At 76.1% G+C, this 47,381-nt stretch carries 52 protein-coding genes; 18 read left to right on the top strand and 34 right to left on the bottom strand.

Annotated elements, in window-relative coordinates; all coding sequences use genetic code 11:
* The 5 genes from E9529_RS09320 to E9529_RS09300 form a co-directional block, all read right to left on the bottom strand.
* The coding region (locus tag E9529_RS09320; RefSeq protein WP_236830879.1) for a hypothetical protein at positions 1 to 213 on the bottom strand (213 nt) is incomplete at its 3' end.
* 149 nt (positions 214 to 362) lie between these two features.
* Entirely contained in the window at positions 363 to 1,451 is a 1,089-nt protein-coding gene (locus tag E9529_RS09315; protein ID WP_236830878.1) for an SRPBCC family protein, read from the bottom strand.
* An 81-nt stretch (positions 1,452 to 1,532) separates the two neighbouring features.
* Positions 1,533 to 2,390, bottom strand: a complete 858-nt coding sequence (locus tag E9529_RS09310; RefSeq protein WP_236830877.1) for a xanthine dehydrogenase family protein subunit M — start codon at positions 2,388 to 2,390, stop codon at positions 1,533 to 1,535.
* Entirely contained in the window at positions 2,387 to 4,876 is a 2,490-nt protein-coding gene (locus tag E9529_RS09305) for a xanthine dehydrogenase family protein molybdopterin-binding subunit (RefSeq protein WP_236830876.1), read from the bottom strand. The genes E9529_RS09310 and E9529_RS09305 overlap by 4 nt, the downstream gene beginning before the upstream one ends.
* Positions 4,873 to 5,415 (bottom strand): (2Fe-2S)-binding protein, encoded by a 543-nt coding sequence (locus tag E9529_RS09300; RefSeq protein ID WP_236830875.1) that lies wholly within the window; start codon positions 5,413 to 5,415, stop codon positions 4,873 to 4,875. Before E9529_RS09300 ends, E9529_RS09305 begins: the two co-directional genes overlap by 4 nt.
* 240 nt (positions 5,416 to 5,655) lie before the next feature.
* On the opposite strand from E9529_RS09300, the gene E9529_RS09295 reads away from it, so the two are divergent.
* Positions 5,656 to 6,180: a DinB family protein gene (locus tag E9529_RS09295; RefSeq protein WP_236830874.1), complete on the top strand. Its 525-nt coding sequence runs from the start codon at positions 5,656 to 5,658 to the stop codon at positions 6,178 to 6,180.
* A 6-nt stretch (positions 6,181 to 6,186) separates the two neighbouring features.
* On the opposite strand, the gene E9529_RS09290 is transcribed toward E9529_RS09295, so the two are convergent.
* From E9529_RS09290 to E9529_RS09270, 5 genes are all read right to left on the bottom strand, one after another.
* Positions 6,187 to 7,440: an MFS transporter gene (locus tag E9529_RS09290; protein WP_236830873.1), complete on the bottom strand. Its 1,254-nt coding sequence runs from the start codon at positions 7,438 to 7,440 to the stop codon at positions 6,187 to 6,189.
* A 49-nt stretch (positions 7,441 to 7,489) separates the two neighbouring features.
* Entirely contained in the window at positions 7,490 to 8,818 is a 1,329-nt protein-coding gene (locus E9529_RS22415) for a GAF domain-containing protein (protein WP_308195269.1), read from the bottom strand.
* 68 nt (positions 8,819 to 8,886) lie between these two features.
* Complete coding sequence (locus tag E9529_RS09280) at positions 8,887 to 10,158, bottom strand: multidrug effflux MFS transporter (RefSeq protein WP_236830872.1); 1,272 nt, start codon at positions 10,156 to 10,158, stop codon at positions 8,887 to 8,889.
* Positions 10,159 to 10,265: 107 nt separating this feature from the next.
* A complete protein-coding gene (gene mftF, locus E9529_RS09275; protein ID WP_236830871.1) occupies positions 10,266 to 11,675 on the bottom strand; it encodes a mycofactocin biosynthesis glycosyltransferase MftF in 1,410 nt (469 codons plus the stop codon).
* Positions 11,672 to 12,226 (bottom strand): cysteine hydrolase family protein, encoded by a 555-nt coding sequence (locus E9529_RS09270; protein ID WP_236830870.1) that lies wholly within the window; start codon positions 12,224 to 12,226, stop codon positions 11,672 to 11,674. Before E9529_RS09270 ends, mftF begins: the two co-directional genes overlap by 4 nt.
* 128 nt (positions 12,227 to 12,354) lie before the next feature.
* On the opposite strand from E9529_RS09270, the gene E9529_RS09265 reads away from it, so the two are divergent.
* A complete protein-coding gene (locus E9529_RS09265) occupies positions 12,355 to 13,356 on the top strand; it encodes an iron-siderophore ABC transporter substrate-binding protein (RefSeq protein ID WP_236830869.1) in 1,002 nt (333 codons plus the stop codon).
* A 12-nt stretch (positions 13,357 to 13,368) separates the two neighbouring features.
* Here E9529_RS09265 and mftE read toward each other — a convergent pair whose 3' ends face one another.
* Both mftE and E9529_RS09255 read right to left on the bottom strand, forming a co-directional pair.
* A complete protein-coding gene (mftE, locus tag E9529_RS09260; protein WP_236830868.1) occupies positions 13,369 to 14,061 on the bottom strand; it encodes a mycofactocin biosynthesis peptidyl-dipeptidase MftE in 693 nt (230 codons plus the stop codon).
* A gap of 20 nt (positions 14,062 to 14,081) precedes the next feature.
* Positions 14,082 to 14,879: a response regulator gene (locus E9529_RS09255; RefSeq protein ID WP_236830867.1), complete on the bottom strand. Its 798-nt coding sequence runs from the start codon at positions 14,877 to 14,879 to the stop codon at positions 14,082 to 14,084.
* Between the two features lie 103 nt (positions 14,880 to 14,982).
* On the opposite strand from E9529_RS09255, the gene E9529_RS09250 reads away from it, so the two are divergent.
* Both E9529_RS09250 and E9529_RS09245 read left to right on the top strand, forming a co-directional pair.
* Entirely contained in the window at positions 14,983 to 15,360 is a 378-nt protein-coding gene (locus E9529_RS09250; RefSeq protein ID WP_236830866.1) for a YchJ family protein, read from the top strand.
* A gap of 39 nt (positions 15,361 to 15,399) precedes the next feature.
* Entirely contained in the window at positions 15,400 to 15,879 is a 480-nt protein-coding gene (locus tag E9529_RS09245; protein WP_236830865.1) for a pyridoxamine 5'-phosphate oxidase family protein, read from the top strand.
* On the opposite strand, the gene E9529_RS09240 is transcribed toward E9529_RS09245, so the two are convergent.
* The 4 genes from E9529_RS09240 to mftA form a co-directional block, all read right to left on the bottom strand.
* A complete protein-coding gene (locus E9529_RS09240; protein WP_236830864.1) occupies positions 15,876 to 17,711 on the bottom strand; it encodes a bifunctional diguanylate cyclase/phosphodiesterase in 1,836 nt (611 codons plus the stop codon). The two genes, E9529_RS09245 and E9529_RS09240, sit on opposite strands and share 4 nt — an antisense overlap.
* Positions 17,712 to 17,782: 71 nt before the next feature.
* On the bottom strand, positions 17,783 to 19,009 hold the full coding sequence (mftC, locus tag E9529_RS09235; RefSeq protein ID WP_236830863.1) for a mycofactocin radical SAM maturase: 1,227 nt from the start codon (positions 19,007 to 19,009) through the stop codon (positions 17,783 to 17,785).
* A complete protein-coding gene (mftB, locus tag E9529_RS09230) occupies positions 19,006 to 19,311 on the bottom strand; it encodes a mycofactocin biosynthesis chaperone MftB (protein ID WP_236830862.1) in 306 nt (101 codons plus the stop codon). Before mftB ends, mftC begins: the two co-directional genes overlap by 4 nt.
* A 13-nt stretch (positions 19,312 to 19,324) precedes the next feature.
* Positions 19,325 to 19,459 (bottom strand): mycofactocin precursor MftA, encoded by a 135-nt coding sequence (gene mftA, locus E9529_RS09225; RefSeq protein WP_236830861.1) that lies wholly within the window; start codon positions 19,457 to 19,459, stop codon positions 19,325 to 19,327.
* A gap of 117 nt (positions 19,460 to 19,576) precedes the next feature.
* Between mftA and E9529_RS09220 the strand changes: the two genes are divergently transcribed.
* From E9529_RS09220 to E9529_RS09210, 3 genes are all read left to right on the top strand, one after another.
* Positions 19,577 to 20,173 carry a TetR family transcriptional regulator gene (locus E9529_RS09220; protein ID WP_236830860.1) on the top strand — a complete coding sequence of 199 codons (597 nt, stop codon included), beginning with the start codon at positions 19,577 to 19,579 and terminating at the stop codon, positions 20,171 to 20,173.
* 120 nt (positions 20,174 to 20,293) lie between these two features.
* A complete protein-coding gene (mftD, locus tag E9529_RS09215) occupies positions 20,294 to 21,526 on the top strand; it encodes a pre-mycofactocin synthase MftD (protein ID WP_236830859.1) in 1,233 nt (410 codons plus the stop codon).
* 35 nt (positions 21,527 to 21,561) lie between these two features.
* A complete protein-coding gene (locus E9529_RS09210; RefSeq protein ID WP_236830858.1) occupies positions 21,562 to 21,984 on the top strand; it encodes a DUF1707 domain-containing protein in 423 nt (140 codons plus the stop codon).
* A 20-nt stretch (positions 21,985 to 22,004) separates the two neighbouring features.
* Here E9529_RS09210 and E9529_RS09205 read toward each other — a convergent pair whose 3' ends face one another.
* Positions 22,005 to 22,208: a hypothetical protein gene (locus tag E9529_RS09205; RefSeq protein ID WP_236830857.1), complete on the bottom strand. Its 204-nt coding sequence runs from the start codon at positions 22,206 to 22,208 to the stop codon at positions 22,005 to 22,007.
* A gap of 28 nt (positions 22,209 to 22,236) precedes the next feature.
* Positions 22,237 to 23,679 carry a bifunctional 3-(3-hydroxy-phenyl)propionate/3-hydroxycinnamic acid hydroxylase gene (locus tag E9529_RS09200; protein WP_236830856.1) on the bottom strand — a complete coding sequence of 481 codons (1,443 nt, stop codon included), beginning with the start codon at positions 23,677 to 23,679 and terminating at the stop codon, positions 22,237 to 22,239.
* 170 nt (positions 23,680 to 23,849) lie between these two features.
* Here E9529_RS09200 and E9529_RS09195 point away from each other — a divergent pair, with 170 nt between their 5' ends.
* Positions 23,850 to 24,977: an NDMA-dependent alcohol dehydrogenase gene (locus E9529_RS09195; protein ID WP_236830855.1), complete on the top strand. Its 1,128-nt coding sequence runs from the start codon at positions 23,850 to 23,852 to the stop codon at positions 24,975 to 24,977.
* 94 nt (positions 24,978 to 25,071) lie between these two features.
* On the opposite strand, the gene E9529_RS09190 is transcribed toward E9529_RS09195, so the two are convergent.
* From E9529_RS09190 to E9529_RS09165, 6 genes are all read right to left on the bottom strand, one after another.
* Positions 25,072 to 26,949: a MoxR family ATPase gene (locus tag E9529_RS09190; RefSeq protein ID WP_236830854.1), complete on the bottom strand. Its 1,878-nt coding sequence runs from the start codon at positions 26,947 to 26,949 to the stop codon at positions 25,072 to 25,074.
* Between the two features lie 20 nt (positions 26,950 to 26,969).
* Positions 26,970 to 27,692, bottom strand: coding sequence for a hypothetical protein (locus tag E9529_RS09185; RefSeq protein ID WP_236830853.1), 723 nt, complete (start codon positions 27,690 to 27,692; stop codon positions 26,970 to 26,972).
* A 99-nt stretch (positions 27,693 to 27,791) separates the two neighbouring features.
* The gene (locus E9529_RS09180) at positions 27,792 to 28,337 is read right to left on the bottom strand and encodes an MOSC domain-containing protein (RefSeq protein WP_236830852.1); all 546 of its coding nucleotides are present in this window, start codon (positions 28,335 to 28,337) and stop codon (positions 27,792 to 27,794) included.
* Positions 28,338 to 28,360: 23 nt separating this feature from the next.
* Entirely contained in the window at positions 28,361 to 29,482 is a 1,122-nt protein-coding gene (locus tag E9529_RS09175; RefSeq protein WP_236830851.1) for an XdhC/CoxI family protein, read from the bottom strand.
* A gap of 41 nt (positions 29,483 to 29,523) precedes the next feature.
* Positions 29,524 to 30,633, bottom strand: a complete 1,110-nt coding sequence (locus E9529_RS09170; protein ID WP_236830850.1) for a VWA domain-containing protein — start codon at positions 30,631 to 30,633, stop codon at positions 29,524 to 29,526.
* Positions 30,626 to 31,513 (bottom strand): MoxR family ATPase, encoded by an 888-nt coding sequence (locus tag E9529_RS09165; protein WP_236830849.1) that lies wholly within the window; start codon positions 31,511 to 31,513, stop codon positions 30,626 to 30,628. The genes E9529_RS09170 and E9529_RS09165 overlap by 8 nt, the downstream gene beginning before the upstream one ends.
* A gap of 72 nt (positions 31,514 to 31,585) precedes the next feature.
* Here E9529_RS09165 and E9529_RS09160 point away from each other — a divergent pair, with 72 nt between their 5' ends.
* Complete coding sequence (locus tag E9529_RS09160; protein WP_236830848.1) at positions 31,586 to 32,872, top strand: M18 family aminopeptidase; 1,287 nt, start codon at positions 31,586 to 31,588, stop codon at positions 32,870 to 32,872.
* 114 nt (positions 32,873 to 32,986) lie between these two features.
* Here the strand turns inward: E9529_RS09160 and E9529_RS09155 are convergent, their stop codons facing one another.
* Positions 32,987 to 33,841, bottom strand: a complete 855-nt coding sequence (locus tag E9529_RS09155) for a DUF2382 domain-containing protein (RefSeq protein ID WP_236830847.1) — start codon at positions 33,839 to 33,841, stop codon at positions 32,987 to 32,989.
* A 349-nt stretch (positions 33,842 to 34,190) separates the two neighbouring features.
* Here E9529_RS09155 and E9529_RS09150 point away from each other — a divergent pair, with 349 nt between their 5' ends.
* Positions 34,191 to 35,000: a DUF3097 domain-containing protein gene (locus tag E9529_RS09150; RefSeq protein WP_236830846.1), complete on the top strand. Its 810-nt coding sequence runs from the start codon at positions 34,191 to 34,193 to the stop codon at positions 34,998 to 35,000.
* Positions 35,001 to 35,097: 97 nt separating this feature from the next.
* Here the strand turns inward: E9529_RS09150 and E9529_RS09145 are convergent, their stop codons facing one another.
* On the bottom strand, positions 35,098 to 35,448 hold the full coding sequence (locus E9529_RS09145; RefSeq protein ID WP_236830845.1) for an FtsX-like permease family protein: 351 nt from the start codon (positions 35,446 to 35,448) through the stop codon (positions 35,098 to 35,100).
* A 74-nt stretch (positions 35,449 to 35,522) separates the two neighbouring features.
* Here E9529_RS09145 and E9529_RS09140 point away from each other — a divergent pair, with 74 nt between their 5' ends.
* Entirely contained in the window at positions 35,523 to 36,401 is an 879-nt protein-coding gene (locus tag E9529_RS09140) for a hypothetical protein (RefSeq protein ID WP_236830844.1), read from the top strand.
* Positions 36,398 to 36,799 carry a GntR family transcriptional regulator gene (locus tag E9529_RS22680; protein ID WP_308195268.1) on the top strand — a complete coding sequence of 134 codons (402 nt, stop codon included), beginning with the start codon at positions 36,398 to 36,400 and terminating at the stop codon, positions 36,797 to 36,799. Before E9529_RS09140 ends, E9529_RS22680 begins: the two co-directional genes overlap by 4 nt.
* On the opposite strand, the gene E9529_RS09130 is transcribed toward E9529_RS22680, so the two are convergent.
* Both E9529_RS09130 and E9529_RS09125 read right to left on the bottom strand, forming a co-directional pair.
* The gene (locus E9529_RS09130) at positions 36,784 to 37,623 is read right to left on the bottom strand and encodes an aldo/keto reductase (protein WP_236830843.1); all 840 of its coding nucleotides are present in this window, start codon (positions 37,621 to 37,623) and stop codon (positions 36,784 to 36,786) included. The two genes, E9529_RS22680 and E9529_RS09130, sit on opposite strands and share 16 nt — an antisense overlap.
* 73 nt (positions 37,624 to 37,696) lie before the next feature.
* Positions 37,697 to 38,935: an MFS transporter gene (locus E9529_RS09125; RefSeq protein WP_236830842.1), complete on the bottom strand. Its 1,239-nt coding sequence runs from the start codon at positions 38,933 to 38,935 to the stop codon at positions 37,697 to 37,699.
* Between the two features lie 148 nt (positions 38,936 to 39,083).
* Between E9529_RS09125 and moaA the strand changes: the two genes are divergently transcribed.
* The 5 genes from moaA (at position 39,084) to E9529_RS09100 (ending at position 42,067) form a co-directional block, all read left to right on the top strand.
* On the top strand, positions 39,084 to 40,139 hold the full coding sequence (gene moaA / locus E9529_RS09120) for a GTP 3',8-cyclase MoaA (RefSeq protein ID WP_236830841.1): 1,056 nt from the start codon (positions 39,084 to 39,086) through the stop codon (positions 40,137 to 40,139).
* Position 40,140: 1 nt separating this feature from the next.
* Positions 40,141 to 40,386, top strand: a complete 246-nt coding sequence (locus E9529_RS09115) for a MoaD/ThiS family protein (RefSeq protein ID WP_236830840.1) — start codon at positions 40,141 to 40,143, stop codon at positions 40,384 to 40,386.
* A gap of 84 nt (positions 40,387 to 40,470) precedes the next feature.
* Positions 40,471 to 40,665, top strand: a complete 195-nt coding sequence (locus tag E9529_RS09110) for a hypothetical protein (RefSeq protein ID WP_236825446.1) — start codon at positions 40,471 to 40,473, stop codon at positions 40,663 to 40,665.
* Between the two features lie 48 nt (positions 40,666 to 40,713).
* On the top strand, positions 40,714 to 41,223 hold the full coding sequence (locus E9529_RS09105) for a histidine kinase (protein WP_236830839.1): 510 nt from the start codon (positions 40,714 to 40,716) through the stop codon (positions 41,221 to 41,223).
* Positions 41,224 to 41,227: 4 nt separating this feature from the next.
* Positions 41,228 to 42,067, top strand: a complete 840-nt coding sequence (locus E9529_RS09100; RefSeq protein ID WP_236830838.1) for an SMP-30/gluconolactonase/LRE family protein — start codon at positions 41,228 to 41,230, stop codon at positions 42,065 to 42,067.
* Positions 42,068 to 42,075: 8 nt separating this feature from the next.
* Here the strand turns inward: E9529_RS09100 and E9529_RS09095 are convergent, their stop codons facing one another.
* From E9529_RS09095 to E9529_RS22675, 6 genes are all read right to left on the bottom strand, one after another.
* Positions 42,076 to 42,486: a molybdenum cofactor biosynthesis protein MoaE gene (locus E9529_RS09095; RefSeq protein WP_236830837.1), complete on the bottom strand. Its 411-nt coding sequence runs from the start codon at positions 42,484 to 42,486 to the stop codon at positions 42,076 to 42,078.
* Entirely contained in the window at positions 42,483 to 43,061 is a 579-nt protein-coding gene (locus tag E9529_RS09090) for an NTP transferase domain-containing protein (RefSeq protein ID WP_236830836.1), read from the bottom strand. Before E9529_RS09090 ends, E9529_RS09095 begins: the two co-directional genes overlap by 4 nt.
* Positions 43,062 to 43,073: 12 nt before the next feature.
* Positions 43,074 to 44,120 carry an ABC transporter ATP-binding protein gene (locus E9529_RS09085; RefSeq protein ID WP_236830835.1) on the bottom strand — a complete coding sequence of 349 codons (1,047 nt, stop codon included), beginning with the start codon at positions 44,118 to 44,120 and terminating at the stop codon, positions 43,074 to 43,076.
* Complete coding sequence (locus tag E9529_RS09080; protein ID WP_236830834.1) at positions 44,117 to 44,923, bottom strand: ABC transporter permease; 807 nt, start codon at positions 44,921 to 44,923, stop codon at positions 44,117 to 44,119. Before E9529_RS09080 ends, E9529_RS09085 begins: the two co-directional genes overlap by 4 nt.
* Positions 44,920 to 45,714: a molybdate ABC transporter substrate-binding protein gene (gene modA / locus E9529_RS09075; RefSeq protein ID WP_236830833.1), complete on the bottom strand. Its 795-nt coding sequence runs from the start codon at positions 45,712 to 45,714 to the stop codon at positions 44,920 to 44,922. The genes E9529_RS09080 and modA overlap by 4 nt, the downstream gene beginning before the upstream one ends.
* Positions 45,715 to 45,811: 97 nt before the next feature.
* The gene (locus tag E9529_RS22675; RefSeq protein ID WP_236830832.1) at positions 45,812 to 46,204 is read right to left on the bottom strand and encodes a molybdopterin-binding protein; all 393 of its coding nucleotides are present in this window, start codon (positions 46,202 to 46,204) and stop codon (positions 45,812 to 45,814) included.
* A gap of 89 nt (positions 46,205 to 46,293) precedes the next feature.
* On the opposite strand from E9529_RS22675, the gene E9529_RS09065 reads away from it, so the two are divergent.
* Positions 46,294 to 47,364, top strand: coding sequence for a DUF2786 domain-containing protein (locus E9529_RS09065; RefSeq protein WP_236830831.1), 1,071 nt, complete (start codon positions 46,294 to 46,296; stop codon positions 47,362 to 47,364).
* Positions 47,365 to 47,381 lie beyond the last annotated feature (17 nt).

Here is a 47,381-nt window from a genome sequence, read left to right as displayed (position 1 = left end):
CAGCTCCACCCGCAGCGCCGCCAACCGCGCCTCGGCGGCCACGATCTGCCCCAGCAGATCCACCGCCTCCGCCGCGCTGCGCTGGGCGGGCAGCCACGCGCTGAGTGGCTCGTCCCACCGCTGCGGATCGGGGTCGGCGAGCTCCCATTCCGAGGGCAGCGGGTCCACGAAGGACACCCCGACCCCCACCTGGAAACCCGCCGCCGACGACATAACCGCAGGCTAGGCCGGGGGTATGACAATTACGGCCCCCCGGAGAAGGGGTGCCGGCGAGGGCGGGTTGTCGAGAGGACGCGTTCCGATCAGGACGCACGGCGGAGCCGGGCCGACGACCGGGCGGGTGACGGATCGGCCCGTCCGCCTCAGCGGCGGCGGCGCCTGACCACGAGGGCGATGACCAGCACCAGCGCTGCGACCCCGGCCGCCGGGGCGGCGTAGCGGGTCAGCGCCGCCCCGCCGGCCACCTCGAGAAGGTCGATCGGCTCCGGCTCGGACGGCGCGGGACGCGACCGCTCCGCCGGGCCGGTGCCGGGCACGCTGCGCAGCGGGGCACCGGTCGAGGGCCGTCCGGGCGGGGCGGTGTTCCCGTTGGGCGGCGTGCTGGGCGCCTTGCCGGCGGGCGCGGTGTCGGTCGGGCCGGTACCGGCGGCCTTCTCGGCGGTGACCTTGGCCGCGGTCTCCTTGGCCGGGGTCTCCGTCGTCGCCGTCTCCTTGCCGGTGGCTGCCTCGGCGGGAGCTGCCTTCGCCGCGGCGGCCTTCTTCGCCGGCGCCTTGGCGGGAGCGGCCTTCTTCGCCGCGGCCCCCTCCGCCGGTGCCACCTTGTCGGTGGCGGAGGCGGCGGCCTTCTTCGTCGTCGCCGCCGCCTTCTTGGCCGCCGTGCCGTCGCCGGCGGCCTGCTCGGCGGAGGCGGCGACCTCCTCGACCACGCCGGTCGCCGTCGCCGCCGCCTTCGCCGCGGGACCCGGCTCCGCTGCGGCGGCGGCCCGGTCGGCGTCGCCCTGCGCGTCACCCTCGCCGAGCTGGGCGGCGAGCTTGTCGGCGAACTGCCCGAGCAGCTTGTTGCCGACGTCGGTCATCACCCCGCGGCCGAACTGCGCCGGGCGACCGGTGATGTTCAGGTCGGTGAGCACGTCCACCCGCGTGACCGAGCCCTCGGCCCTCAGCTGCGCGGTGACCGTCGCCGCCGCCGTCCCGTTGCCGCGCTGGTCCTTCCCGCGGGCGTCGATGACCGCCCGGTGCGCCGCCTCGTCCTTCTCGATGAACGACGCCTTGCCCTGGTAGGTCAGGTTGATCGGCCCGAGCTTGACCTTCACCCGGCCGGTGAAGTCGTCGCCGTCGACGGAATCAAGGGCCGCGCCGGGCATGCAGGGCGCGATCCGCTCGATGTCGAGCAGCACCCGCCACGCCTCGTCGACGGGCACCGGCACGGTGAACGAGTTCTCCAGCTGCACGGGATGACCTCCTGGTGACGTACTGGAACGGCCCCCGTGCCCCGGCACGAGCGCGCCGGAGGCACGGGGGTCCTCGTCAAGCTACAGCCCGGCGGCGGCGGTCACCGCCCGGCGCGTGAGGACGGTCGCCAGGTGCTGCCGGTAGTCGGCCTGGGCGTTGAGGTCGCTGCTGGGCTCGGTGCCCTCGGCGGCGTGCGCGGCGGCCGCGGCGATCGCCTCGGGTGTCGCCTCGGCCCCGGAGAGCGCCGCCTCGACCGCACCGGCCCTCAGCGGGGTCGGCCCCATGTTGGTCAACCCGACCCGCGCCTCGGTGATGTGCCCGTTCTCGCGGCGCACCGCGGCGGCCACGGCGACGATCGACCACGCCTGGGCGACGCGGTTGAACTTCTCGTACCGCATGCCCCACTGCCCGTCGAGCTTGGGGACCCGCACCTCGACGAGCAGCTCGCCCTCGTCGACCGCGGTCGTGAGGTAGTCGACGAAGAAGTCCCGCGCCGGCACCGTGCGGCGCCCCTCGGGCCCGGCGATGACGAACTCGGCGTCCAGCGCCAGCGCCACCGCGGGCAGGTCGCCGGCGGGGTCGGCGTGCACCAGCGCCCCGCCGAAGGTGCCCCGGTGGCGCACCTGGCGGTCGGCCACCGTCTCGGTGGCCTGCGCGATCAGCGGCGCGTGCTGCCGGATCAGCGGGTCGGCGAGGACGTCGGAGTGCGTGGTCATCGCCCCGATGACCAGCGCGTCGCCGTCCTCCCGCACCCCCCGCAGCTCGGTGACCCGGCCCAGGTCGACGACGGTCTCCGGCGCGGCCAGCCGCAGCCGCATGACCGGGATCAGCGACTGCCCGCCGGCGAGGACCTTCACGTCCTCACCACCGGCGGCCATCGCCTGCAGCGCCTCGTCGACCGTGGTCGGGCGCGCGTACTCGAACGGTGCGGGAATCATCGGTCCCCTCCCAGCGACGAGGCCTCGGTCGACACGCCGGCGGTGGTCTCGGTCTGCGCCCCGCCGTAGGCGTTGGAGCCGGCGGTGGCGCGGTCGCCGCCGTCCCCTCCTGCGTGGATGGCCCGCCAGACGCGCTCGGGCGTCAGCGGCATGCGGATGTCGGTGACGCCCAGGTGCCGGACGGCGTCCAGCGCGGCGTTGACGACCGCCGGCGTCGAGGCGATGCAGCCGGCCTCGCCCACGCCCTTGGCACCGATCGGGTTCCCCGGCGCGGTGTGCACCGTGTTGCCGGTGTCGAAGTGCGGCAGGTCCGCGGCCGAGGGCACCAGGTAGTCCACGAAGGTGCCGGTGGTCAGGTTGCCGTCGGCGTCGTAGATCGCCTCCTCGTAGAGGGCCTGCGCGATGCCCTGGGCGAGGCCGCCGTGCACCTGCCCCTCGACGATCAGCGGGTTCACGATCGTGCCGACGTCGTCCACGCACGCGTACTTGCGGATCTTGACGAACCCGGTCTCGGTGTCGACCTCCATGGCACACAGGTGCGTCCCGTGCGGGAAGGAGAAGTTCTCCGGGTCGAAGGTCGCCTCCGCGTCGATGGAGGGCTCGATCCCCTCCGGGTAGTCGTGCGCGGCGAAGATCGCGAGGGCGATCTCCTGGATGCCGAGGCCGGCGCCGGGCGTGCCCCGCACGGAGAACCGCCCGCCGCTGAACTCCAGGTCGTCCTCGCTGGCCTCGAGCAGGTGCGCGGCGACCTTCCGGGCCTTGGCGATCACCTTGTCCGCCGCCTTGACCACCGCCGAGCCGCCGACGACCAGCGACCGCGACCCGTAGGTGTCCAGGCCGCGGGAGGCGATGGCGGTGTCGCCGTGGAGCACCTCGACGTCCTCGAACGGCACCCCGAGCGCGTCGGCGACCAGCTGGCTCCACGCCGTCTCGTGGCCCTGCCCGTGCGGCGTCGAGCCGGTGACGACCTCCACCTTCCCGGTGGGCAGCATGCGGATCGCGGCGTGCTCCCAGCCACCGGCGCCGAAGGAGAGCGAGCCGAGCACCCGCGAGGGGGCCAGGCCGCACATCTCGGTGAACGTGGAGACGCCGATGCCGAGCTGCACCGGGTCACCGGACTCGCGCCGCCGCTGCTGCTCGGCGCGCAGCTCGTCGTAGCCGAGCAGCTGCAGCGCCTGCTGCGTCGCGGCGTCGTAGTCACCGCTGTCGTAGGCGAGCCCTGCCACCGTGGTGAACGGGAACTCCTCCGCGCGGATCCAGTTCTTCCGCCGCAGCTCCAGCGGGTCCATGCCGAGCTCGACGGCGAGCTCGTCCATGATCCGCTCGATGGCGAAGGTGGCCTCCGGGCGCCCGGCGCCGCGGTAGGCGTCGGTGGGCACCTTGTTGGTGAACACCCCGTCGCACTCGAAGCGGTAGGCCGGGAACTTGTAGATGCCGGGGAACATGAACGCGCCCAGCGCCGGGATGCCTGGCGTGATCAGCCGCAGGTAGGCCCCCATGTCGGCCAGCAGCCGCACCCGCAGCCCCTTGACGTTGCCCTCCCGGTCCGCGGCGACGTCCACGAACTGGATCTGGTCGCGGCCGTGGTGGGCGGTCATCAGCGACTCGCTGCGCGTCTCGGTCCACTTCACCGGCTTGCCCAGCCGGCGGGCGATCAGCAGGCAGAGGATCTCCTCCGGGTTCACCTGCAGCTTCCCGCCGAACCCGCCGCCGACGTCGGGGGCCACCACCCGCAGCTTGTGCTCGGGGATGCCGGTGACCATCGCCGCCATCACCCGCAGGATGTGCGGCACCTGGGTGGCCGACCACATCGTGTAGTTGTCGCCCTGCGGCTGGACGACGACCGAGCGCGGCTCCATGAACGCCGGGATCAGCCGCTGCTGGACGAACCGCCGGCTGACCACGACGTCGGCGTCGGCGAACGCCTGCTCGGTGTCCGCCCCGGTGCCGGCCTCCCCGGCGTCGAACACGAAGTGGTAGCTGGTGTTGGACTCGAGGTGGTCGTGGACGAGGTCGGCGCCGTCCTTGACGGCCTCCTCCATGTCCAGCACGACCGGCAGCGGCTCGTAGTCGACGTCGACCAGCTCGACGGCGTCCTGGGCCGCGGCCTTGCTGCGGGCCACGATCACCGCGACCGCCTCACCGACGTGGTTGACCTCGGTCACCGCGATCGACGGGTGGCCGGGGTTGACCATGTCCGGCGTCACCGGCCAGGCGCACGGCAGCGAGCCCTGCTCCTCGGCCAGGTCGGCGCCGGTGAAGACGGCGACGACGCCGGGCGCGTCCGCGGCCGCGGAGACGTCGACGGAGCTGATCTTCGCGTGCGCGACCGGGCTGCGGACGACGGCGAGGTGCAGCATCCCCGGCAGCACCATGTTGTCGGTCCAGGTGGTGCGGCCGGTGATGAGCCGCGCGTCCTCCTTGCGCCGCCGCGCCTTGCCGATCTCGGCGGCCGGCGCCTCGGTCCGGTCCTCGACGGCGGTCATGCCTGCCCCACCACGTGCGGGGCGGCGGCGGTGTCGACGGCGGCCGGGGCGACGTGCCCGTCGCCCGCGGGAGCACCGCGCATCTCGCCGGCGGCGTGCTGCACGGCCCGGACGATGTTCTGGTAGCCGGTGCAGCGGCAGAGGTTGCCCTCGATGCCCTCGCGCACCTCGTCGTCGCTGGGGTCGGGGTTGTCCGCCAGCAGGTCGATCGAGGCCATGATCATGCCGGGGGTGCAGAAGCCGCACTGGAGGCCGTGCATCTCGTGGAAGGCCTTCTGCACCGGGTGCAGCTCGCCGCCGCGGGAGACGCCCTCGATGGTGGTCACCTCGGCGCCGTCGGCCTGGACGGCGAGCACGGTGCAGCTCTTCACGGCCTCGCCGTCGAGGTGCACGGTGCAGGCGCCGCAGTTGCTGGTGTCGCAACCGACCACGGTCCCGACCTTGCCGAGCTGCTCGCGCAGGTAGTGGACGAGCAGGGTCCGCGGTTCGACGTCGTCCTGGTAGGACGCCCCGTCCACCCGCACGTTGATCCGGGTCATCAGTCCTCCGCCTCGTTGCAGGGGTCGCTGCGCCCGCGGTCGCCCGCGGGCCCGAGCGGAGTCTGGCCTGAAAGCTGTGACTTAGGCCACGCTTACCTGCGTCCCTTCTCGTGCCGATCCCGCTGGTCGGGCGGCGGAGCGGGCGCGGAGGACGTTGCACGGCCGTTGCAGGCCGGATCCGCGCGCTTCCTGGCAGGCCGGGCCCTGGTGCCGCGCCCGGCGGTCGGCGACGGTCGTCGCGTGCCGACGACCGCCCCGCCCCACAGCCCCGGCGACGCCCTGGCCGCCCAGCAGCGGCGGGTGGCCGGGCTGCTCGCGGCCGCCCCTGCCGCCGCGCTGCCGACCCGGCGCCTGCCGGCCGCCGAGCACGCGCGGCTGGTCGGCTCCGGCCACTTCCCCGCCTACGCCGCCGAGCTCGCCTGGACCCCGCACCAGGTGGCGGGGCACCTCCGGGACAGCGCCCGCGTGTTCACCGCCCGCATCACGCGCCTGCGCACCGAGGAGGACCCGCTGCTGGCCGACTTCGACCCCACCGCCGCCGACCGCGTGGCCGGCTACGCCGCCGTCCCGCCGCTCCGCCTGCTCGACGAGCTGCAGGAGGCCCAGGCCGGGCTGCTGGCGGCGGTCCGCGGCGTGCCGGAGGCCGAGCGGGCGCGCACCGGCCGGCACGCCACCGACGGGGCGCTGACGCTGGGCGACGTCCTGGACTTCCTCCCCGGCCACCAGCGCGACCACGCCGAGCAGCTGGCCGCCCTCCTCCGCTGAGCGGGGTCAGCGCGCGACGGCCGGCTCCGCGTGCGGGGCGACCAGCCCGCCCGCGGCGGCGGCGCGCAGCTCGCGGCGGCGCAGCACCGCCGAGGCGGTGAGCGCCAGCAGGCCCAGCACGGCGAGCCCGGCCCCGACCCAGCCGGGCGCGGTGTAGCCCAGGCCCGCGGCGATGACCAGCCCGCCCAGCCAGGCGCCGAGCGCGTTGGCCGCGTTCAGCGCCGAGTGGTTCAGCGCCGCCCCCAGCATCTGCGCCTCACCGGCGACCTCCATCAGCCGCAGCTGCAGGCACACCACGAGCGTCGAGGCGCTGGCGGCGAGCAGGAAGATCGCGAGGACGATCGTGAGCGGGGTGCGGGCGGCCACCGGCACCAGCGCGAGCAGGACGCCGGTGACGACGTTGGCGCCGACCAGCGAGGGGAACAGGGCCAGGTCCGCGAGCCGGCCGCCCACGGCCGTCCCGAGCACACCGCCGACGCCGAACGCCAGCAGCACCAGCGGGATCGCGGCGCGGGACATGCCGGTGACCTCGGTGATCAGCGGCGCGATGTAGCTGTAGACGGCGAACATGCCGCCGAAGCCGACCACGCCGACCAGCAGCGTCAGCAGCACCTGCGGGCGGCGAAGCGCCCCGAGCTCGGTACGCATCGTGGCCTCGCGGTTGCCCGGCGCGGAGGGCACCACCCAGGCGGTCGCGGCGATGGTGAGCAGCGCGAGCACCGCGACGGCCCAGTAGGCGGTGCGCCAGCCGAACTGCTGCCCGAGCCAGGTCGCCGAGGGCACCCCGGCGACGTTGGCCAGCGCCAGGCCCAGCATCACCGAGCTCACCGCCCGCCCGCGCAGGTGCGGCGCCACCAGCGACGCCGCGACCAGCGAGGCGACGCCGAAGTACGCCCCGTGCGGCAGCCCGGCCAGGAAGCGCGAGGCCAGCAGCGACCCGTAGCCCGGCGCCACCGCGGTGAGGACGTTGCCGGCGATGAAGGCCCCCATGAGCCCGAGCAGCACCGCCCGGCGGGGCAGCTTGGTGGCCAGGGCGGCGATCACCGGCGCCCCGACGACGACCCCGAGCGCGTAGGCCGAGATGAGGTGACCGGCGGTGGGGATGGTGATCCCCACGCCCTCGGCCAGGTCGGGCAGCAGCCCCATGGTCACGAACTCGGTGGTGCCGATGGCGAACCCGCCGAGCCCCAGGGCGACGACCGCGGCGACGAGCCGGCCGGTGCGCAGGGGCGGGCGGTCGGCGAGGGGCGGTGCGGTCACTCCAGGAGCGAAGTCGTGAGCCGCCCTCAGCATTCCCGCGCCGGGCGGGTCACCGGACGCGGCCGGCCAGCCGCAGGCGGTGCAGGTGCGCGGTGACCGCGGCCCGGCGCGGCGACCCGGCCGGCAGCGCCTCGCCCAGCGCCTGCCAGACGCCGGCGTCCTCCCGCAGCTCGGGCAGCTGGGCCAGGCGCAGCAGCAGGTCGGGGCGGCGCGCGGTGAGCACCGCCCGCCGGAGCAGACCGAGCAGCCGGTCGCGGGCCTGCCGGACGCCGGGTGCCTGCGACCCGGGCAGCACCGGCCCCGCGTAGCGCTCGAGGGCGGCGGCGAGCTCCCCGCGGGCGACGAGCCGGCGCACCTCCTCGGCGTCGGTGCGCACCCGGCCGACCAGCCGGTAGGGGCGGGACTCCAGCAGGTCGCCGCCGACCAGCCGCCGCAGCCGGGAGAGCTCGGCCCGCACGGTGACGGTGGCCGCCGCGCCGGCGTGCACCTCGGCGGCGAGCTGGGCGGCGTCCCGTCCGTGACCGGAGACGGCGGCCTCGGCCAGCAGGAACAGCAGCTCCGAGTGCCGCACCGAGAGCTCCAGCGGCCCGCCCGGCAGCGTCAGCCGCGCCCGCTCGCGGCCGAGCACCTCCAGCCGCGCCTCCACCGGCGCCGGCCCCGCCGCGCCCGGGCCGGCCGCGAGCCGCTCCCGGTGCAGCCAGCGCAGCTCCGACTCCACCGCGGCCACCGTCGCGCGCACCAGGGTGAGCACGTGCGGGCTGGCGACGTGGTCGCCACCGGTGACGTCGATCGCGCCCAGCAGCGCCCCGGACACCGGGTCGTGCACCGGCGCGGCCGAGCAGCTCCACGGCTGGACGGAGCGGCGGAAGTGCTCGCTGCCGTAGATCTGCACCGCGGCGTCGACCGCCAGCGCCGTACCGGGGGCGTTGGTGCCGGCGACCTCCTCGGACCACCGGGCGCCCTCGACGAAGTTCATCGCGGCCGCCCGCCCGCGCAGCCCGCGGTCGCCCTCCACCCACAGCATGCGGCCGGCGGCGTCGCTGACCGCCACGACCATGCGGTCGGCCTCGGCGTCCTGGACCAGCAGCCGGCGGATCACCGGCAGCACCGGGGCCAGCGGGTGGGCGTCGCGGTAGGCCCGCAGCTCGGCGTCGAGGAGCTCGACCGGGGGCGACCCGCCGTCCGGGTCGACGCCGCTGCCCAGGGAGCGCCGCCACGAGTCGAGCACGACCGGCCGCACCGCGTCGCCCGTGGGCAGCGCGCCGGCCGTGACGAGCCGCTCGTGCGCCGCGCGCAGCCCGCGGGAGCGGGCGGCCGACGGCGGCCCGTCCGGCAGCGCCAGCCACGGGTTGACCGCGGTCGTCAACGGCCGGGCCACGGGGAGTCGCTCATCTCCCGGCCATCGTGGCCGCTACCGGCAATTTCCACCAGAGCGGCGGCTGCGGGTCAGCGCGCGGCGGCCGCCGCCCCGTCGCCGGTCGGCAGCTGCCAGGGCCGCACGACCGTCCCCAGGACGACCAGCGCCAGCGCCAGCGCCGCGACGACCACCAGGCCGACCGCCGTCGAGTCGTTGCCCAGCAGGCCCACCACCGGGGAGACGACGGCGCCGACGCCGAACTGGACCGCGCCGAGCAGGGCGGCGGCGCTGCCGGCGGCCTCGCCGTGCCGGGAGAGCGCCAGCGCGGGGGCGTTGGGCAGCGCCAGACCGCAGGCGAACAGCACGACCCACAGCGCGCCGGTGACCGCGGGGAGGCCGCCGGTGCCGGTGCCGGCGAGGCCGACCAGCGCCGCCCCGGCGAGCGCGCCGAGCACCGTGCCGGCGACGAGCAGCCGCTGCGGGGACCAGCGGCGCAGCAGGAGGGGGTTGAGCTGGGTGGCCGCGATGAGCCAGAACGCCCCGGCGCCGAACAGCAGGCCGAACTGCTGCTCGTCGAGGCCGAACTCCTCCTGGTAGACGAAGGAGGACCCCGACACGTAGCTGAACAGGCCCGCCATGGTCAGGCCGGCGACGAGCACCAGCCCGACGTAGACCCGGTCGTGCAGCAGGCCGCGGTAGATGCGCAGCGTGCCGCGCACCCCGTTGCTGCTCCGCCGCTCCGGCGGCAGCGTCTCGCGCAGCGTCAGCCACCCGACGACCACCATCACCAGCCCGTAGGCGGCGAGGGCGGCGAAGACGCCGCGCCAGCTGGTGAAGCGCAGCAGCTCCCCGCCGAGGGTGGGCGCCAGCACCGGCGCGGCGCCGAGCACCAGGAACAGGCGGGAGAGCATCGTCGCCGCGGCCCGGCCGTCGTAGAGGTCGCGCACCACGGCCAGCGCGATGACCGAGCCCGCGGCGGCGCCGACGCCCTGCAGGAAGCGCAGCCCGCCGAGCACGGCGATCGTGGGGGCGACCAGCACCAGCAGCGAGGCCAGCACGTGCAGCGCCGTCCCGGCGATCAGCGGGCGGCGCCTTCCCCAGGCGTCCGACAGCGGGCCGATGACCAGCTGGCCGAGGGCCAGGCCGACGAGCGTGCCGGTGAGCGTGAGCTGCACCGTGGCCGACGTCGTCAGCAGGTCGTCGGTGATGCTCGGCAGCGCCGGCAGGTACATGTCGATGGTCAGCGGACCGAGGGCGACGAACGCGCCCAGGGTCAGCGCGGTGCGCGCGGCACCGGGGCGGGCGGGTGCGGGTGCCGGTGCGGCCGCCGCGGGCGCGGTGCGGTCCTGGGTGATGGTCACGGGTCCCCCGTCGATCGGTGCTGAGCGGGACCCACGCTGGTCGGACCGCAGTACGACCCCCTCCAAGGCGCCGGGACCGCCGGGCATTCCGGCACCCGCGCATCTCGTCAGCGGGGCGGGCGCACCGGCAGCAGGGCCCGGAGGTCGCGGGCCCGCACCGCGCCGGCCCACAGCCCGGCGCCGTAGGCGAGGTCGTCCAGCCGCCGGGCCAGGCCGTGGCGGACCGGTCCGATCCGCCGCCGGTGCGGCCACCAGCCCACGAGCGCATCCCCCACGGCGACGGCGAGCACCCCCCGGCGGGCCCGGCGCGAGCCCACGGCCACCGCCGCGGCCAGCGGCCAGTGGTGCCGGGTCACCGACCGGGCCAGCGCCTGCCCCGAGGCCGCCAGGCCCCGCGCCACCAGGCCGGCGGCGAGCGCGGCCGGGACGGGTTCCCCCGGGCGGGCCAGCCGGCGGGCGAGGCGGGCGGTGGTCCAGCCGAGCAGCCCGACGCCGGCCACCCGGCCCCACCGGCCGCCCGCCACCAGCAGCGCCCAGGTGGCCGCCGTCTCCGGGGCGATCACCAGCGGCGAGACGGCGGGGCCGTGCCGGGCGGCCAGCAGCGCGGCGCCGGTGCCGTAGAAGGCGCGGCGGCGCAGCCACCCGGCGGTGCGCGCCGGGTGCTCGTGCGCGACGGCGGCCGCCGGCTCGTACCGCACCCGCCAGCCCGCGGCGGTCAGCCGCCAGACCAGGTCGACGTCCTCGGCGACCCGCATCGCCTCGTCGAACCCCTCCCCCAGCGCCGCCCGGCGCACCAGCAGCGCCGCGCTCGGCAGGTAGGGGACCGCCGACATCGGCCGCACCGGCGCCGGCTGCGGGCCCATGTCCAGGGCGCCCGCGACCTCCTCGTAGGGGCTCGTCCAGCCGCGCGCCGCGCCGGCCAGCGGCACGATCCGCGGGCCGGCCACGGCCACCCGCGGGTCGGCCAGGTGGGGGCGGAGCCGGGCCAGCCACCCCGGCAGCGGCACGCAGTCGGAGTCGAGGAAGGCGACGAGCTCCGTCGTCGCCACCGCCAGCCCGGCGTTTCGGGCGGCGGCCGGCCCCCGCGCGGCCGGGTGCCGCAGCACCCGGACGCCCTGGGGCGCCGTGACCGGCACCGCGGAGCCGTCGTCGACGACGACGACCGGCAGGTCCGCGGTCGCCGGGTCGGCGCGCAGCGCCGCCAGCAGGCGGGCCAGCCCCTCCGGGCGGTCCTTCACGGGGACGACAACGGTGACCCCGGCCGGGTCGGGGTCCGCGGGCAGGTCCGGGTGGGCCAGGCCCGCGTCGAGCAGGCGCCCGGCGAGCTCGGCGCCGGCCGGCTCGGCGACCACCAGGCGGTCGGCGGCCAGCAGCCGTGCCGCGCGGGGGGCGAGCCGCACCAGGCGCAGCGGCGACCCGCCGAGCAGGGTGCTGCCGCCGTCGCGGCGGCGGGTGCGCGGGTCCAGCGCGACGGCGAAGCCGTCGGGGAGCCGGCTCCCGGGCGGGGCGGGGATCACCCGTCCGCCAGGACCTCGTCGGTCGTCGCGAAGGAGACCAGCGGGGCGTAGCCGGCCATCACCTGCAGCGCCCGCTCGTGCTCCTCGTCGCCCGCCCCGGCGCACGCGTCGGTGACGACGCGCACGTGCACGCCGGCGTCGGCGGCCGGCAGGACGGTGGAGACGACGCAGCAGTCGGTGGCGACCCCGGCGACGGTGATCGGACCCTCCCCGACCACCGCGGCCAGCTCCGGCCCCCACTTGCCGAACGTGGTGGCGTCGACGACCGGGTGGCCGCCCGGGTCCTCGACGAGCTGGTAGCAGTGCGCGTCGGGCGGCTGCAGGGCGAAGTCGTACTGCGCGTAGTACTCCTTCCACGCCCCGGTCGGCTCCGCGGGGGCGACGAAGCGGGTCCAGACGACGCGCTCGCCGAAGGCGGCGACCAGCCGGCGGATGCGCGGGCGGACCTCCTCGAACCGCGGGGCGGTCCAGGGCGAGTCCTCCTCGCCGAACACGTGCTGCAGGTCGACCACGACCAGCCAGCCCTCGTGGCCCGCGCTCACGCCGTCCATGCCCGCTCTCCTCGTGCCCTCCCGCCCGCTGCCCGCGGGGTCCCCGACAGTAGCGATCGGGCCCCGGGCACCGGATTGCCGGATCCGTGTGCTTAGGTCACCCTTACCTGACCGTCGGAGGAGTTCCCATGTTCGTCCGCCCAGCCCTCCGGGGCGCCGCCGCGCTCGCGGCCACCGCCCTCGTCGTCACCGGCTGCGGCGCCGGCGACGAGCCTGCCCCGGCCGGGAGCGAGGCGGCCGGCGGCCCGTCGTCGACGGGCTTCCCCGTCACGGTGGAGACCGCCTTCGGCGACGTCACGGTGGATGAGGAGCCCACCCGCGTGGTCGCGCTGGGCTGGTCCGACGCCGAGACGGCGCTCGCCCTGGGCGTGGAGCCGGTCGGCGCGAGCGACTGGCTCGCCGTCGGCGGCGACGACGGCCTCGGCGACTGGGTCGAGCAGGGCTACGAGGAGCCGCCGGTGCTCATCGAGACCCTCGAGCCCAGCTTCGAGGCGATCGCCGCCCTGGAGCCCGACCTGATCCTGGACACCCGCTCCTCCGGTGAGCAGGACCGCTACGAGCTGCTGAGCCAGATCGCCCCCACGATCGGCCCGCCCGCGGGCGTGGGCCCGTACCAGACCACCTGGCAGCAGCAGCTGGAGATGGTCGGCCAGGCGCTGGGCCGGGACGAGGAGGCCGACGAGCTCGCCGCGGAGGTGGAGCAGGCGTTCACCGAGGCCGCCGCAGAGCACCCCGAGTTCGACGGCACCGAGGTCGCCGTCGGCGCCTACACCTCCGAGGGCTTCGGCGCCTACGTGAGCGGCGACTCCCGCGTGCAGTTCATGGAGCAGCTCGGCTTCGAGAACAAGGCCGAGATCGAGGCGCTGGCGACCGAGAACTTCTTCGTGCCGGTCAGCGAGGAGCAGCTGTCGCTGCTCGACGCCGAGCTCACGGTGGTCTTCCCGATCTTCGTGGAGGCCTCGGAGTTCACCGGCAACCCGCTGTGGCAGGCGCTGCCCGCCGTCCAGGAGGGGCGCGCCGTCGTCCTGGACGACCTCACGGTGCTGAACGCGTTCTCCAGCGCCTCGGCCCCGGGGCTGCTGTACGCCATCGACGCGACCGTCCCGCAGTTCGCCGACGCGCTGGACTAGGCGCTCAGCGGCTCACCGCAGCCGCCCGGCGTCGTCCACGTGCCAGGTGCCGACGGCGGCGGTGAGCCGGCCGACCAGCCCGTCGAGCAGCCGGGCCCCCTCCTCGGCGCCGGCGCCGGACGGGTCGCCCAGCACGCCGGTGGGGCTGACGGCCCGCACGCCCTCGGCCCGCAACCGAGGTAGCAGCGCGCGGATCGGCGTGGTCTCGCCGGTCACGGCGCGGTCCCGCCGGACCTGATCCGGTTCCACGTGCAACATCAGCGACGTCTCGGTCCGGCCGGCGTGCGCGTCGCCGTCCGGGAAGCCGCAGGGGAACCACGCCACGTCGCGGCCCTCGGCCCGCACGCGCGGCACCGCCGTCCGCAGCGCGTCGAGGTTGCCGCCGTGCCCGTTGACGATCAGCACGCGCCCCGCCCACCGGCAGGCGGAGCGCCCGTACTCGACCAGCAGCCCGGTCAGCGCCTCGGTGCCCAGCGACACCGTCCCGGGGAAGCCCTCGTGCTCGCCGCTGGCCCCGTAGGCCAGCGCGGGCGCCAGCAGCGCCCCGGGCAACCGGTCGACGGCGCCGTCGGCGACCGCCGTGGCGACGGCGGTGTCCGTCGTCAGCGGCAGGTGCGGGCCGTGCTGCTCCACCGCACCCAGCGGGACGACCAGCAGCGGGCGTTCGGGCAGCTCCGGCCAGGTGGCGGTGCCGAGGGAGGTCACCGCCGCACCCTAGGCCCCGGTCAGGTCGCCGGGACCGCGCCTTCCACGGGCACGTCCTCCACGGGCACGTCCTCCACGAGCACGTCCTCCTCGAGCTCCTCGGCGAGCCCGGTGAACACCTCGCAGACCTGCGCGAGCTGGTCGACCAGCACGGCGACCGTGGCGTCGGCGCCGTCGAGCTCGCCGTCGTGCGCCCGCTCCTCCAGCGTCCGGCAGACGGCGGCCAGCGCGTCGGCGCCGAGCGTGCCGGCCGCGCCGGCCAGGCGGTGGGCCGCCGCCTCCAGCGCCGCGGCGTCCGCCGTCCGCAGCGCCTGCTCCACGGCGGCGCGGTTCGCCGGCGCGGTGACCAGGAAGGTGCGCAGCAGCCGGGCGGTGAGCGCCCGCTCGGCCTCCTCCTCGACGCCGGCGACGTCGCCGAGCCGGCGGCGGACCACGTCCTCGAGCTCGTCGGCGCTGGTGCCGGTGGCCGCGTCGATCGCCGCCGCCAGGTCGGCGAGCGTGCACGGCTTGGGCAGGTAGGTCGCCCCGAGGCGGCGGCCGGCCGCGACGTCGCCCGGCAGCGCGCGCCCGCTGAGGAAGACGACCGGGACGTCGCCGCAGGTCGGGTGCCCGCGCAACGCCCCGGCCAGGGCGAGACCGCTCCCGCCCGGCATGAACATGTCGGTGACGACGACGTCGGGCGCGAAGACCCCGTCGAGCAGGTCGGTCGCCTCGTCGGCCGAGGCCGCCGCGCGCACCCGGTGACCCGCCCAGGTCAGCCGCCGCTCGAGCATCAGCCGGGTGGTGTCCTCGTCCTCGACCACCAGCACCTTCGCCACGCCGTCCTCCTGCCTCGTCGCGCACCGCCGTCTGGGACTGTCTTCGGCAGCCGCCCGCCCGGCGTGAGTCGAGCGGACGACGGCACCGGGCAGGATCCGGGGCGTGCCCCCTCGTCGCTGCCCCTGCGGGACCGGCCTGCCCTACGCGGAGTGCTGCGGCCCGCGCCACGACGGCTCGGCGCCCGCGGCGACCGCCGAGCAGCTCATGCGCTCGCGGTACAGCGCCTTCGCCCTCGGCGACGCCGGCTACCTGCTGCGCACCTGGCACCCCACCACCCGGCCGCCGGCGCTCGACCTCGACCCCGCGGTGCGCTGGACCGGCCTGGAGGTGCTCGCCACCACCGGCGGCGGGCTGCTCGCCGCCGAGGGGACCGTGGAGTTCGTCGCCCGCTACCGGCACGGCGGGGTGGACGGCGAGCAGCGCGAGCTCAGCCGCTTCGCCCGCGAGGACGGCGCCTGGCGCTACGTCGACGGCCGCTGACGCGTGTCGCGGGCCGCCGCCGTGGGCACCTGCGGGGGCATGAGCGCAGAGGACACCCGCAAGGTCGCCGAGCTGATCAAGGGACAGCGCTTCGGCTTCCTCACCACCATCGCCCCCGGCGGCAAGCTGACCAGCCGCCCGATGACGCTGCAGGAGGTCGAGTTCGACGGCGACCTGTGGTTCTACGCCGAGCGCGGCTCCCACCCGGTCGCCCACGTCACCGCTCAGCCCCAGGTGAACGTCGGCATCGGCTCCGGCGGCACCTGGGTGTCGCTCACCGGCACCGCGCGCGTCGTCGACGACCTCGCGAAGAAGAAGGAGCTCTGGAACGGCGGCGTCGAGGCGTGGTTCCCGAACGGCCCCGAGGACCCCGACGTCGTGCTGATCAAGGTCGAGGGGGACTCCGCGGAGTACTGGGACAGCCCGGGCGGCCGGCTGGCCACCGCCTTCAGCTTCGTGAAGGCCAAGGCCACCGGCGAGCGGATCGACGCCGGGGAGAACGAGAAGGTCGACCTCTAGGACGCCGGCACGCCGAGCCGGGCGCCCGCGCGCTCGGCCGGCTCCGGCCGCGCGAAGAAGTAGCCCTGGGCCGAGCCGCACTCCATTGCCCGCAGCACCAGCCGCTGCTCCTCGGTCTCCACACCCTCGGCGACGACGTCGAGGCCCAGGCTGCGCGCGAGCTCGACGATCGAGCTGACCAGCGTGGTCGCCGCCCCGCCGGTGGGCAGGTCGTTGATGAAGCTGCGGTCGATCTTCAGGGCGTCGGCCGGCAGCCGGCGCAGGTAGGACAGCCCCGAGAAGCCGGTGCCGAAGTCGTCGATCGCGATGCGCACGCCCAGGGCCCGCAGGCTCTCCAGCTGGCCGACGGTGCGGTCCACGTCGCGGACGAGCATCCCCTCGGTGACCTCGAGGGTGAGCTGCTCCGCCGGGAACCCGCTCTCGGCCAGGGCCGCCGCCACGTCGGCGCGGACGTCGGTGTCGGCGAGCTGGCGCGGGGAGAGGTTGACCGCCATGCGCAGCGGGGCCCCGTGCTCGGCCGACCACGCGGCCCCCTGCCGGACGGCCTGCCGGAGCACCCAGCGGCCGATCTCCACGACCGCGCCCGACTCCTCGGCCAGCGGGATGAACTCCGCGGGCGGGACGGTGCCGTGCTCGGGGTGGTGCCAGCGCACCAGCGCCTCGAACCCGGTGGTGCGGCCGTCGGCGAGCGCGATCGTGGGCTGGTAGTGGACCGCCAGCTGCCCGGCGGCGATCGCGCCGGCGAGGTCCTGCTGCAGGGCGGCGCGGCGGTGCGCGGCGTCCCCCATGCCGGTCGCGTAGACCACCAGCCGGTTCTTGCCCTGGGCCTTGGCCAGGTACATCGCCAGGTCCGCCCGGTGCAGCAGCGTCGCGGCGTCCGGCCGGTCGGCGGCGGTGACCGAGGCGGTGGCGGTGGCGATCCCGATGCTGCCGTGCACCGTGGTGGCGCCGTGGTCCAGCGGGACGGGGAGGGCGAAGGAGAGCAGCACCCGCTCGCCGACGGCCCGGGCGACGTCCTCCCCGCCGTGGACGACGACGGCGAACTCGTCGCCGCCGAGCCGGGCCACGAGGTCCTCGGGCCGGACGCAGTCGCGCAGCCGCTCGGCGACGGTCTGCAGCAGCACGTCGCCGGCGGCGTGGCCCCGGCTGTCGTTGACGTCCTTGAAGTCGTCGAGGTCGATGAAGAGCACGCTCAGGGCGCCACCGCGCTGGAGCACCCGGTGGGTGATGTCCTCGAGCAGCGTGCGGTTGGCCAGCCCGGTGAGCGGGTCGCTGAGCACCTGGTCCTCGTTGAGCCGCCACGCGGCCAGGTGGGCCGCGCTCGCCGCGAGCACGAACGCGGCGTGCACCGCGGCCCACAGCCACGGGTCGCCGGCGCCGTGGTGGCCGAACACCTCGTGCGGGAACAGCGTGCCGACCAGCCCGTGGTGGGCGCCCACGACGACGAGCGCCAGACCGTAGGGGACCCAGTCCTGGTACAGCGAGACGACGCCGACCATGACGAAGAAGGCGAAGTGCGACTCGGTGACGCCGCCCCACAGGTGCACCAGCGCGACGCAGGCGGCCAGCAGGCTGACCGTCGTCGCCGCCGTGCGCGCCGTCCGCCCGGCGGTGGGCACGAGTTCGACGGCCAGCGGCCCGGCGACGGCGAGCAGCACGGCCACGGCGGCCGGCTGCCCGTGGCCCCAGGACCAGGAGAGCAGCACCAGCACGCCCGCCACCGCGAGGCACAACCGGACGATCGCGCGGTGCCGCCGCTGCCACACCGGCTCGGGCAGGAGACGGCCCTGGGGCAGCAGCCGGAGCAGGCGGGCACGCGGTGCGTTGATCACCTCGCAGGCATCGGCACGGCCCGCCCGGCGCTGGAGCGGCCGGGCAGGCTCCCCCCTCCGAGGGGGTGGGGTCAGCGGAGGTCGAGGCCCGCCAGCGGCGACTCGTCGCAGGCCTTCGCCGGCGGCAGGGCGGGCATGCCCAGCAGGGTGGGCTGGCCGCGCACCGGGCCGGTGTGCGAGTGGTCCAGGTGGCTGCGCGGCATCACCGTCGCGGCGTCGCGGGCGGCCAGCGCCGTCTCCCCGTAGCCCTGCACGCACTCCGGGTCGGGGCCGTCCAGCGGCAGGCCGGTGAAGAACTTCGCCGCCATGCAGCCGCCGCGACAGGCGTCGAAGTGGGCGCACCTGGTGCACGCGCCACCGGTCTGCGGGCTGCGCAGCTCCTGGAACAGGTCGGAGGTCTGCCAGACCCGCTGGAAGCCGCCCTCGTCGCGCACGTTGCCGGCGAGGAAGTTCTCGTGGATGGCGAACGGGCAGGCGTAGACGTCGCCCACCGGGTCGATCAGGCACACCACGCGGCCGGCGCCGCAGAGGTTGAGCCCTGGCAGCGCCTCGCCGAACGCCGACAGGTGGAAGAACGAGTCGCCGGTGAGCACCTGCTCCCCGTTGGCGAGCAGCCAGGAGTACAGCTCGCGCTGCTGGGCCTGGGTGGGGTGCAGCTGGTCCCAGACGTCCGCGCCGCGGCCCGAGGGGCGCAGCCGGGTGATCCGCAGCTGGGCGCCGTAGCGGTCGGTGAGCGCCTTGAACTCGTCGAGCTGCCCGGCGTTCTCCCGGGTGACCACGACCGAGACCTTGAAGTCCTTCATCCCGGCCTCGGCCAGGTTCTCCAGCGCCCGGGTGGCGGTGGCGAACGACCCGGTGCCGCGGACCCGGTCGTTGACCTCGGCGGTGGCGCCGTCCAGGGAGATCTGCACGTCGACGTAGTCGGTCGCCGCCAGCTGCGCGGCGCGCGCCTTGTCCAGCTTCACGCCGTTGGTGGAGAACTTGACGCCGACGTCGTGGCCGATGGCGTAGTCGAGCAGGTGCCAGAAGTCCGGCCGCACCGTCGGCTCGCCGCCGCCGACGTTGACGTAGAAGACCTGCATCCGCTGCAGCTCGTCGATGACCGCCTCGGCCTCGGCGGTCGAGAGCTCCCGCGGGTCCCGCCGTCCGGACGACGACAGGCAGTGCACGCAGGCCAGGTTGCAGGCGTAGGTGAGCTCCCAGGTCAGGCAGATCGGCGCGTCCAGCCCGTACTCGAACTGGTCGACCAGCCGCCCGCCGGTGGGGCGCTGGGGCTTCGCAGGAAGGACGGCGGTCACTCGGGCTCCCGGGGGGTGATCATCTGCGAGCGGGCCAGGTCAGCCAGCGCCTTCACGTAGGCGCCGCGCTGGGCCTCGGTCACGCCGCACGCGTCGAGCGCGGCCTCGGCGCTGGGGTGGTCGGCCAGCGCCTCCACCACCGCCACCAGCTGCTTCGACTTCAGGAAGGACAGCTTGCGGTTGCCGAAGTGGTAGACCAGCGCGCCGAACGGCTCCGGCCGCAACGCGACCGAGCGGGCCTTCTGCCAGGGCAGCGCCGGGTCGAAGTCGGCCGTCACCGCGGGCCCGGCCGGGGCGGTCATCGGGGGCGGCGGCTCAGTAGACGCCGCACATGCCGTCGATGGAGACCTCCTCGACCAGCGACTCCTCGACGAGGGCCTCCTCGGTCGCGGGGGCCTCGGGCGCCCGGAACTCCACAGCGGGGACGTCGGCGGGGGTGGTCTCGGGCATGTCGGCCTCCGTGAACGCGGTCACATGGACGGGCCGGACGTTAGTGACACCCGGTGCCAGGAGCAACACCGGGGTCGGCCGGGTCCGCGGGGGCCGGCCGGCGGGCACAATGCCGGCGTGGCGGAGACGAGGGCGGCGGTCGCGGCCGTCCCGGACGGGCGCGCCCGGGCGGAGCGCGCGGCGCTCGACCTGTTCACCACCCGCGGGTTCGAGCGGGTGACCAGCGACGAGGTCGCCGACTCCGCGGGCATCAGCCGCCGGACCTTCTTCCGCTACTTCCCCACCAAGGCCGACGCCGTCTGGGGCGACTTCGCCGGGCACGTCGCGCGGCTCGAGCGGCTGCTCGCCGACGCCGACCCGGCGCAGCCGGTGCTCACCTCGGTCTGCGCCGCCTACGTCGAGGTGAACGACTACCCGGACGCCGAGCTGCCGCTGCTGCGGGAGCGCATGCGGCTGATCCTCGCCGAGCCGGCCCTCCTCGCGCACAGCCAGCTGCGCTTCGCCGAGGTCGACCGGGTGGTCGCCCGGCACGTCGCGGCGCGGACCGGCGGAGCGCCCACGGGGCTGCTGCCGCGGCTGGTCGCGGCGAGCACCCGCGCCGCCGCGACGACGGCGTTCGAGACGTGGCTCGCCGAGCCGGGCACGCCTCTGACCGGGCACCTGCACCTGGCGTTCGGCGAGATCGCGGCCGGCTTCCCCGGCCTGCGCGGCTGACCCCCGCGGGCGACCCGGTGTGGCCGCCGTCTCATCTTCGGCGCTAGCCTGGCACTCAGTGCCACCGGCCGCCGCGCCGGCCCACCGCCCGGTCGACCGGGCCGGACGAAGGAGAGCCCCATGGCCAGCGCGTGGTTCGAGTCGGTCGCCGAGGCCCAGCGCCGGGCGAAGCGGCGGCTGCCCAAGGGCGTCTACGGCGCGCTGGTCGCGGGCTCCGAGCGCGGGCTGACCCTCGAGGACAACCTCGCCGCCTTCGCCGAGCTCGGCTTCTCCCCGCACACCGCCGGGCTGGCCAACGAGCGCAACACCGCCGTCACGGTCATGGGCCAGCAGGTGTCGATGCCGGTGCTGATCAGCCCGACCGGCGTGCAGGCCGTGCACCCCGACGGCGAGGTCGCCGTCGCCCGCGCCGCCGCCGCCCGGGGGGTGGCGATGGGGCTCTCCTCGTTCGCCAGCAAGCCGATCGAGGAGGTCACGGCGGCCAACCCGCAGACCTTCTTCCAGGTGTACTGGGTGGGCACCCGCGAGGAGATGCTCGCCCGCATGGAGCGGGCGCGGAAGGCCGGCGCCGTCGGCCTGATCGCCACGCTGGACTGGTCGTTCGCCTACGGCCGCGACTGGGGCAGCCCGTTCATCCCGGAGAAGATCGACCTCGAGGCGGTGCGCCGGTACGCGCCGCAGGTGGCCCTCAAGCCGCGCTGGCTGCTCGACTTCGCCCGCACCCGCAAGCTCCCCGACCTGACGGTGCCCAACATGGTGGCCACCCCGGGCGATCCGGCGCCGACCTTCTTCGGCGCCTACGGCATGTGGCAGCAGTCGCCGATGCCCACCTGGGAGGACGTCGCCTGGCTGCGCGAGCAGTGGGACGGCCCGTTCATGCTCAAGGGCGTCATGCGGGTCGACGACGCCAAGCGCGCCGTCGACGCCGGCGTCACCGCCATCTCGGTCTCCAACCACGGCGGCAACAACCTCGACGGGACGCCTGCCTCGGTGCGGGCGCTCCCCGCGGTGGCCGAGGCCGTGGGCGACCAGATCGAGGTGCTGCTCGACGGCGGCATCCGGCGCGGTGGCGACGTCGCCAAGGCGCTGGCCCTGGGCGCGAAGGCGGTCATGATCGGCCGGGCGTACCTGTGGGGGCTCGCGGCCAACGGCCAGGCCGGCGTGGAGAACGTGCTGGACCTGCTGCGGGACGGGCTGGGCGCGGCCATGGTCGGCCTGGGGCGGTCCGACGTCGCGGACCTCAGCCGCGACGACCTCGTCGTCCCGCCCGGCTTCGAGCGGGCGCTCGGCGACACGGCGGTGGAGAACGCGCTGCTGGCCACCTCCCCGGCGCGCCGCCGCCGCGAGGCCTGATCCGCGGAGCCGGTCCCCCTGCGAGGATGGCCCGCGTGAGCGAGCCGGTCCGGTCCCAGGACCTCCGCATCTCCGACGCCGAGCGCGCGGACGTCGCGGCGGGGCTGCAGCGCGCCCACGACGCCGGCCAGCTCGACCTCGCGGAGTTCGACGAGCGGGTCCGGGCCACCTGGGCCGCCCGCACCCGCGGCGAGCTGGTTCGGGTGACCGCCGACCTGCCGGCGCTGCCGCCCCCGCCCGGTCCGCGGCGGGTGTTCCGCGACGACGCCGCCGGCACCGCGATGAAGGTGCTCACCACCGTCTGGCTCTGCCTGACCCTGGTGAACCTCGCCGTCTGGGGGATCCTCGAGCTCACCGTGGGCGGCATCCACCCGTGGTGGCTCTACGTGGCGGTGCCCCCGGGGGCCGTGCTGGGTGCGCTCTACGCGATCGGCATCGGCCGGCCCGACCGCGGCTGAGGCCGGGCCGGCCGTGGGCGTCAGCGGCCGAGCAGGCCGCCCAGCCCTCCCCCGCCGCCGAGCTTCTTGACCAGGTCCATCGGGTCGATGCCGAACTTCTGCAGCAGGCCGGCGTCGCGCTCGGTGTCGACCTGACCGGGCAGCTCCTGGTCGGCCTGCTGGGCCTTGCCGTCCTCGCCCTGGGAACGCAGCAGCTGCAGGATCTGGTCCTTGTCGATGTTCATGGGTGGGGCGGTACCCCGGCGCGGGCGCTCACACCCGCACCGAGCGGACGATGCGGTCGGGGCGGACGCGCACCAGCGCGGCACCCCCCAGCCAGCGCCGGAGCGTGCCGGTCGGGTCCTGGATCGGCACGGTGGTCCCGTCCGGCCGCCGGATGCGCAGGTCCGCGGTGATCTCGACGTAGCCGTCGCCGAGGACGTCGTCCAGCCGGCGGACGGCGCCGTCGACGACCACGTCGGGCTGCGGGAGGAGCGTCCCGGCCAGCCGCCGGCCGGCCCGGCCACGGCGCGCCACCAGCGGGCCGCGGCGCAGCGGCGGGGTGCGGCTGTCGGTGGCCAGCTGGGCGACGGCGGGGATCCGGCGGACGGCGGCCAGCACCACCCGCCGCAGCGCCGCGCCGCCGCGCCCGCCCCCGGTCATCAGCCGCCCGAGCAGCAGGGCCACCCGGATCAGCTCGCGGGCGTGCGGCTCGCGCTCGGCGCGGTAGGTGTCCAGCAGCGCGTCCGGCGCCTCCCCGCGGAGGACGGCGGCGAGCTTCCAGGCCAGCTGGTGGACGTCGCGCAGCCCGAGCCCCAGCCCCTGGCCGACGAACGGCGGGGTGAGGTGCGCGGCGTCGCCCGCCAGCAGCACCCGCCCGTCCCGCCAGCGGTCGGCGACCTGCGCCCGGAACGTGTACTCCACCGCCCGCAGCACCTCGACGTCGGCCGCACCCGTGACCGGCGTGAGCAGGGCGGCCAGCCGCTCCGGGGCCGCGAGCTCCTCGGCGGTCTCCCCCGGTCCCAGCCGGAACTCCCAGCGGTACCGGTCGCCGGTGACCGGCATGAAGGTGGCCGCCCGGCGCGGGTCGCAGACCTGGTGCACGCCGGGCCAGACGGGCAGCGGCGCCCGCGCCCGCGCGTCGACGACCAGCCACCGGTCGGCGGGGGCGAGGTCGACCATCCGGGCGCCGATCAGCTCCCGCACCGTGCTGTTGGCGCCGTCGCAGCCCAGCACCGCCGCGGCCCGGACGGACCGCTCCGCCCCGGTCTCCCGCTCGGCCAGCCGCACGGTGATCCCGCCGCGCTCCTGGGCCAGGCCGGTCACCTCGCAGCCGCGCCGCACCTCGATGCCGGGCGCCGCCGCCGCGGCGGCCGCCAGCACCTCCTCCAGGTCGGGCTGGTGGACGAACGAGCCCTGCGGCCAGCCGTGGGCGCCCGCGTCCGGGGCCCGGCGGAACTCGGCGAGCACCCGGTGGCCGCCGTCGAGGAGCCGCAGCCCGGCCATCGGCCGGCAGCGCGCGGCGACGTCGTCGGCCACGCCCGCGGCCTGCAGCGCCCGGAACACCTCGTCGTCGAGGTGCACCGCCCGCGGCAGCGGGTAGGGCGCGGCGTGCCGCTCGAGGACGAGGACCTCCAGCCCGCGGCGGGCCAGCAGCAGCGCCGCGGTGAGCCCCACGGGACCGGCGCCCACCACGACCACCGGCCCGCCCGTCACGGCGCCAGTCTGGCCGACGAGGGGCCGCGAGGGTGCAGCACGTTGCACGCGGCACCGGGTGCCTTGACGCGGCGGCCTGCTGCTCAGCAGTCTGTGACGCACTGCACACGCCGCTCCGACGTGTGCGCGGGCCACCCGCGACGACGCGGGTCGACGGAAGGAACAGCCGGGTGAAGACCAAGGGCGCGATCCTGTGGGGCGTGGGCGAGGAGTGGTCGATCGAGGAGATCGAGCTCGGTGATCCGCGGGAGGGCGAGGTCCAGGTCCAGCTCGCCGCCTCGGGGTTGTGCCACAGCGACGAGCACCTGGTCACCGGCGGCACCCCGGTGGCGTCCTACCCGGTCATCGGCGGCCACGAGGGCTCCGGCGTCGTCACCAAGGTCGGTCCCGGCGTCACCGGTCTGCAGGAGGGCGACCACGTCGTCACCGCCTTCATCCCGGCGTGCGGCACCTGCCCGCCCTGCTCGCGCGGGCAGCAGAACCTCTGCGACCTCGGCGCCAACCTGCTGGCCGGCACGTCGATCTCCGACGGCAGCTACCGCGTGCAGGCCCGCGGCAAGGACGTCATCCCGATGTGCCTGCTGGGCACCTTCTCGCCGTACATGACGGTGCACCAGGCCTCTGTCGTGAAGATCGAGCCCGACATCCCGCTCGAGGTCGCCGCCCTCGTCGGCTGCGGCGTCACCACCGGCTGGGGCTCGGCCACCAAGGTCGCCGACGTGCGGCCGGGCGAGAACGTCGTCGTCATGGGCGTCGGCGGCGTCGGGATGAACGCCGTCCAGGGCGCGGCCGCCGCCGGCGCGAAGCGGGTCATGGTGATCGAGCCGGTCGCGCAGAAGCGCGAGTGGGCCATGCAGATGGGGGCCACGCACGCCTTCGCGAACATCGAAGAGGCCACCCCGGCGATCAACGAGCTGACCTGGGGCCGCATGGCCGAGAAGACGATCATCACCGTCGGTGACATCCAGGGCGAGGACATCGCCGCCGCGCTCAGCGTCACGGGCAAGGGCGGCCGCGCCGTCGTCACCGGCATGGGCAACGCCGCCAACGTCGACGTCAAGCTCAGCCTGTTCGAACTCACGCTGCTGCAGAAGGACCTGCAGGGCGCGATCTTCGGCGGGCTGGCGCCGCGCAACGCGATCCCCGAGCTGCTCTCCCTCTACCAGGAGGGCCAGCTCAAGCTCGACGAGCTGGTGACCACGAAGTACCAGCTCGAGGACATCAACCAGGGCTACCAGGACATGCGCGACGGCAAGAACATCCGCGGGATGATCGTCTACGGCGACTCCGACCGTTGAGCCCGCGGGGCCACCGGCCCCGGTAGGTCCTCCATCCGCGCCGGTCGGTCTCTGCCCACTCCCCGTGGGCAGAGACCGACTGGCGCAGGGATGACTACCCCAGCAGCCGGGTGAGCGCCGGGCCCAGGTCGGCCAGCGAGCGCACCGGGGCGACCGAGCCCCCGCCGCGGGCCGCCAGCGCCCGCGACGCGGCGAGCGCCTCCTCCTCCGCCGTCCCGCCGGGCAGCGGGCACAGCACGTCCAGCCGGTCGATGCCGCCCAGGGCCGAGGCGGCGTCGTCCCCGGCGGTGGCCAGGCAGTCCGACAACAGCACGACCAGCCGCTCGTCGGCGTGCGCCGCCGTCCGCAGCTGCGCGGCCGCCGCCCGGAGCGCCGCCGCGAGGTCGGTCGTGCCGTGCCCGCGCAGGCCCACCAGCGCCAGCACCAGGTCCTCGGCCGAGCGGTGCCGGCCGTGCTGCTGCAGCACCTCGACCCGGTCGGCGAACGCCAGCACGCTCGTGCCCAGCCGCTCCCCGGCGGCCAGGACGACGCCCGCGGCGGCGACCGCGGCGATCGCCACCCCGAGCCCGCTCATCGAGCCCGACCGGTCGACGACGAGGCACACCGCACGGCGGGCACCGGTCCACCGCCGGGTCGCGACGTCCTCGGGGGCCGGCGGCCACGGGCCGGTCCACCGCTCCAGCGTGCGGTCCAGGTCCAGCTCGCCGTCGCCGCCGCGGGCGGTGACCAGCCGCCGGGTGCCCCGGGCGCGGGCCGCCCCCACCCGGCCCACCTGCACGAACACGCGGGCGGCGAGCCGGCGTGCGGCCGCGCGCAGCTCGCGGTCGGTGGCCGTCGCGAGGTCGGCGAGCAGCGCCGCCGCCGCGTCGGGGTCGGCGCCCATCAGCCCGGCGAACGCCTCCTCGTCGAGCTCGCCCACCTCGGGGCTGACCTCGTCGAAGGCGGCGTGCCGCAGCTGCAGCTCCCGGCGCGCGGTCTGCCGCGGGCCCCGCCGGGCCGGCCGCTCGCGCCGCGCGCCCCCGCTGTCCGGGCCTGCCGCCTCAGGCGGCAGGCCCCCCGCTTTTCCCGGGCCGTCCCCGGCGGGCGGCGGCGGCGCCCCGGGCGACGGGTCGGGGGGCGCACCGGCCGCGGCGGGCCACACCTGGTCGAGGATCTCGTCCAGCACGGACTCCGGGGTGCGCTCGACGCCCTCGGTCACCCGGATCCGGCCGGAGAGCGCCGCGTGCAGGGCGTCCCGCGCCGCCTCCCGTGCGCCGTCGTCGTCGAGACCGGCCAGGCCGCGGAGCCGCAGCAGCCCGTCGAGCAGCAGCACCAGGTCGACCGCGCCGCGCACCGAGGAGCCCGTGCGCAGGTCGCGGTGCCCGCGGGTGCCCCGCACCAGCGCCACCGCGAGGGCGACCGGCCGCGGCCGCGCACCGGTCACGGAGGCGACGATCTCCCGCTCCGCGGGCTCGTCCTGGTAGCCGAGCACCACCCGGCACATGCGGTCGGCGATCGCCTGGCCCACCCGCGCGGTGCCGATCGCGTCGAAGGGGTTCATCGCCGCGATCAGCCGGAAGCCCGCGGCCGCGCGCACCGTGCCCAGCCGGGGGACGGCGATCTCGCCCTCGGTCAGCACCGTGATGAGGACGTTGAGCGTCTCCTCGGGGATGCGGTTGAGCTCCTCCAGGTAGAGCAGCCCCGAGCCGCGCATCGCGGTGAGCAGCGGGCCGTCGGTGAAGCTCCCGGGCACGTACCCCTCGGCCATCACCGCCGCCGGGTCGTACGAGCCGACCAGCCGGGCCGGGGTCAGCTCGGCGTTGCCCTCGACGAAGACGACGTCGCGCCCCACCTCGCCGGCGACCGCTCGCAGCAGTGTCGACTTCCCCGTGCCGGGCGGCCCCTCCAGGACGACGTGCCGGTGGGTCTGCAGCGCGACCGTGAGCACCTCGCGCTCGCGCTGCAGCCCGATGACCGGGAGACCCTCGCTCACCGGCCGGACGCTACGGCAGATCAGCCGCCGAGGGTGTTCAGGTCGACCGGGTTCTCCGGCGCCGTGATCTCGACGGTCTCGCCGAACTCGCTGAACCGCACCGTGGCCGGGGCGTCGCCCTCGTCCTCGATGAGCAGCGGGTAGGGGGCGTCCTCGTCGTCGGCGACGGTGAGGGTGCTGCCGTCGTCCTGGGTGACGACGACGACCGGCTCGCCGTCGAGCTCGCCGGTGGTCACCTCGCCGGTGATCTCGCTGCCGCCGGAGGCGCGCAGCTCCTGCACGAGCCCGGAGAGGGTCAGCGTGCTGAACGAGCCCGCCGCCTCCTCGGGCATGAGCACCCACTGGCCCTCGAGCTGCCCGGCGAACTCGGCGGGCATGCCGAAGGAGGCCCAGAAGGCGGCCGGGGCCCGGACGTAGGCGGTGCCCGCGGTGTAGACCAGCTCGACGGTCGCGCCGTCCATCGTGATCGTGCCCTGGGCGTCCTCGCCCTGCAGCCGCAGGTCGAGCTCCTGCGTCGAGCCGCTCTCCTCGATCGACCCGACGACGTGCGCCGCACCGGCCTCCTCCAGGGCGCTGAAGGCGGTGTCGACCACCTCGGCGGCGTCCTGGTCGGCCAGCGAGCTCCCGCTCTCCTCGGCGGCGGTCGTCGTGGCCGGTGCTGCCGTGCCGGCGTCCTCGGAGCCGCCGCAACCGGCGAGCAGCAGGACGGCGGCGCCCGCCGTGGCGAGACGTTGGATGCGCATGGTTCCCCCCGGGTCCGGCGGCGCCGGTCGGCCCCGCCCGGCGCCATGGTGCCCGGCGGCGGCCCCCGCGGCGCCCACCGGGGTCGGCGTGGTCACCCCTCAGAGGGCCGGGCGCCGCCGGGGGAGCAGGGTCCGGGAGCGCCCGGCGGCCGCCGCGTCCAGCGGTACCGGGCTGCTCAGCACGGCCGGGCCCAGCCCCAGCACGCCGTCGGAGAGCGCCGCGCAGCGCACGCCCCCGCGCCCCCGCAGGCCGCGGTGCGCGCCGGGCGCGAGCACCAGGTCCATCCAGGCGCAGGGGTTGGCCGGCCGCCCCCCGCCCAGCAGCACCGGGCCCTCCCCGCAGTCGAGGGCGAACTCCCGGCCGCGCAGCGCCTCCACCTCCGCGCCGCGCAGCACCACGTTCCGCCGGGCGAGCAACGGGTCGAACGGACCGGCACCGAGCTCCGCGGCGAGCTCCTCCAGCGACTCCACCGCCAGCACGGTCACCTGCGCGTCGCGGTGGGCGGCCTTCCCGGCGTACCGGTCACCGACGATGCCCACGCCGGCCCGGACCTCCAGCCGCTCCCGCCGGTCGGCCGCCTGCCCGGGCACCGCCGTCCCCGGCCGGCCGTCGTACCGGTGCACCGGCGAGGCGAGCAGCCCCACGACCTCGACGTCGTAGCGGTGCCTCAGCGTTCCGCCGTCCCGTGGATGGGACCCTCGACCTCGGCCAGCCGCCGGCCGCTCCCGCCCCACCGGCCCTGGATGATCTCCGCCGCGATCGACACCGCCGTCTCCTCGGGCGTACGAGCGCCGAGGTCCAGGCCGATCGGCGAGGCGAGCCGGGCGAGCTCCCCGTCGGTCAGGCCCGCTTCGGACAGCCGGGCGAGCCGTTCGTCGTGCGTGCGGCGCGAGCCCATGGCCCCGACGTAGGCGACCGGGGTGCGCAGCGCGACCTCCAGCAGCGGGACGTCGAACTTCGGGTCGTGGGTGAGCACGCAGAGCACGGTGCGCTCGTCGATCCGCCCGGCGTCGACCTCGGCCTGCAGGTAGCGGTGCGGCCACTCGACGACGACCTCGTGCGCCTCCGGGAACCGCTTCGGCGTCGCGAACACCGGCCGGGCGTCGCAGACGGTCACCCGGTAGCCGAGGAAGGCCCCGACGCGGGCGACGGCGGCGGCGAAGTCGATGGCACCGAACACCACCATCCGGGCCGCCGGGGCGAAGGAGTTCACGAACAGCGTCAGGTCGTCGCCGCGCCGCTCGCCGTCGTGACCCACGTGCAGCAGGGCGGTGCGGCCGGCGGCCAGCATGCCGCGGGCGTCGTCGGCGACGGCGTCGTCCAGCCGCCGGGAGCCCAGCGTGCCGGAGGTGCGGTCGGGCCAGAGCACCAGCCGGCGGCCCAGCCGGTCCTCCGGCCCGGCCACCACGGTGACGACGGCGACCGGCTCGTGCCGGCCCACCGACTCCGCGACCTCACCCAGCTCCGGGAAGGACTCGCGGGACACCGGCTCGACGAAGACGTCGAGGATGCCGCCGCAGGTCAGCCCGACGGCGAAGGCGTCGTCGTCGCTGACGCCGTAGCGGCGGAGCACCGGCTCGCCGGTCTCGACCGCGTCCTTGGCCTCCTCGTACACCGCACCCTCGACGCAGCCGCCCGAGACGCTGCCGACCGCGGTGCCGTCGGGCCCGACGAGCATCGAGGCGCCGGCCGGCCGCGGCGCCGAGCGCCAGGTGCCCACGACCGTGCCCACGCCGACGGTCTCCCCCGCCTGCCACCAGCCGACGAGGTCGTCCAGCACGTCACGCATGGGCTCGCCCTCCCGCACCGCGATGTTCCACGTGCAACGCCTCAAGCACGGGCGATCACTCCCGACAGCTCCTCGAACGCGGCCATGCTGTGCCCGGCCACGAAGTGGTCGACCGACGGCAGCGCCGCCTGCATCCCGCCGGTGAGGGGTTCGTACCCCACGCGGCCCTTGTGCGGGTTGACCCAGACCACGGTGTGCGCCAGCCGCTTGAGCCGCGCCATCTGCTCGGCCAGCAGCGCGGCGTCCCCGCGTTCCCAGCCGTCGCTGCAGACGACGACGACCGCCCCCCGCGCGGTGCCGCGCTGCCCCCACCGGTCGAGGAACGCCTTGAGCACCTCGCCCAGCCGCGTGCCGCCGGACCAGTCGGGGATCGCCTCGCCCCCGGCGGCCAGCGCCCGGTCGGGGTCGCGCAGCCGCAGCTCGCGGGTGACGCGGGTCAGCCGGGTGCCGATCGTGAACACCTCGGTGGACGCCGGCCGAGCCCGCACGGCCGCGTGCGCGAAGCGCAGCAGCGCATCGGCGTAGGGGGTCATCGACCCCGAGACGTCGACGAGCAGCACCACGCGTCGCGGCCGGGGCCGGGCCCGGCGGTGCACCAGCCGGCTGACCTCCCCGCCGTCGCGCAGCGCCCGCCGCACCGTGCGGGCGGGGTGCACCGAGCCGTGGGCGGCCGGCCGGCGGCGCCGGGCGGGGCGCATCGGCGCCGCCGGGACCAGCAGCGCGAACAGCCGCCGCAGGTGGGCCTTCTCCGCATCGGTCAGCCCGGCGACGTCGCGGTGGCGCAGCACCTCGTCGGCGCTGGCCCGGGCCGCGAGATCGGGGGCGTCGGGGTCCTCGTCGCCCTCGCCGGTGCCGGCGTCCAGCGGCGCGCTCGCGGCCAGCCGCGGCCGCACCTGCGCCGCCGCGGGGGCGGGCCGGGGGCGGCGGCCCGAGAACCAGGCGAGGAAGGCGGCGTCGTAGCGGTCCAGGTCGTCCGGCCCGGCGCAGAGGGTGAGCCGGCCGGCCCAGTAGACCGCCGAGGGCCGCAGGACGTCGAGGTGGCCGAGCGCGGCGAGCATGGCCTGGACCCGGTCCGGGGAGGCGGTCACGCCCGCGTGCCGCAGCGTCCGGGCGAAGCCCAGCACCGTGTCCACCACATCCCGCTCAGCCACCGAGCAGCGCCTCCGGCGTCAGCGACCGCACCCGCTCGGTGTCCTCCCGGTACTTGAGCACCGCGCCGAGGGTGCGCGCCGCCAGGTCCGGGTCGAGGTCCCGCGCCCCCAGGGTGTGCAGCGCCGTCGCCCAGTCCATGGCCTCGGCGACACCGGGCGGCTTGAGCAGGTCGAGGGTGCGCAGCGTCGCCGTCGCCCGGGCCACCTGGCGGGCCAGCTGCTCGGTGACCTGCGGCAGCCGGCGGCGCAGGATCGCCACCTCGCGGTCGAAGTCGGGGTGGGCGAGCCAGTGGTAGAGGCAGCGGCGCTTGAGGGCGTCGTGCACCTCGCGCGTGCGGTTGGAGGTGAGGACCACCAGCGGGGGCACCTCCGCCCGCACGGTGCCGAGCTCGGGGATGGAGATGGTGAAGTCGGAGAGGATCTCGAGCAGGAACGCCTCGAACTCGTCGTCGGCGCGGTCCACCTCGTCGACGAGCAGCACGCTCGGCGCATCCTCCAGCGCCTGCAGCAGCGGGCGGGCCAGCAGGAAGCGGCGGTCGTAGAGCGAGGCCTCGAGCCGGGCGGGGTCGTCGGCGGCGTGCGCGGCCTCGGCGGCGCGCAGGTGCAGCAGCTGGCGGCCGAAGTCCCAGTCGTAGAGCGCCTGGCTGGCCTCCAGCCCCTCGTAGCACTGCAGCCGGTAGAGCGGCCGGCCGGTGATCTGCGCCAGCGCCTGGGCCAGGGCCGTCTTGCCGACGCCGGCCTCGCCCTCGAGGAACAGCGGCCGGTGCATGGCCAGCGCCAGGTGCGCGGCGGTGGCCAGCCCCTCGTCGGCCAGGTAGCCGGTGCCCTCGAGCGCGGCAGCCAGCTCTACGGGGTTCCCGGGGACCGTGCGCTCGCTCACACGCAGCAGCATCCCACCCGGCCACCGGCGACCGCGCCCGCACCGCCTCCCGGCGTCGGGCACGATGACCGCATGCCGACCGCCGCCCCCGACGCGCTCGCCCTCGGCGACGACCTGCGCGCCTTCGTCGACGCCTCGCCCTCCCCCGCCCACGCGGTCGCCGAGCTCGTGCGCCGGCTGCGCGAGGCCGGCTTCACCGAGCTCGCCGAGGCCGACTCGTGGGCGCCCGCCCCCGGCGGGCAGCACTTCGTCGTCCGGCACGGCAGCGTCATCGCCTTCCGCCTGGGCAGCGGCCCGCTCGCCGAGACCGGCATGCGGCTGGTCGGCGCGCACACCGACTCCCCCACGTTCAAGGTCCGCCCGCGCTGGGAGGTCCGGCAGTCCGGCTACCGCCTCGTCGGCGTGGAGCCCTACGGCGGCGGCCTCTGGCACACCTGGCTGGACCGCGAGCTCACCGTGGCCGGCCGGCTGGTGCTCCGTGGTGGGCGCACCACCCTGGTCCGGCTGCACGGGGCACCGCTGCGGCTGCCCTCGCTCGCCATCCACCTGGACCGGAGCGTCCGGGAGGGGCTGACGCTCGACCCGCAGCAGCACCTGGTACCGGTGTGGGACCGCGACCTCGGCACCGGGCCCGGCCTGGCCGAGGCGCTGGCCGACGCGGCGGGCGTCGAGCTCGGCGACGTCGTCGGCACCGACCTGGTGCTGGCCGACACCCAGCCCTCGGCGCGCGCCGGGGCGGACGGCACCTGGGTGGCGGCGCCGCGGCTGGACGACCTCGCCTGCTGCCACTCCGGGCTGCTCGCGCTGCTGGCCGCCCCCGCCGGGGCGCGCACGCAGGTGCTGGTCTGCAACGACCACGAGGAGGTGGGCAGCGGCTCGATGTCCGGCGCCCGCGGCAGCTTCCTCGAGGACGTCGTCCGCCGGCTCGCCGCCGCGACCGATGCCGGCGACCCGCAGGCCGCGCAGCGGGCGCTGGCGCGCTCGGTGCTGGTGTCGGCCGACATGGCCCACGCCGTGCACCCGACCCGCGCCGAGCGGCACGAGCCCGCGCACCGGCCCGAGCTCGGCGGTGGGCCGGTGCTCAAGGTCAACGCGAACCAGGCCTACGCGACCGACGCGGCGTCGGGCGGCTGGTTCACCGAGCGCTGCGACGAGGCGGGCGTGCCCGTGCAGACCTTCGTCACCCGGGCGGACCTGCCCTGCGGCAGCACGATCGGGCCGCTGACGGCGACCCGGCTCGGCGTCACCACCGTCGACATCGGCGCCCCGATGCTCGGCATGCACTCCTGCCGCGAGCTCGCCTCGGCCCGCGACGTCCCGCTGATGGTCGGCGCCCTGACGGCCTGCTTCGCCGACTGACCGCGCCCGGGCGCGACGACCCCGGCGTCCGGGAACGACGACGGCGGCCGACCGGAGTCTCGTCTCGGTCGGCCGCCGCGCGTCAGGGGTTCCCCGGCCGTGGCCGGGGGGCGCTCACATGCGCCGGTTGGTGTCGTCCGCGCCGTCGACCTCGATCTCCTCCTTGCGGAGGGTCTCGTCGACCTGCACGTTGTCGGTGACGGTCTCCTTGTCCAGGCGGACCCGCTCGACCGGCGTGGCCTCCTTGGAGACGACCGGCTTCTCGGCGCGGAGGGTGACCTCGTGCTCCTCCTCGCTGATCGCCGGCCCGTCCATGGCGTTGCCGGCGTTGGCGTCCGTGATCGGCTCGCGCTCGACCCGGACCTCCTCGTGCGAGACGGGGACGGTCTCGGTGACGTTCTCGCTCACGACGTACTTGCGCAGCCGGGCGCGGCCGACCTCCTCGGAGCGGGTGCCGACCTCCAGCCGCTCCTCGGAGCGGGTCATGGCGTTGTCGGTGGTCGGGCCGGAGGTGTCGTGGCCGACCGTGCCGCGGGCGTCGGTGCGCTCCGTGTCGGTGTACCCGGCGTCGGTGCGGCCGGTACCGGCCATGCCCGCGGTCCCGGCCATGCCGGTGGTGTCGGTCGTCGTCGTGGTCTCGGTCCGACCGGTGGTCCCCGTGCCGAGGCCGTAGTACCGGTACAGCTCCTCCTCCTCCTGCGGGGAGAGGTGACCGTCGGTGTCGATCTTGGGTGCGTCCTTGACGCGGTCCTTGCTGACCGGTACGCGCAGGCCGTCGTCGGTCAGGTCGGCGTCACGGATCGGGACGAAGGACTCCTTGGTCCCGAACAGCCCGGTGCGGACGGTCACCCACTCCGGCTGGCCGGTCTCGTCGTCGAGGTAGACCTCGGAGGCCGACCCGATCTTCTGACCCTCGGTGTCGTAGACGTCCTGGCCGATCACGCGGCTGATGGTCTCGGTGCCGATCATCGTCGTTGTCGCTCCTATCTGAGCTCGGGTGACGTTCGTCGCTCCGATGGGTGACCGGCACGATCCCGGCGAAACGAGCGGATCGAGATCAACAGCCGCAGCCACCCGCTCCCGGTGCCGCATGCGCCGCCGCCGGACGGTGGCGCTCCGCGCCGGATCCACCATTCCCGCAGGTCACGAGCGGGGTCTGTGCGGTCAGCGGGCAGCAGCACCGCGCCCGCCGACCGCCCGACGATTCGTGACTCTGCGTCATGCCCGGTTGCCCGGGCGTGTCGTGCGGGATCGGTCCGGCACGACCTCCCCGGCGCGTCGTCCACGACCGCGCGCGAGGCGTGCCTAGCGTCGTCGCGTGCCTCCCCGTTCGCCGTACGACGACCTGGTCCACCCCCGCACCGTGAAGAAGCCGGTGCCGCAGGTCGAGGCCGAGCGCGACCTCGTGGTGGAAGACCCGAGCTCCGGGTTCGTGGGTGCCGTGGTGCGCTGCGAGAAGGACGTCGTCCACCTCGAGGACCGCCACGGGCGCGTCCGCGCCTACCCGCTGGGCCCCGGCTTCTGGGTCGACGGCCGGCCGGTGGTGCTGGTGCGCCCCAAGCCGGTGACGCCGGCCGGGCCGGCCCGCAGCGCCTCGGGCTCCACCTACGTCGCCGGCGCCCGCGCCCGGGTCGCCCGCGAGGGGCGCATCTACGTGGAGGGCAAGCACGACGCGGAGCTGGTCGAGAAGGTGTGGGGCCACGACCTGCGCATCGAGGGCGTCGTCGTCGAGCCGCTGCACGGCGTGGACGACCTGCCCGGGATCGTGCGGGACTTCCGGCCGGCGTCGGGGCGGCGGCTCGGCGTGCTGGTCGACCACCTGGTGCGCGGCTCCAAGGAGTCGCGCATCGCCGAGCAGGTGACCGGGCAGCACGCCCTGGTCGTCGGCCACCCGTTCATCGACATCTGGCAGGCGGTGAAGCCGTCGGTCGTCGGGATCAAGGCGTGGCCGACCGTGCCGAAGGGCGAGGACTGGAAGACCGGCGTCTGCCGCCGGCTGGGCTGGGAGGACGACACCGGCTACGTCTGGGCCCAGCGCATCCTGGCCCGCGTGCGCACCTGGACCGACCTGGAGCCCGCCCTCATCGGCCGGGTCGAGGAGCTCATCGACTTCGTGACGACGGACTGACCCCGGCCACGATCAGGTGACCTGACCCCCGAGCGTCCTCCCTCACCGTCTGCGCCGAGGGAGGACCCCCTGCGGCGCGGGAGGACGTCGACCGAGGTCACCCCCGGCAGGCGCGACACCTCGGCAGGCGGGACCGGACGACGAGCCCGGTGGCGACGACGGCGAGCAGCGGCACCACGACCGCGAGGCCGGTGAGCAGCAGCCACGGGACGTCGACCACCGGGTTCACGCCGGCCCCGTAGTCGATGCTGGTCAGCGGGTAGGCGACCGCGACCCCCGGCGCGAGCCCCATCAGGACTCCCAGCAGCGCTCCCCCGCCGGCCATCACCGCCGCCGACCCCATCGCCACGAACCGGCGGGTCCGCGGGGCGGCTCCGAGAGCGGCGAGGGTGGCGAAGTCCGGTCGCGCAACGGTCAGCGCCAGCCCGGTCGCGGTACCGGTGGCCACCAGGACCCTTGACGACCGGCCGCCGCTGACCCATTGTGCTAATCGCTTGAGTCAATGGAGGAGTGGAGGGCCGCGTGGCCGGGATCCCATTGCTGGTGCTCACCGCTCTGCTGGCGACCGTCGCCGTCGGCACCGCGCTCGCGCACCGCTCGCCACCGAGCCGGGAGCGCGCCGTCGCCGCCGCCCGGGTGCACGCGGCCCGGTCCACCGCCGCCGCCTACCTCCTCGGCGCGGCGGCGGCCGTCGTCGTCGGCGAGGCGGAGGTGGGCAACTCCGCACCGGGCGGGCTCGGCGTCACGGTGCTCCTCGTGCCGATCACCTTCGGGGTCGTGCACGTCGCCGTCCTGGCGGCGGGCGAGCTGACCTGGCCGCGGCCGCGCGGGGAGGTGCGCCGGGCCCGGCTGGTCCGGCGCGGGCTGCTCGACGCCGCACCGCGGTGGCTGGTCCGCACGACGGCGGTGGCCGCCGCGCTGGCCGTGGTCGTCGTGGTGGCCGGGGCGCTGACGGCCGAACCGGACGGCCGGAGCTTCCGCTTCCAGCCCGACCCCACGCGGGCCACGGGTGGCAGCCCGTTCCCGGGGCTGTTCTACGGCCGTCCGGCGGCGCTGGGCCTCCTGGTGCTGGCGGTCGTCGCCGGGGTGGCGCTGTGGGTCGTCGCGAACCGGCCGGCCGTGGCCACCGAGGACGAGCGAATCGAGGCGGCGCTGCGCCGGGCCTCGGCGCACCGGGTGCTGCGGGCCACCGCCGCCGTGACCGCCGTCGTGGCGGGCGGCCTGGTGCTCATCGCGGGGATGCGCCTGCACTCGGCCGGGGCGAACACCGGGACGGCGCTGCTCGCCACCGCCGGCACCGCCGTGGCCCTGCTCGGCCTGCTGGCCGTCCTCGCCGGCGTGGTCCTCTGCGCTCTGCGGGCGCCCGGCGTCCCGGCCGACGAACCGGCGCCGCTGCGGTGAGCTCCCCGCCCGGCATCACCGTCGACCTCGCCAGCCCGGTCCCGCCCTACGAGCAGATCCGCGGCCAGGTCGCCGCGCTCGTGGGCGCCGGGGAGCTCCCGGACGGGGCGCGGCTGCCCACGATCCGCGCGCTCGCCGCCGACCTCGGGGTGGCCGCTGGCACCGTGGCGCGGGCCTACGCCGAGCTGGAGCAGGCCGGGCTGGTGGCCAGCCGCCGCCGGACGGGCACCGTCGTGACCGCCGGGAGCAGCGGACGGCCCGCACCCGAACGGGTGCGGGCCGTCGCCGAGTCGCTGGCGCGGGCGGCGCGCGAGGACGGCGTGGACGACGCAACCGTGCTGGCCGTCGTCCGCGCCGCCCTGCTGCGCGCCGCGACCGGGGCTCAGCCGGGGATGTAGTTGAAGTTGTCCGGGTCGGGGCCGGTGCGCTCGCCGCGGTCCAGGCCGGTCAGCGTGGCCATGTCGTCGCGGTCCAGCTCGAAGTCGAACAGCGCGAAGTTCTCCTCCATGCGCTCGCGGGAGGAGGACTTGGGGAAGACGACGTCGCCGCGCTGCACGTGCCAGCGGAGGACCACCTGGGCCGGGGTGCGGCCGAGGCGCTCGGCGATCCCGGTGATGGCCGGGTCGCCCAGCACCTTGCCCTGGGCGATCGGCGACCACGCCTCGGTCACGATCTGGTGCTCGGCGTCGAACGCGCGGACGTCGTCCTGCGCCAGGTAGGGGTGCACCTCGATCTGGTTGACGGCGGGGACGACCTCGGTCTCGTCGAAGAGCCGCTGCAGGTGGTGCGGCTTGAAGTTCGAGACGCCGATCGCGCGGCAGCGGCCGTCGCGGTAGATCTCCTCCATGGCCTTCCAGGTCTCGACGTAGTCGACGTCGATGCCCGGCAGCGGCCAGTGGATGAGGAAGAGGTCGAGCTGGTCGAGGCCGAGGTCGGCGAGGGTCCGGTCGAAGGCGCGCAGCGCGTCGTCGCGGCGGTGGAAGCCGTTGTTCAGCTTGCTGGTCACGAAGATCTCGCCGCGGTCGATGCCGGAGCGGGCCACGGCCTCGCCGACACCCTTCTCGTTGCCGTACATCTCGGCGGTGTCGATGTGCCGGTACCCCACCTCGAGCGCCGTCGCGACGGTCTCGGCGGTCTCCTCCGGCGGAACCTGGTACACGCCGAACCCCAGCTGCGGGATCTCGACGCCGTTGTTCAGGGCGATGGAGGGCACGGTGGCCACAGGCTGATCCTTCCGGTTCGGGGGAGGGCCGCGAGCCGCACGGTCGGTCGTGCGCGATCGGCCCGTCACCCGCCTACCCGGTGGTGCGGTCCTCAACCAGGTCTGCTCGTGCGGGCCGGTCGCCGACGAGCGCCGCCCCGCCCAGCGCGAGCAGCGCCACGAACGCGGCGGCGACCGCGGGCACGGCGAACGCCGTCTCGGCCCCCCAGGCGTCCACCGCGGCCCCGGCGACCGCCGAGCCGACGGTGACGCCCAGCGTGAGCCCCGAGATCGTCCAGGCCAGCGACTCGGTGAGCAGGCCGGGCGCGGTGCGGGACTCCACCAGCGAGGTGCCCGAGACCAGCACCGGCGCGATGGTCAGCCCGGCGAGGAAGCCGCCGCCGACGAGCACGGCCAGCGACCCGACGCCCCACAGGAGCTGCGCGGCCAGCCCGAAGGCGACCGCCGTCGCCACGAACCGCGAGGCCAGCGTGCCCGGCAGCCGCGCGAGGCCGTACACCAGCCCGGCCACCAGGCTGCCCGCGGCGAAGACGGCGAGCGCCACCCCGGAGAACGCGGGGGCGCCCTCGGCCTCGGCGAAGCCGACCACCACGACGTCGATCGCGCCGAACACCGTGCCCACCGCCAGGTAGGTGACGGTGACGACCAGCAGGGTCGGAGTCAGCACCGCCCACCAGCGCGCGGTGGCCGACCCCGCAACGGGGTGCGGCGGCGGGTCCGTGTCGCGCAGACCGGCCAGCCAGAGCCCGCCGACCGCCCCCAGGACGACGCCGGTGAGGAATCCCACGGGCGGGGCGACGAGGGTGGCCAGGAAGGTGACCAGCGGCGGGCCGACGACGAACACCACCTCGTCGACGACGGCCTCGAAGGCGAACGCCGTCTGCCGCCCGGCCGGGTCGAGGGCCGCGGCCCACCGTGCGCGCACCAGCGACCCGATGTTCGGGCTGCTGCCCCCGACCGCCGCCGCGAGCACGAACCAGCTCCAGCGGGGCGCCCCGCCGACCACCGCGGCGACGAACGCGACGCCCGTGAGGCCGAAGCAGACCATCGCCAGGCGGAGCACCGGCCCCTGCCCGCGGCGGTCCATGGCCCGGGCCCACTGCGGCCCGGCGATGCCGTAGCTCAGCGCGAGGGCGCCGGCGACGGCCCCGGCCAGGCCGTAGCTGCCGGTCTCCTGCGAGATCAGCAGCACCGCCCCCAGGCCGAGCATGGGTGCGGGCAGCCGCCCCACCCACCCGGCCAGGGAGAAGGCCACGGACCCGGGGACGGCGAACAGGCGGCTGTACGGGCTGAAGACGGTGCGGGCCGACACGGTTCTCTCGCGCTTCCTGGCCACGGGCGAGTGCGGGACGTCCTCCGCCGGTCTCTCGGGTGGCGAGGGCACGGTAGCAACGGCGACCCGGCGGCGCCCGCGCGATTCCGCCCCGCCACGTGTCGCCCGGCGCGGCTACATTCGGCCCATGACCGGCGCAGACCTCCCCGACCCCGTGGTCCGCCGCGGCGTGGGCGCGGTGGCCTCCGGCTCCGGCGGCCTGGTCGACCGGTACGGCCGCACCGCCACCGACCTGCGGGTGTCGCTCACCGACCGGTGCAACCTGCGCTGCACGTACTGCATGCCGCCCGAGGGCCTGCAGTGGCTGCCCAAGGTCGAGCAGCTCACCGACGAGGAGGTCGCCCGCCTCGTCCGCATCGGGGTGGAGCACCTGGGCATCCGCGAGGTGCGCTTCACCGGGGGTGAGCCGCTGCTGCGCCCGGGCCTGGTCGGCATCGTCGCCGCCGCCACCGCGCTCCGCCCGCGGCCCGAGGTCAGCCTCACGACCAACGCCATCGGGCTGTCCCGCACGGCGCCCGCGCTGGCCGAGGCCGGGCTGGACCGCATCAACGTCAGCCTCGACACCCTCGACCGGGAGCGGTTCAAGCAGCTCACGCACCGCGACCGGCTCGACGACGTCCTCGCCGGGCTCGCCGCCGCGCGCGACGCCGGGCTCACCCCGGTGAAGGTCAACGCCGTCCTGCTGCACGGCATCAACGACGTCGACGCCGTCCCGCTGCTCGACTACTGCCTCGAGCAGGGCTACGAGCTGCGCTTCATCGAGCAGATGCCGCTGGACGCCCACCACGCCTGGACGCGGGGGCGCATGGTCACCGCGGAGGACATCCTCGAGCGGCTGACGGCGGCCCACGAGCTCACCCCCGACAGCGAGGAGCGGGGCTCCGCGCCGGCCGAGCGCTGGCTCGTCGACGGCGGCCCGGCGACGGTCGGGGTGATCGCCTCGGTCACCCGCTCCTTCTGCGGCGCCTGCGACCGCACCCGGCTCACCGCCGACGGGCAGGTCCGCAACTGCCTGTTCGCCCGCGAGGAGTCCGACCTGCGCACGCCGCTGCGCGAGGGCGCCACCGACGCCGAGCTGGCCGACCGCTGGCGGATCGCCACGCTGGGGAAGCTGCCCGGCCACGGCATCGACGACCCGTCCTTCCTGCAGCCCAGCCGCCCGATGTCGGCGATCGGCGGCTGAGGTGCCCGCCGTCACCGTCCGCTACTTCGCCGGCGCCCGCGCCGCGGCCGGCGTCGACACCGAGCCCTGCGAGGCCGACACCCTCGACGAGCTCGTCGTGCGCATCTCCGGCACGCACGGGGCGCGGCTGGAGCGGGTCCTCACCGCCTGCTCGTTCCTGGTCGACGGCGCGCAGCCCCGCGACCGGGCGGCGCCGCTGCCCGCCGGTGCGGTGGTCGACGTCCTCCCGCCCTTCGCCGGGGGCTGAACCACTCGGCCACGGGCCGGACGGCTCTCCTCCGGGGCCGCACGGCCTTTGCCGCGGGCCGCGTGCACCGGGAGGATGTCCTCCATGAGCATCTTCGACAAGGCGAAGGCGAAGGCCGAGGAGCTGTTCGGCCGGGCCGAGGAGCTGTACGGGGAGTCCCACGGCGACGCCGCGGCGAAGGTCGACGGGGAGGCCCACCGGCTGGAGGCCGAGGCCGAGGAGGCCGAGCTCGAGCGCGACGAGCGGACCGACGACGACGGGCTCGCCGGGGCCCGCTGATCCTGCTGCGGGCGGTTGGCGCCGCCCGCCCCGGGTAATACGGTCGCCATGGTTCCGGTAGGAATCGCAGACGTCGCCCCGTGGCCGGACTGGCGAGCGGCCGCGGAGGGAGCGCTCGCCTTCCTGGCCGAGCACGTCGGCTGGGACGTCTGGATGGTCACCCAGGTGGTGGACGACCGGCAGATCGTCCTCCTGGCCCATCCCGACCGCGCCGTGCGTCCCGGCACGGAACTGCCCTGGGAACGCAGCTTCTGCCGCCAGATGATCGAGGGCAACGCCCCCCGCCTCGCCACGGTGACGGCCGCCGTCCCCGAGTACGCCTCGCGCACGACCGGCCCGCTGCGCGACATCGCCGCCTACGTCGGCATCCCGCTCCTCACCCGCGACCTGCAGCTGTTCGGCACCCTGTGCGGGGTGGCCTACCGGGCGAAGCCGCGCAGCGCCGCCCGGGAGCTCTCCGTCGTCGAGGCCGCCGCCCGCATGCTCAGCACCCTCATGGCCGCCGGCTGGGACCCGCCACCCCTGCCGGGCGAGCCCGGCCGGGAGGTGGTGAGCTGAGCCGGTGCGCGCCCACCAGCTGACCGGTCCCGTCTGCCACCACGGGGAGGGTCCGGTGTGGTCGCCGGCGTGGGGCGGCCTGCGCTGCGTCGACATGCTCGCCGGTGACGTGCTCGCGGTCGGGGAGGACGGCGCGGTCACCCGCCGGCACGTCGGCGCAGTCGCGGCGGCGCTCCGACCGCGCCGCGGGGGTGGCGCGGTCATCGCCGTCGAGCGCGGCTTCGCGCTGGAGGCGCCGGACGGGTCGCTGACCGAGCTGGGCCCGGTGTGGGAGGACCCCGGCGTCCGCATGAACGACGGCGGCTGCGACCCCGACGGCCGCTTCTGGTGCGGCTCCATGGCCTACGACCAGACGCCGGGCGCCGCCGCGCTGTACCGGCTGGACCCCGACGGCAGCGTGCACGAGGTCTTCGACGGCGTCACCGTCTCCAACGGGCTGGCGTGGAGCCCGGACGGGTCGCTGGCCTACTACGCCGACACGGCCACCCACCGCATCGACGTCCTCGACTACGACCGGGACACCGGGCTGACCGGCCGCCGCCCGTTCGTGACCTTCGCCGACGACGGCAACCCCGACGGGCTCACCGTCGACGCCGAGGGCGGCGTCTGGGTGGCGCTCTACGGCAGCGGTGAGGTGCACCGCTACGACGCCGGCGGCCGGCGGGACGCCGTGGTCGAGCTGCCCACGCCCCAGGTGACCGCGTGCACCCTCGGCGGCCCCGGGCTGGACCGGCTGTTCGTCACCACGTCGGCCGAGGGCGGGCTGGACGACGGCGTCGCGGGGTCGCTGTTCACCGTCGACGCCGGCGTGCGCGGGCTGTCGGTGCGGGAGTTCGCCGGCTGAGGGTCCGCCTACGGGCAGGCGACCCACTCCTCCTCGCCGTCGCCGAACACCTGCCGCTTCCAGATGGGCAGCCGCTTCTTCACCTCGTCGACGAGCTCGGCGCAGGCGCTGAACGCCTGGCCGCGGTGGGAGGCGCTGACCGCGCAGGCGAGCGCGACGTCCCCGATGCCGAGCAGGCCGATGCGGTGGCTGACGGCGACGGCGTGCAGCTCGGGGCGGGCGGCGAACTCCCCGGCCAGCTCGGCGAGGACGTCGGCCGCGCTCGGGTGGCCGACGTACTCGAGCTCGGTCACCGAGCGGCCGCCGTCGTGGTCGCGGACGACTCCGGCGAAGGAGACCACCGCCCCCGCCGCCGCGACCGAGACGGCCTCCTCGTGCTCGGCGACGGACAGCGGCGCGTCCACGACCCTGGCGATCACGGCGCCGACGCTACCCCCGGCGGCGGCACGTCGAGGTCGACCGGATCGGCCAGGCCGGTGCAGTCCACCTCGACGACGTCGTGCGCGGCCAGGTAGCGGCGGGCGCCCTCGTCGCCGGTCGCGGTCTCCGCGACGCCGGCCCAGTGCTCCCGCCCGATCAGCACCGGGTGGCCGCGGACGCCGTCGTAGGTGGCGGTCGCCAGCGCGCCCGGGGCGGCGTGCGCGGCGACGGCGGTGAGCGCCTCGGGCGTCATGCCGGGCATGTCGACCAGCGTGACCAGGGCGGCGTCCACCGTGCCGGGGAAGCCGCGCAGCCCGTCCAGGCCGGTGCGCAGCGAGGAGGCCATGCCGGTCTCCCAGTCCTTGTTCGCCAGCACGGTCGCGCCGGTGAGGTCCGCCGTGCGCCAGACGTCGACCGCGCGGGCGCCCAGCACGACCAGGACGACGTCGCAGGCCGCGCGCGCCGTCCGCACCGCGCGCTCGACCAGCAGGCTGCCCTCGTACTCGACCAGCGCCTTGGGCATCCCGTAGCGGCGGCCGCCCCCGGCGGCCAGGACGACGGCGGCTGTGGTCATGCCGCCACTCTCTCAGCGCGCGTAGACGGCGACCTCGGAGGCCTTCACGCCGGCCCACACCTCGGCGCCGGGGGCGAGCCCCATCTCGGCGAACGAGGTGGCGGTGACGTCGGCGACGAGCGGCACCTCGCCGTCGAGCTCGCAGCGCACCGTGGCCCCGTGCGGGGTGGCCCCGACCACGCGCTCCCGCCAGAGGTTGCGGGTGCTGCCGTCCGGCCGGGTGGCGTAGAGGGCCACGGACTCGGGGCGGATGGCGGCGAACACCGGCCCGGTGACCTCCTCGGCGACCGCCACCGCCGCCCCGCCGTCGAGCCGCACCGACCGGCCCTCGCCGGTGCCCGGGAGCAGCGAGAGCCCCACCAGGCGGGCCACGTAGTCGGTGCGCGGCCGGCGGGCCACCTCGACGGGGGTGCCCGCCTGGACTACGCGCCCCTCCTCGAGGACGACGACGCGGTCGGCGAGCGCCATCGCGTCGACCGGGTCGTGGGTGACCAGCACGGTGCCGCCGCGGAAGCCGGCCAGGTGGCGGCGCAGCTCCGCTCGGACGGTGAGCCGGGTGCGCGCGTCCAGGGCCGACAGCGGCTCGTCGAGCAGCAGGAGGGCCGGGTCGCCGACCAGCGCGCGGGCGAGCGCCGCCCGCTGCGCCTGCCCCCCGGAGAGCTCGGCCGGCCGCCGGTCACCCAGCCCGTCGAGCCCCACGCGGGCCAGCCATCCCGCCGCGGCCGCCCGCGCCTCCGCCCGGCGGGTGCCCCGCGTGCGCAGGCCGAAGGCGACGTTGTCGGCGACGCTCAGGTGCGGGAAGAGCAGCGCGTCCTGGAACACCATGCCCAGCGCCCGCCGGTGCGCCGGGCGGGAGGTGCTCCCGTCGTCCCAGACCTCGCCGCCGACCACGACGCGACCCTCGTCGGGGCGCAGCAGGCCGGCCAGCACCCGCACGAAGGTGGACTTGCCCGCGCCGTTGGGGCCGAGGAGGGCGAGCACCTCGCCGTCGGCCACCTCGACGTCGACCCGGAGGTGGAGCCCGCCCCGGCGGGTGCCGACGGACGCCTGCAGGCTCACGCGGCCCCCGTCCGGCCCAGCCAGCGGTCGCGGAGCAGCAGCAGCGTGGCCAGCGAGACCGCCAGCAGCACCACCGAGAGGACGATCGCCGCGTCCGGGTCGCGCTGCAGGGCCAGGTAGACCGCCAGCGGCATCGTCTGCGTGGTGCCCGGGAAGTTGCCGGCGAAGGTGATCGTGGCGCCGAACTCCCCGAGCGCCCGGGCCCAGCACAGCACCGCGCCGGCCGCGACCCCCGGCGCGACCAGCGGGAGGGTGACGCGGCGGAACGTCGTCCAGCGGCCGGCGCCGAGCGTCGCCGCGACGTCCTCGAAGCGGGTGTCCGCGGCGCGCAGCGCTCCCTCGACGCTGATCACCAGGAACGGCATCGCCACGAACGTCTCGGCGATGACGACGGCGGCGGTGGTGAACGGGATCGTGATGCCGAACGCGTCGTCCAGCCATGAGCCGACGATCCCCTGCCGGCCCAGCACGAGGAACAGCGCGACGCCGCCCACGACCGGCGGCAGGACCAGCGGCACGGTGACCAGGGCCCTGAGCACCGAGCGGCCGCGGGCCCGCGATCGGGCCAGCACCCACGCCAGCGGGACGCCGAGCACCAGCGAGAGCGCGGTGGCGAGCGTCGCCGAGACCAGGGACAGCCGCAGCGCCTCGCCGACGGCCGGCTCCGCCAGCTGGCCGGCCAGCTCCGACCAGGGGGTGCGGACGAGGAGGCCCAGCAGCGGGAGGACGAGGAAGGCGACACCGAGCGCGGCGGGGACGAGCAGCGGGACGGGGACGCCAGCGCCCTCGCGGGTCCGGCTCACGGCCGCTGGAACCCGGCGTCCGCCAGCGCGGCCTGCCCCGCGTCGGAGAGCACGAGGTCCACGAAGGCCCGGGCCGCCTCCGCGTTGGGCGCGCCGGACGGCACCGCGATCGGGTAGCGGTTCACCGCCCGGGCGGACTCGCTGAAGGCGTAGGCCAGGACGGCGTCGCCCGCGGCGTGCACGTCGGAGACGTAGACCAGGCCCGCGTCGACCTCGCCGAGCTCGACCAGGCTGAGCACCGAGCGCACGTCCTCGGCGTAGGTGTCCGGGACGTCGGCCAGCCCCGCCGCCCGGAGCACCTGGGCCGCCGCCTCCCCGCACGGCACCTCGGGGGCGCACACGGCCATCGTCGGATCACCGGTCACCAGGTCCCGCAGCGACGGGATCCCGGCGCCGTCCGGCGCGGTCACCCCGGCCGAGCCGTCCGCCGGGACGGCGAGCATCAGCCGGTTGGCGGCGAACAGTTCCGCCCGCGTCACCAGCCCGGCGTCCTCCAGCCGCGCCATCTGGGTCTCGTCCGCGCTGGCGAACACGTCCGCCGGCGCCCCCTGCACCAGCTGGGTGGCCAGCGCGGAACTGCCCGAGTAGCTGATGCGCACGTCCAGCTCCGGGTGCTCCTCCTCCATCCGGGCCCCCAGTTCCGTGAAGACGTCGATCAGCGAGGCGGCGGCGAACACGGTCAGGGTGCCGGTGGCCCCGCCGTCCGCTGCCGGGCCGCCGCCGTCCTGCGCCGGATCGGTGCAGCCGGCGAGGGCCAGCAACGCCGCCACGAGCAGGGCACGCGTGCGCACGGATCCTCCTCGGGGTCGACCGCTCCTGCGGCAGACGACAGCAGATGCGGCCGCATCTGCGCAAGTGGCCAGGGCTGCACGACCCGCGGATGCGGGGTCAGGGCACGTCGACGCTGACCTGCGTGGCCTTGACCGTCGCGACCGCCCGCACACCGACCACGAGCCCCAGCTCGTCGGCCGCCTCGCGGGACATCAGGGAGACGACGCGGAAGGGCCCGGCCTGGATCTCCACCTGCGCCATGACCCCGTCGCGGACGACGTTGGTGACGATGCCGGCGAGCCGGTTGCGGGCCGAGGACGGGGTCGTCCCGGGCTCTGGGGCCTCGCGGAGCTGGGTGGCGAGCCGGGCCAGGTCGGCGCCCTCGATGACCGCCGGGCCCCCACCGTCCCGGTGCGCCGGCAGGCGGCCGCCGTCCACCCAGCGGCGGACCGTGTCGTCGCTGACGCCGAGCAGCGCGGCCGCCTCGGCGATGCGGTAGGTGGCGCCCACGGCAAGACCCTAGCCGTGGCTGTGGACGACCGGCCCCGTCCACAGCGCGCCCGCTCCAGGCCCCGGCCCGGGCGGGCACCATGCCTGGCGTGGACGACGACTCCTGGCTCGCGGACCTCCTCCAGCACCGGGCCCCGCTGCTCGCCGACGCCGGGATCGCGGCCGAGCTGGCGGCCACGCTCGGCACGCGCGGGGTCGCGCTCGACGAGGGCGGCCGCGTGACGCGCGCCCTGCTCGCCGCGCTGGACGGGACGTGGGAGCGGGGATGGCAGCCGGCCGACGTCGCGCACGCCGCTAGGCGGCAGGTCGGCGCGGGGGCGGTGCCGCTGCTCGTGGCGCTGGTCGCGGAGCACGCGCGCCGAAGCGACGCCGCGTCCCGGGCCCCGGAGAGCTGGGTCGGGCAGCTGCGCGAGCTCGGGGCGCTGGAGGGCGCTCCGCCCGCCGGCACGGCGGTCGCCGCGTGGCACCGGGCGGAGCGGCGGGCCCCGGCCGAGGCGTGGCGCATCGTGCTGCAGCTGACCGGGCTGCTGCACACCACCGTGCACCTGGAGCTGCTCGTGCCGCCGCCGTCGCGGTGGGGTGCCGCCCGGCCGCGGGCCACCGGGCCGGTCGTGGACGACGACCGGGCGCTGCGCCGGATCCGCGGGCTGCTGGCCAAGGCCGAGTCGACGGCGTTCCCCGAGGAGGCCGAGGCGCTGACCGCCAAGGCGCAGGAGCTCATGACCCGGCACGCGGTGGACGCAGCCCTGCTCGGTGACGGGTCGCCGTCCGGGATCGACGTCGACACCCGCCGGGTGCACGTCGCCGACCCGTACGCGCGGGCCAAGACGCAGCTGCTGGGCGCGGTCGCGGAGGCCAACGGCGTGCGGCTGGTCTGGTACCAGGGGCTGGGCATCGCCACCCTGGTCGGGGTGCGGGCCGATCTGGACGCAGTGGAGCTGCTGTTCACCTCCCTGCTGCTCCAGGTCGCCCAGGCGCTCGCCGCCGCGGAGCGGCAGGAGGGCAGGCGCTCCAGTTCGCGGACGTTCCGCCGCGCGTTCCTGCTGGGTTACGCCCACCGCATCGGGGAGCGGCTAGCTGTAGCGACCAGGGACGTTGTTGACAGTCGGCGTGGTGGCTTGATCACGGCGGAGACCTCCGGCAGGAGTGGCGGTGCTTGACGTCGCCGTTCCCAACC

This window comes from Blastococcus sp. KM273128, from assembly GCF_021698975.1.
GTDB lineage: Bacteria > Actinomycetota > Actinomycetes > Mycobacteriales > Geodermatophilaceae > Blastococcus.
The sequence above is the reverse complement of the archived record's forward strand: the minus strand, read 5'-3'. Positions and strand labels throughout refer to the sequence as shown.

What these genes read in the sequence shown, in the direction of transcription:
- mftA (WP_236830861.1), bottom strand. Translation starts at nt 19,459, where the DNA reads ATGCCCGAGACCACCCCCGCCGACGTCCCCGCTGTGGAGTTCCGGGCG.
- E9529_RS09300 (WP_236830875.1), bottom strand. Translation starts at nt 5,415, where the DNA reads ATGACCCGGATCAACGTGCGGGTGGACGGGGCGTCCTACCAGGACGAC.
- E9529_RS09160 (WP_236830848.1), top strand. Translation starts at nt 31,586, where the DNA reads ATGCCGACCGCCGCCCCCGACGCGCTCGCCCTCGGCGACGACCTGCGC.
- E9529_RS09265 (WP_236830869.1), top strand. Translation starts at nt 12,355, where the DNA reads ATGTTCGTCCGCCCAGCCCTCCGGGGCGCCGCCGCGCTCGCGGCCACC.
- E9529_RS09185 (WP_236830853.1), bottom strand. Translation starts at nt 27,692, where the DNA reads ATGCGCATCCAACGTCTCGCCACGGCGGGCGCCGCCGTCCTGCTGCTC.
- E9529_RS09175 (WP_236830851.1), bottom strand. Translation starts at nt 29,482, where the DNA reads ATGCGTGACGTGCTGGACGACCTCGTCGGCTGGTGGCAGGCGGGGGAG.
- E9529_RS09155 (WP_236830847.1), bottom strand. Translation starts at nt 33,841, where the DNA reads ATGATCGGCACCGAGACCATCAGCCGCGTGATCGGCCAGGACGTCTAC.
- E9529_RS09105 (WP_236830839.1), top strand. Translation starts at nt 40,714, where the DNA reads ATGGTTCCGGTAGGAATCGCAGACGTCGCCCCGTGGCCGGACTGGCGA.
- E9529_RS09270 (WP_236830870.1), bottom strand. Translation starts at nt 12,226, where the DNA reads ATGGACGGCGTGAGCGCGGGCCACGAGGGCTGGCTGGTCGTGGTCGAC.
- mftD (WP_236830859.1), top strand. Translation starts at nt 20,294, where the DNA reads ATGGCCAGCGCGTGGTTCGAGTCGGTCGCCGAGGCCCAGCGCCGGGCG.
- E9529_RS09245 (WP_236830865.1), top strand. Translation starts at nt 15,400, where the DNA reads ATGAGCGCAGAGGACACCCGCAAGGTCGCCGAGCTGATCAAGGGACAG.
- E9529_RS09110 (WP_236825446.1), top strand. Translation starts at nt 40,471, where the DNA reads ATGAGCATCTTCGACAAGGCGAAGGCGAAGGCCGAGGAGCTGTTCGGC.
- E9529_RS09090 (WP_236830836.1), bottom strand. Translation starts at nt 43,061, where the DNA reads ATGACCACAGCCGCCGTCGTCCTGGCCGCCGGGGGCGGCCGCCGCTAC.
- mftB (WP_236830862.1), bottom strand. Translation starts at nt 19,311, where the DNA reads ATGACCGCCCCGGCCGGGCCCGCGGTGACGGCCGACTTCGACCCGGCG.
- moaA (WP_236830841.1), top strand. Translation starts at nt 39,084, where the DNA reads ATGACCGGCGCAGACCTCCCCGACCCCGTGGTCCGCCGCGGCGTGGGC.
- E9529_RS09205 (WP_236830857.1), bottom strand. Translation starts at nt 22,208, where the DNA reads ATGAACATCGACAAGGACCAGATCCTGCAGCTGCTGCGTTCCCAGGGC.
- E9529_RS09305 (WP_236830876.1), bottom strand. Translation starts at nt 4,876, where the DNA reads ATGACCGCCGTCGAGGACCGGACCGAGGCGCCGGCCGCCGAGATCGGC.
- E9529_RS09310 (WP_236830877.1), bottom strand. Translation starts at nt 2,390, where the DNA reads ATGATTCCCGCACCGTTCGAGTACGCGCGCCCGACCACGGTCGACGAG.